The 57,671-nt window shown below is 41.8% G+C and carries 45 protein-coding genes, 1 tRNA gene and 2 pseudogenes; 29 read left to right on the top strand and 19 right to left on the bottom strand.

Annotation, left to right across the window (positions count from 1 at the left end):
• Positions 1–495 precede the first annotated feature (495 nt).
• From carB to nblB, 6 genes are all read left to right on the top strand, one after another.
• Complete coding sequence (gene carB / locus ACM0OS_RS10230; RefSeq protein WP_414543075.1) at positions 496–3,813, top strand: carbamoyl-phosphate synthase large subunit; 3,318 nt, start codon at positions 496–498, stop codon at positions 3,811–3,813.
• Between the two features lie 695 nt (positions 3,814–4,508).
• Positions 4,509–5,465 (top strand): RNA polymerase sigma factor, RpoD/SigA family, encoded by a 957-nt coding sequence (locus ACM0OS_RS10225; protein ID WP_414543074.1) that lies wholly within the window; start codon positions 4,509–4,511, stop codon positions 5,463–5,465.
• Between the two features lie 396 nt (positions 5,466–5,861).
• Positions 5,862–6,206 (top strand): DUF760 domain-containing protein, encoded by a 345-nt coding sequence (locus tag ACM0OS_RS10220; RefSeq protein ID WP_414543073.1) that lies wholly within the window; start codon positions 5,862–5,864, stop codon positions 6,204–6,206.
• 208 nt (positions 6,207–6,414) lie between these two features.
• Positions 6,415–6,828: an 8-oxo-dGTP diphosphatase MutT gene (gene mutT, locus ACM0OS_RS10215; protein ID WP_414543072.1), complete on the top strand. Its 414-nt coding sequence runs from the start codon at positions 6,415–6,417 to the stop codon at positions 6,826–6,828.
• Positions 6,829–7,020: 192 nt separating this feature from the next.
• Positions 7,021–7,485: a CBS domain-containing protein gene (locus tag ACM0OS_RS10210; RefSeq protein ID WP_414543071.1), complete on the top strand. Its 465-nt coding sequence runs from the start codon at positions 7,021–7,023 to the stop codon at positions 7,483–7,485.
• Positions 7,486–7,548: 63 nt separating this feature from the next.
• Positions 7,549–8,211, top strand: coding sequence for a phycobilisome degradation protein NblB (gene nblB / locus ACM0OS_RS10205; protein WP_414543070.1), 663 nt, complete (start codon positions 7,549–7,551; stop codon positions 8,209–8,211).
• Positions 8,212–8,535: 324 nt separating this feature from the next.
• Here nblB and ACM0OS_RS10200 read toward each other — a convergent pair whose 3' ends face one another.
• Complete coding sequence (locus tag ACM0OS_RS10200; RefSeq protein ID WP_414543069.1) at positions 8,536–8,982, bottom strand: PEP-CTERM sorting domain-containing protein; 447 nt, start codon at positions 8,980–8,982, stop codon at positions 8,536–8,538.
• A 7-nt stretch (positions 8,983–8,989) separates the two neighbouring features.
• On the opposite strand from ACM0OS_RS10200, the gene ACM0OS_RS10195 reads away from it, so the two are divergent.
• The gene (locus ACM0OS_RS10195) at positions 8,990–9,307 is read left to right on the top strand and encodes a hypothetical protein (RefSeq protein ID WP_414543068.1); all 318 of its coding nucleotides are present in this window, start codon (positions 8,990–8,992) and stop codon (positions 9,305–9,307) included.
• Between the two features lie 397 nt (positions 9,308–9,704).
• Here ACM0OS_RS10195 and ACM0OS_RS10190 read toward each other — a convergent pair whose 3' ends face one another.
• Positions 9,705–9,902: a transposase gene (locus ACM0OS_RS10190; protein WP_414543067.1), complete on the bottom strand. Its 198-nt coding sequence runs from the start codon at positions 9,900–9,902 to the stop codon at positions 9,705–9,707.
• 473 nt (positions 9,903–10,375) lie between these two features.
• Between ACM0OS_RS10190 and ACM0OS_RS10185 the strand changes: the two genes are divergently transcribed.
• A complete protein-coding gene (locus ACM0OS_RS10185; protein ID WP_414543066.1) occupies positions 10,376–12,205 on the top strand; it encodes a C2 family cysteine protease in 1,830 nt (609 codons plus the stop codon).
• A 327-nt stretch (positions 12,206–12,532) separates the two neighbouring features.
• Here ACM0OS_RS10185 and ACM0OS_RS10180 read toward each other — a convergent pair whose 3' ends face one another.
• The 5 genes and pseudogenes from ACM0OS_RS10180 to rpaB form a co-directional block, all read right to left on the bottom strand.
• Positions 12,533–13,192 carry a PEP-CTERM sorting domain-containing protein gene (locus tag ACM0OS_RS10180; RefSeq protein WP_414543065.1) on the bottom strand — a complete coding sequence of 220 codons (660 nt, stop codon included), beginning with the start codon at positions 13,190–13,192 and terminating at the stop codon, positions 12,533–12,535.
• Between the two features lie 1,829 nt (positions 13,193–15,021).
• The gene (locus ACM0OS_RS10175) at positions 15,022–15,540 is read right to left on the bottom strand and encodes a DUF456 domain-containing protein (RefSeq protein ID WP_414543064.1); all 519 of its coding nucleotides are present in this window, start codon (positions 15,538–15,540) and stop codon (positions 15,022–15,024) included.
• A gap of 52 nt (positions 15,541–15,592) precedes the next feature.
• Positions 15,593–15,811: pseudogene (locus tag ACM0OS_RS10170) on the bottom strand (Uma2 family endonuclease); the annotation flags it as partial.
• Positions 15,812–15,840: 29 nt separating this feature from the next.
• Positions 15,841–16,482 (bottom strand): cofactor assembly of complex C subunit B, encoded by a 642-nt coding sequence (locus tag ACM0OS_RS10165; protein ID WP_414543063.1) that lies wholly within the window; start codon positions 16,480–16,482, stop codon positions 15,841–15,843.
• Between the two features lie 136 nt (positions 16,483–16,618).
• Positions 16,619–17,347 (bottom strand): response regulator transcription factor RpaB, encoded by a 729-nt coding sequence (gene rpaB / locus ACM0OS_RS10160; protein ID WP_414543062.1) that lies wholly within the window; start codon positions 17,345–17,347, stop codon positions 16,619–16,621.
• A 171-nt stretch (positions 17,348–17,518) separates the two neighbouring features.
• On the opposite strand from rpaB, the gene radA reads away from it, so the two are divergent.
• The 6 genes from radA (at position 17,519) to ACM0OS_RS10130 (ending at position 22,915) form a co-directional block, all read left to right on the top strand.
• Positions 17,519–19,078 carry a DNA repair protein RadA gene (gene radA, locus ACM0OS_RS10155; RefSeq protein ID WP_414543061.1) on the top strand — a complete coding sequence of 520 codons (1,560 nt, stop codon included), beginning with the start codon at positions 17,519–17,521 and terminating at the stop codon, positions 19,076–19,078.
• Between the two features lie 74 nt (positions 19,079–19,152).
• Positions 19,153–19,863 (top strand): Uma2 family endonuclease, encoded by a 711-nt coding sequence (locus tag ACM0OS_RS10150; protein WP_414543060.1) that lies wholly within the window; start codon positions 19,153–19,155, stop codon positions 19,861–19,863.
• A 224-nt stretch (positions 19,864–20,087) separates the two neighbouring features.
• Positions 20,088–20,309: a hypothetical protein gene (locus ACM0OS_RS10145; RefSeq protein ID WP_414543059.1), complete on the top strand. Its 222-nt coding sequence runs from the start codon at positions 20,088–20,090 to the stop codon at positions 20,307–20,309.
• Positions 20,310–20,312: 3 nt separating this feature from the next.
• Entirely contained in the window at positions 20,313–20,645 is a 333-nt protein-coding gene (locus tag ACM0OS_RS10140) for a type II toxin-antitoxin system PemK/MazF family toxin (RefSeq protein ID WP_414543058.1), read from the top strand.
• Between the two features lie 75 nt (positions 20,646–20,720).
• On the top strand, positions 20,721–21,521 hold the full coding sequence (locus tag ACM0OS_RS10135) for a Uma2 family endonuclease (RefSeq protein ID WP_414543057.1): 801 nt from the start codon (positions 20,721–20,723) through the stop codon (positions 21,519–21,521).
• A 509-nt stretch (positions 21,522–22,030) separates the two neighbouring features.
• On the top strand, positions 22,031–22,915 hold the full coding sequence (locus tag ACM0OS_RS10130; RefSeq protein WP_414543056.1) for an SDH family Clp fold serine proteinase: 885 nt from the start codon (positions 22,031–22,033) through the stop codon (positions 22,913–22,915).
• A 227-nt stretch (positions 22,916–23,142) separates the two neighbouring features.
• Here the strand turns inward: ACM0OS_RS10130 and ACM0OS_RS10125 are convergent.
• A pseudogene (locus tag ACM0OS_RS10125) lies at positions 23,143–23,904 on the bottom strand (peptidoglycan-binding protein); the annotation flags it as partial.
• A 266-nt stretch (positions 23,905–24,170) separates the two neighbouring features.
• Here ACM0OS_RS10125 and ACM0OS_RS10120 point away from each other — a divergent pair.
• The 7 genes from ACM0OS_RS10120 to ACM0OS_RS10090 all read left to right on the top strand — a co-directional run bounded on the left by ACM0OS_RS10120 (position 24,171) and on the right by ACM0OS_RS10090 (position 33,075).
• Positions 24,171–25,610, top strand: a complete 1,440-nt coding sequence (locus tag ACM0OS_RS10120; protein WP_414543055.1) for a hypothetical protein — start codon at positions 24,171–24,173, stop codon at positions 25,608–25,610.
• Between the two features lie 382 nt (positions 25,611–25,992).
• Positions 25,993–26,451 carry a ribosome maturation factor RimP gene (gene rimP / locus ACM0OS_RS10115; protein ID WP_414543054.1) on the top strand — a complete coding sequence of 153 codons (459 nt, stop codon included), beginning with the start codon at positions 25,993–25,995 and terminating at the stop codon, positions 26,449–26,451.
• Between the two features lie 186 nt (positions 26,452–26,637).
• A complete protein-coding gene (nusA, locus tag ACM0OS_RS10110) occupies positions 26,638–27,924 on the top strand; it encodes a transcription termination factor NusA (RefSeq protein WP_414543053.1) in 1,287 nt (428 codons plus the stop codon).
• A 189-nt stretch (positions 27,925–28,113) separates the two neighbouring features.
• Positions 28,114–28,383 carry a YlxR family protein gene (locus ACM0OS_RS10105; RefSeq protein WP_414543052.1) on the top strand — a complete coding sequence of 90 codons (270 nt, stop codon included), beginning with the start codon at positions 28,114–28,116 and terminating at the stop codon, positions 28,381–28,383.
• Positions 28,384–28,816: 433 nt separating this feature from the next.
• Positions 28,817–31,921, top strand: coding sequence for a translation initiation factor IF-2 (gene infB, locus ACM0OS_RS10100; protein ID WP_414543051.1), 3,105 nt, complete (start codon positions 28,817–28,819; stop codon positions 31,919–31,921).
• Positions 31,922–32,131: 210 nt separating this feature from the next.
• Positions 32,132–32,767 (top strand): low-complexity tail membrane protein, encoded by a 636-nt coding sequence (locus tag ACM0OS_RS10095; RefSeq protein ID WP_414543050.1) that lies wholly within the window; start codon positions 32,132–32,134, stop codon positions 32,765–32,767.
• 110 nt (positions 32,768–32,877) lie between these two features.
• Positions 32,878–33,075, top strand: coding sequence for a hypothetical protein (locus ACM0OS_RS10090; RefSeq protein WP_414543049.1), 198 nt, complete (start codon positions 32,878–32,880; stop codon positions 33,073–33,075).
• On the opposite strand, the gene ACM0OS_RS10085 is transcribed toward ACM0OS_RS10090, so the two are convergent.
• Positions 33,072–33,605 carry an alpha/beta hydrolase gene (locus tag ACM0OS_RS10085; RefSeq protein WP_414543048.1) on the bottom strand — a complete coding sequence of 178 codons (534 nt, stop codon included), beginning with the start codon at positions 33,603–33,605 and terminating at the stop codon, positions 33,072–33,074. The two genes, ACM0OS_RS10090 and ACM0OS_RS10085, sit on opposite strands and share 4 nt — an antisense overlap.
• Positions 33,606–33,967: 362 nt before the next feature.
• Here ACM0OS_RS10085 and ACM0OS_RS10080 point away from each other — a divergent pair, with 362 nt between their 5' ends.
• Entirely contained in the window at positions 33,968–35,659 is a 1,692-nt protein-coding gene (locus tag ACM0OS_RS10080; protein WP_414543047.1) for a DUF1565 domain-containing protein, read from the top strand.
• Positions 35,660–35,970: 311 nt separating this feature from the next.
• Here the strand turns inward: ACM0OS_RS10080 and ACM0OS_RS10075 are convergent, their stop codons facing one another.
• The gene (locus tag ACM0OS_RS10075; protein ID WP_414543046.1) at positions 35,971–36,240 is read right to left on the bottom strand and encodes a DUF3493 domain-containing protein; all 270 of its coding nucleotides are present in this window, start codon (positions 36,238–36,240) and stop codon (positions 35,971–35,973) included.
• A gap of 33 nt (positions 36,241–36,273) precedes the next feature.
• On the opposite strand from ACM0OS_RS10075, the gene ACM0OS_RS10070 reads away from it, so the two are divergent.
• Positions 36,274–36,345, top strand: a tRNA-Thr gene (locus ACM0OS_RS10070).
• A 54-nt stretch (positions 36,346–36,399) separates the two neighbouring features.
• On the opposite strand, the gene ACM0OS_RS10065 is transcribed toward ACM0OS_RS10070, so the two are convergent.
• The gene (locus ACM0OS_RS10065; protein ID WP_414543045.1) at positions 36,400–37,446 is read right to left on the bottom strand and encodes a M42 family metallopeptidase; all 1,047 of its coding nucleotides are present in this window, start codon (positions 37,444–37,446) and stop codon (positions 36,400–36,402) included.
• A gap of 44 nt (positions 37,447–37,490) precedes the next feature.
• On the opposite strand from ACM0OS_RS10065, the gene ACM0OS_RS10060 reads away from it, so the two are divergent.
• Positions 37,491–38,267, top strand: a complete 777-nt coding sequence (locus ACM0OS_RS10060) for a class II aldolase/adducin family protein (protein WP_414543088.1) — start codon at positions 37,491–37,493, stop codon at positions 38,265–38,267.
• Here the strand turns inward: ACM0OS_RS10060 and ACM0OS_RS10055 are convergent.
• The 3 genes from ACM0OS_RS10055 to ACM0OS_RS10045 all read right to left on the bottom strand — a co-directional run bounded on the left by ACM0OS_RS10055 (position 38,209) and on the right by ACM0OS_RS10045 (position 42,656).
• The gene (locus ACM0OS_RS10055; RefSeq protein ID WP_414543044.1) at positions 38,209–39,297 is read right to left on the bottom strand and encodes an SGNH/GDSL hydrolase family protein; all 1,089 of its coding nucleotides are present in this window, start codon (positions 39,295–39,297) and stop codon (positions 38,209–38,211) included. The two genes, ACM0OS_RS10060 and ACM0OS_RS10055, sit on opposite strands and share 59 nt — an antisense overlap.
• A 320-nt stretch (positions 39,298–39,617) precedes the next feature.
• Positions 39,618–40,988 (bottom strand): S-layer homology domain-containing protein, encoded by a 1,371-nt coding sequence (locus ACM0OS_RS10050; protein ID WP_414543043.1) that lies wholly within the window; start codon positions 40,986–40,988, stop codon positions 39,618–39,620.
• Between the two features lie 180 nt (positions 40,989–41,168).
• Positions 41,169–42,656: a hypothetical protein gene (locus ACM0OS_RS10045; protein WP_414543042.1), complete on the bottom strand. Its 1,488-nt coding sequence runs from the start codon at positions 42,654–42,656 to the stop codon at positions 41,169–41,171.
• A 131-nt stretch (positions 42,657–42,787) separates the two neighbouring features.
• Between ACM0OS_RS10045 and ACM0OS_RS10040 the strand changes: the two genes are divergently transcribed.
• Positions 42,788–43,993, top strand: a complete 1,206-nt coding sequence (locus tag ACM0OS_RS10040; protein WP_414543041.1) for a histidine kinase — start codon at positions 42,788–42,790, stop codon at positions 43,991–43,993.
• Positions 43,994–44,103: 110 nt separating this feature from the next.
• On the opposite strand, the gene ACM0OS_RS10035 is transcribed toward ACM0OS_RS10040, so the two are convergent.
• Positions 44,104–45,126 carry a diguanylate cyclase domain-containing protein gene (locus ACM0OS_RS10035; RefSeq protein WP_414543040.1) on the bottom strand — a complete coding sequence of 341 codons (1,023 nt, stop codon included), beginning with the start codon at positions 45,124–45,126 and terminating at the stop codon, positions 44,104–44,106.
• A 128-nt stretch (positions 45,127–45,254) separates the two neighbouring features.
• Between ACM0OS_RS10035 and ACM0OS_RS10030 the strand changes: the two genes are divergently transcribed.
• Entirely contained in the window at positions 45,255–45,470 is a 216-nt protein-coding gene (locus tag ACM0OS_RS10030; RefSeq protein WP_414543039.1) for a hypothetical protein, read from the top strand.
• A 558-nt stretch (positions 45,471–46,028) separates the two neighbouring features.
• The gene (locus ACM0OS_RS10025) at positions 46,029–46,289 is read left to right on the top strand and encodes a chlororespiratory reduction protein 7 (RefSeq protein WP_414543038.1); all 261 of its coding nucleotides are present in this window, start codon (positions 46,029–46,031) and stop codon (positions 46,287–46,289) included.
• Between the two features lie 135 nt (positions 46,290–46,424).
• Here ACM0OS_RS10025 and ACM0OS_RS10020 read toward each other — a convergent pair whose 3' ends face one another.
• Positions 46,425–46,979: a DUF2854 domain-containing protein gene (locus ACM0OS_RS10020; protein ID WP_414543037.1), complete on the bottom strand. Its 555-nt coding sequence runs from the start codon at positions 46,977–46,979 to the stop codon at positions 46,425–46,427.
• Positions 46,980–47,488: 509 nt separating this feature from the next.
• Here ACM0OS_RS10020 and ACM0OS_RS10015 point away from each other — a divergent pair.
• Positions 47,489–47,671: a hypothetical protein gene (locus tag ACM0OS_RS10015; RefSeq protein WP_414543036.1), complete on the top strand. Its 183-nt coding sequence runs from the start codon at positions 47,489–47,491 to the stop codon at positions 47,669–47,671.
• Positions 47,672–47,825: 154 nt separating this feature from the next.
• Here the strand turns inward: ACM0OS_RS10015 and ACM0OS_RS10010 are convergent, their stop codons facing one another.
• From ACM0OS_RS10010 to ACM0OS_RS10000, 3 genes are all read right to left on the bottom strand, one after another.
• Positions 47,826–48,236 (bottom strand): response regulator transcription factor, encoded by a 411-nt coding sequence (locus tag ACM0OS_RS10010; protein ID WP_414543035.1) that lies wholly within the window; start codon positions 48,234–48,236, stop codon positions 47,826–47,828.
• Positions 48,237–48,393: 157 nt separating this feature from the next.
• Positions 48,394–50,625, bottom strand: coding sequence for a polyphosphate kinase 1 (gene ppk1 / locus ACM0OS_RS10005; protein WP_414543034.1), 2,232 nt, complete (start codon positions 50,623–50,625; stop codon positions 48,394–48,396).
• An 89-nt stretch (positions 50,626–50,714) separates the two neighbouring features.
• On the bottom strand, positions 50,715–55,664 hold the full coding sequence (locus tag ACM0OS_RS10000; protein ID WP_414543033.1) for a DUF4347 domain-containing protein: 4,950 nt from the start codon (positions 55,662–55,664) through the stop codon (positions 50,715–50,717).
• 767 nt (positions 55,665–56,431) lie between these two features.
• Here ACM0OS_RS10000 and ACM0OS_RS09995 point away from each other — a divergent pair.
• Entirely contained in the window at positions 56,432–56,848 is a 417-nt protein-coding gene (locus ACM0OS_RS09995) for a hypothetical protein (protein ID WP_414543032.1), read from the top strand.
• The last annotated feature ends 823 nt before the right edge of the window (positions 56,849–57,671 follow it).

Raw genomic sequence — 57,671 nt, 5'->3', positions numbered from 1 at the left:
AAGTAAACTTTTACTAAAAAAGCGTGAAAAATCTTTCACCATCGTTCAGCATAAGTGAGTTTTAATTAAAAATTATTTGCAAACAAGTTAAAGTATATTTACAAGTAATTAATTAAAATTATCTATCCTCAATTATCAAGCTAAATGAAGATTTGAGATCGCTAAGTCAGAGATTGACTACAGTAGCCTACGGTGTATGTCCCAATGAAAGGGAATAGGCAACAGGGAAGATGAGGAGAATAATCAAGCGATCGCCTACAATACTGGCCAAGCCAATGGGCTGATACACGGTAGCTGTGGCAGTTTCCCTGATACAATGGCTGGCGTACTAGGTAATTGAAGATAGTAGCCTAGACATAGGTAAGTGCTTTTGTACTCCTATCACCGTGGTCTGTACTATCCAACGACCGAAAACTTAATAATAAATAAGACGACCGAGGGGAAAGACCCTTAAAATAATCAGGATTTGTATTCTCTTACTCCAACCCAACGACTATGCCCCGCCGTCAAGACCTCCGGAAAATACTATTGTTAGGCTCTGGCCCCATTGTGATCGGACAAGCCTGTGAGTTTGACTACTCTGGTACTCAAGCCTGTAAAGCGCTGCGAGAAGAAGGCTATGAAGTCGTGTTAGTCAACTCTAACCCGGCAACAATTATGACCGATCCAGAAACTGCCGATCGCACTTATATTGAGCCGCTAACACCGGAACTGGTCGAAAAAGTCATCGCCAAAGAACGTCCTGATGCCCTGCTACCAACAATGGGAGGACAAACGGCGCTGAATCTTGCTGTAGCCCTGGCGAAAAATGGTGCTTTAGAGAAATATAACGTTGAATTAATCGGCGCTAAATTACCTGCCATTGAGAAAGCGGAAGATCGCAAATTATTTAACGAGGCCATGCAAAGGATTGGGGTGAAAATGTGTCCTAGTGGCACAGCCTCAACTTGGTCAGAAGCCAAAGCGATCGCCGAACAAATTGGGACTTATCCTTTAATTATTCGTCCTGCCTTTACAATGGGTGGCAGTGGCGGTGGTATTGCCTACAACAAAGAAGAATTTGAAGAAATGGCCCAGGTGGGTATAGATGCTAGCCCTGTTTCCCAAATTCTCATCGACCAATCTCTACTGGGTTGGAAAGAATACGAATTAGAAGTCATGCGCGATTTGGCAGATAACGTGGTGATTATCTGTTCCATCGAAAACCTTGACCCAATGGGTATCCACACTGGCGACTCAATTACCGTCGCTCCCGCCCAAACCCTGACTGATAAAGAATATCAGCGGCTACGGGACATGGCAATTAAAATTATTCGGGAAATTGGTGTAGAAACTGGCGGTTCTAATATTCAATTTGCCATTAATCCTGTGACTGGAGATGTGGTTGTCATTGAAATGAACCCCCGCGTTTCCCGGAGTTCGGCGTTAGCTTCCAAGGCTACAGGTTTCCCCATTGCCAAAATGGCGGCTAAGTTAGCTGTGGGTTACACCTTGGATGAAATTAAAAATGACATCACCAAAAAAACACCCGCATCTTTTGAACCGACAATTGACTATGTAGTTACCAAAATCCCCCGCTTCGCTTTTGAAAAGTTCCCTGGTTCAGAACCTGTGCTGACAACTCAGATGAAGTCGGTGGGTGAAGCCATGGCCATTGGCCGGACATTTAATGAATCTTTCCAAAAAGCACTGCGTTCCTTAGAAACTGGACGCGCCGGCTGGGGTTGTGATCAAACCGAAAAATTACCCAGTGGTGAACAAATTCGCGCCCAACTGCGGACACCGAACCCTGATCGCATCTTCTCGGTACGTCATGCTTTACAACTAGGAATGAGTACTGAGGAAATCTACGAACTTACAGGTATTGACCCGTGGTTCTTAGATAAAATGCAGCAACTGTTGGATGTGGAAAAATTTCTCAAGCGCACACCCTTACAACAGTTGACAAAAGCGCAATTATATGATGTAAAACGTGACGGCTTTAGCGATCGCCAAATTGCTTTTGCGACAAAAACCACCGAAGATCAAGTCCGCGCCTATCGCCAAAAATTAGGTGTCACCCCAGTTTACAAAACTGTAGATACTTGTGCAGCGGAGTTTGAAGCGTTTACGCCTTACTATTACTCTACCTACGAAGAAGAAAGCGAAGTTTTACCCACCACCAAGCCCAAGGTAATGATTTTGGGTGGTGGCCCTAACCGCATCGGCCAGGGAATTGAATTTGACTATTGTTGTTGCCACGCCGCTTATGCTTTGAAAGGTGCGGGATTTGAAACAATTATGGTCAATTCCAATCCGGAGACAGTTTCCACCGATTATGACACAAGCGATCGCCTGTATTTTGAGCCGTTGACCAAAGAAGACGTGCTGAACATTATCGAAGCCGAAAATCCGGTAGGGATCATTATTCAGTTTGGCGGTCAAACACCCCTGAAATTAGCAGTCCCGTTACAGCAGTATCTCACTGCTCTGGATGAGGAAACAACTCACCCATCATGCCCATCACCCAACCTCCCCGTGACCAAAATTTGGGGGACGTCACCCGATTCCATTGACATGGCAGAAAATCGGGAGCGGTTTGAAAAAATTCTCAATCAGTTAAATATTGCCCAACCAGCCAATGGTATTGCCCGCAGTTACGAAGATGCGCTGATTGTCGCCCAGCGTATTGGTTATCCGGTAGTTGTGCGTCCTAGTTATGTGTTAGGGGGACGAGCAATGGAAATCGTCTATTCTGATACAGAATTAGAACGTTACATGACATTTGCAGTACAGGTGGAACCAGAACATCCAATCTTGATTGATAAGTTCTTGGAAAATGCCATTGAAGTTGATGTGGATGCCATCGCCGATCATACTGGCAAAGTGGTAATGGGTGGCATCATGGAACACATTGAACAAGCGGGTATTCACTCAGGTGATTCGGCTTGTTCTTTACCAACTATTTCCTTGTCACCAGCAGTTCTCGCACAAATTCGCACTTGGACGGTGCAGCTAGCTCAGGCATTGGAAGTTGTGGGATTGATGAATATTCAGTTTGCTGTGGTGGGCGCTCAAGGTGCTGCGCCGCAAGTCTATATTTTAGAAGCCAACCCCCGCGCTTCACGCACAGTACCATTTGTGTCTAAGGCTACAGGTATACCCCTGGCGAAACTCGCATCCTTGATTATGTCGGGACAAACCTTAGCAGAGTTAGGTTTTACCGAAGAAGTGATTCCCTCACATATCTCTGTCAAAGAAGCAGTATTACCGTTTAATAAATTCCCTGGAACTGATACGATATTGGGCCCGGAAATGCGTTCCACTGGTGAAGTCATGGGGATAGATAGCGACTTTGGACGCGCCTTTGCCAAAGCAGAATTAGCTGCGGGAGAGCGTTTACCCCTCCAAGGTACTGTATTTGTCTCCATGAGCGATCGGGATAAAACTGCGGCCGTTGATGTGGTCAAGGAATTTATTGACTTAGGCTTCACCGTGATGGCTACTTCGGGTACTGGCCAAGTCCTGCAACAACAAGGCTTAAATGTTGAGTTAGTCCTAAAACTTCATGAAGGTCGTCCCCACGTCCTTGATGCCATTAAAAATCAGAAAATCCAACTCATCATCAATACACCTTCCGGTGAAGAAGCCCATACTGATGCTAGATTAATCCGGCGCACAGCCTTAGCTTACAAAATCCCCATCATCACCACTATCGCCGGCGCAAAAGCTACTGTTGCTGCCATCCGCTCACTACAAACTACTACTTTAGACGTAAAAGTTATCCAAGAGTACTGCGCCATTTATCAACTAGGCTCTCAACCCAAGAAGTAAGGTAATTGGCTCTGATAGAGCATTTAGGGGCTGTGGGGGGAAATAGAGAATAGCAAAAACTTCCCCCCCGCCTGTTTTCTGAATCTGCATTAAGCAGTATTTACAAGGAAAATTAAGCAATTATTATAGAAGGATAATTATAGATTCTATTGAGATATTTTAAGAAGTATGAGGAATTAATTTTTCTCTGGAGACAATTTTATCATTTGACTTGCCCAGTCGTCTGTAAGCATTAGCCAGCCTGAGTCTTCTAATCACAGTACCAATGGGTAAAGACATCGATAAATTCCAGTAGATACGGATAATTCATCACCCTTGTTTTTTCAACTTCTCACTTTCTCAATTGCTCATTGATGCTAAGAGTCTATTGTATAAACTAGAACAGCTAAAAAATTAGCGTTACTAGGATTTCCATTTCTTCTCATAAATGTTACAATTATTAATAATGAAAGATACAAAAAACGTTTACTTTTTACCTTTTATCTAACCTGAGATAGTTGTGAAAACAAATAAATAACTGTAACGTCTACCAGTTAAGACCTTTATTTGATTAATATAAGCAGCCGACGAAATCCATCGGGGCGTAAATTGTAAACCATCACAAGGGTTCCTAGCCTAACTAGCTAATGCCCTGTTTTCGTATCCATTAGTTAATGACCCCACCGTCAAATCCATCATTACCGAAGAGTAGCGCCATGAAGACCGCTCAGACAGCCACAGACCTCGTGCGGACTTACCTGCGTGAGATTGGCCGTGTGCCACTCTTAACCCACGAGGAAGAAATTTTCTACGGCAAACAGGTGCAACGTTCTAGTACCTTAAATGAAGTCAGGGAGTCTCTTGTTGACCGATTAGGTCGTCAACCGAGTCTAGAAGAGTGGGCGACAGCCGCAAATTTAGAAGCGGTCGAATTGAACGATGCGATCGCCGACGGTGAAATTGCTAAACGCAAAATGGTCGAAGCCAACTTGCGTCTGGTGGTATCCGTTGCCAAAAAATACATTAAACGCAATGTAGATTTACTAGACCTAATTCAAGAAGGCAGTATTGGGATGCAGCGGGGTGTGGAAAAATTTGACCCCACCAAAGGCTATAGATTCTCTACTTACGCTTATTGGTGGATACGTCAAGCCATCACCCGGGCGATCGCCGAGAAAGCTCGTACCATCCGTTTGCCAATTCATATTACTGAAAAATTAAATAAAATTAAAAAAGCACAGCGCCAGCTATCTCAACAACTAGGACGCGCCCCATCAGCTGCTGAGTTAGCTCAAGAATTAGAATTGACACCCAAGCAGGTGCGAGAATATTTAGAAAAAGCGCGTCTACCTTTATCCTTAGACTTGCGGTTGGGGGACAATTACGACACCGAACTTGGGGAAATGTTAGAAGATCCAGGAGCATCTCCCGAAGAGTTCGTCATGCAATCTTCTTTATCTTATGACTTAGAGCGTCTGATGGAAGAACTCACCCCGCAGCAAAAAGAAGTGATTACATTACGCTTCGGGTTAACTGATGGACAAGCACTCACCTTGGCCAGAATTGGCGAAATTCTCAACATTAGCCGCGAACGAGTCCGGCAAATTGAACGGGAAGCCTTAACTAAACTTCGCAAGTCAAAAGCAAGTATGAATGAATACTTGGCTAGTTAGGGACTTGTAAATTAATTTACTGCTGTTTTTCTAGTATTTCCCCAGAAAAACCTTGATTTAGAGCCTGCCTAGCAGGCTTTATTCATTTAACTTCTGATATAGTTTCTCAAAGCATTTGCATAAGGGAAGTTTGTAGTAAGGACTTTAGTCCTTTCCGTATGCTCTACATCCCATACCCACATTTCTGATAATTTTGCATTTATTCTCCCCCACTTACTGAGAGAGACGAGAAAATACGCTACTTTTGGTACGGTTACACCGACCTCCAGTAGGAGATAGGCTTGTTACATTAGTTGATATGAATAGCCAAGAGCCAGTTAAATGAAGTAAATAGCAAGTATTTACTATTAAAATTCTCAGCACTACAGCTACTAGAGATAGTACAAGAGGTAAAGCATGAATAAACCATCTAACCGAGTTTCAGAATTTTTTAATGGTGAGTCAGAAACCAGTAATTTACTGTGGCAGTACGTTAAAGCACTAAGTCCAGAAACAGTTACCCAACTATCTAAGCCTACTTCAGCCGAAGTTTTTCAGGTAATGGAGCGTAACATCATAGGATTATTAGGAAACCTACCTTCAGAACATTTCAACGTCACCGTCACCACCAGCCGGGAAAGTTTGGGTCAACTACTTGCTTCTGCAATGATGAGTGGTTATTTTCTCCGTAACGCTGAACAGAGAATGAACTTTGAAGCCACCCTGCAAGGCCATGAAATTAATGGTAGCGAAATTGACTAGCAATCGAAAATTTTGCTTAAAACTTCAAAGTTATTGGGTTTATACCTCCTCACAGTCACGGATAAACCCATAAAAAATAAATTTCATGGAGTATTTTCACAACCAACCTTCCCTTAAAATAAATTGCAAGCTCGGCAGACTAAACTAACTTTCTGCCGAGTTTTGCTATGGTTTCTTGTTTGCTAATTTTTCCCAACCGCCACAAACTATGAGTGCAACGACTTCTTCCCCACCCCACAAAATTATTGGTGTTGCCGTAATCTGGAACGAACATGAGCAAATTTTAATTGATCGCCGTCGTCCAGAAGGTGTTATGGGTGGTTTATGGGAATTTCCCGGTGGCAAAATCGAGCCTGGTGAAACCATTGAAGAGTGTATTCAACGAGAAATTCAAGAAGAACTAGCAATAGAAATTGAAGTAGGAAAACATCTAATCACCATTGACCACACCTATACCCACTTGCGCGTTACCTTGACAGTGCATCACTGTCGTCTCATTGCCGGTGTTCCTCAACCCCTAGAGTGCGAAGAGATTTGTTGGGTACACTTAGATGATTTAGAAAACTTTGCTTTCCCTCAAGCAAATAGTCAAATTATTGCAGCATTGAAGCAACAGAGATGAGGCAGGGGAGCAGGGAGCAGGGAGCAGGGGGGAAACCAAAATCTTAACTATTTTACCTATTGCCTATTCCCTAATTCCCTAATTCCCAGTCCCAAGCCCCCATACCGTAACGATGTATGAACTCAATCAGGTTGAGTCCCGCAATTTTCTACAATGGTTGCAGAGACTTAGATTGAGAATATCAGCAAGCCAATGCCTAAAACTGTTACCGACGTAATGACCCGTGACCCCATAGTTGTCCGGGTAGAAACTCCACTGAAGGAAGCTATCCAGATTCTGGCAGAAAAACGCATCAGTGGAATACCTGTTGTGGATAATGTCGGTAAGTTGGTAGGTATTATTTCTGAAACTGACTTGATGTGGCAAGAAACTGGTGTGACACCCCCGGCATACATTATGTTTCTTGATAGCGTCATCTATTTACAAAATCCTGCTACTTACGACCGTGAACTACATAAGGCCTTGGGGCAAACTGTTGGCGAAGTGATGAGTAAAAACCCTGTCACTATTTCCCCTGATAAAACCGTCAAGGAAGCCGCGCAACTGATGCACGATCGCAGTGTTCATCGTTTACCTGTAGTTGACAATAAAAGTCAAGTAATTGGTATCCTTACCCGTGGTGATATTGTACGGACAATGGCAGCTAGTGAATCTTAGAAGTTATTCCAGCGCTTTTAATTTAGCAATTTTTTAACCATTTTTGAAAATTAGGATCAATAAATGAGTATTACTCCTGCGTCTGTAAGGCAATTACTGAGTTCTGAGGATTTAGGCGATCGCTTGCGTGCAGTTAATCAAGCCCGTGAGTTGGAACCAGCAAACGCTTTTGAACTAATTCAAATTGCCATAGGCGATAGTAATTCACGGGTGCGATACTCAGCCGTAAGTCAGATGGATACTCTGGGAAACCAGGATTTACAGTTGTCGTTAGATGTATTACTTGCTTTGCTTAACGACCCCGAACCAGATGTTCAAGCAGCAGCAGCAGACTGTTTGGGTGCTTTAAAACTCCGTGATGCTTTTGAAGATTTAGAGCAGCTTTACCATAGCACCCCCGAATGGCTAGTACAATTCAGTATTATTGCCACATTAGGTGAATTAGGCGATCCACGAGCCGTTGAATTACTTAAACAAGCACTTGCTTCCGATAACGAATTAGTGCAAACAGCGGCTATTAGTTCTTTTGGTGAGTTGGGAGATATCCAAGCAGTTCCCCTGTTAGCCCCCTTTGCTAGTAATTCAGATTGGCAAATTCGCTATAGAGTCGTGCAAGCTTTAGCTCGTTTAGGTGGTACTGAAGCCAAATCTGTGCTGGAAACTCTCGTCAATGATCAAGTTGAAGCCGTAGCAAATGAAGCTAAAACATCTTTGCAATCGACTTGAAGGTTTGGAGTCAGGACTTTAGTCCTACTTTGATAGCTAAAATTCTGCCTATAAACCAATCAAATACATCGGTTGATTTATTACCGCTAAGTGCATTAAAAGTAATTAAATTTACCCCTTATTAATGCTATCAAGAGGAGAATAACAGAAACTATCCTGACGTGATTTCTTGACTTTCACAATAGTTATAGTAAACTTGTCGGGTAAATGAAAAAATCGATCTAACTGGAAAAGTTGTGCGTTCCAGTTAGACCGAAGATAGTAATCATAGCAATCGTCGTTACTTTCAGTTTCTGAAAGTAATTTTTTTATGTGAGGACAGGCTTAGGAAGGGATGGTTTTGTTGCGACGACGAGATACAGCCATACCTGCGGCGACGATACCCAAGCCTAGTAGTGTAGCTGGTTCAGGCACGGTAGTGAATAAAGCACCAGAGAAACTCAAATCCCCAATTGATTGGCCAGCAGCGAGAGCTGATGTAACTACAGTAATATCATCACCTGTAAAACCCAAACCTCTTAAAGTTTGAATCCGGTTACCAGCTATTTGGAAAGTCAAGTCTCCTGTACCTTTAGTTTGCGTTCCACCTACAACGTCTTGGAATAATCCATGAAGCTGAACGGATACATCTACGTTAGAGTTACCATCTATTTGAGTTAGATCAAAACTGGATTTACCCAAAATAAATGTGTTGATATTATCTGTTAAGGAGGAAACATCAGTACCTGGCAATATTAAACCACCAGGAGGAGGAAGGGTACCAAAATCCATAAAAGGATTGGTAGCAACCAAAGGATTGAATGAGATTATATTTCCTATAAATGCGGAGTTTAAGTTCAAGTCATTAAAACTGCCTGTTCTGGCACTAATTCCGATTGGTGCAGGATCAGGAAAAAATGTTAAAGAATTTTCTGTGAGTGTAATTGAGGTAAAAACTCCGGGAGGAAGAGAAATTCCAGGGTTAATTTCAAATGAACCCTTCAATGCCGCTTCAGCAGAACTAGCAGATGCAAAAGTTGTAGCAGCAACTACAGGTATAGCAGCTAATACTGCAACAGCACCTTTAAAAAGATTGGATTTACAAGTAATCATTTGAAACTCCTATAAACAACAAATTTTCATAACATAACTGCCACTGATTACGTGTATACGTCAAGTAACTTCACGGTTAGTCAGTTAGTTATGTATCTCTTTCTTCTAGTAGAATCACACAAGTACCTATGAATCGGCAATATGTAATAGGTGACTTTATAAACTCTTCATTCCTGATACAAGGTAGCTTTGTATATCTACCCAAAATTCGATAGTTTGGCTCATTAATATACACATCACAATAAAAATTGGTAGAAGAAAAACTTACAAGTCAGCATTACTAAATAAAAATCCGATATTTCAGTTTTTATGTGTATTTTCCAAGAATATTTTGCTAAATATTGATTAAGTTCGGATAATAAACCTCCGACTTTCTGGGAACAAGATAAGCTGAATTGAGGTTAAGCCCATTGAGGCAAAGCTGATTCTAAATAGAGTAAGAACTTATTAGCTTGATGAAAACAAGCAATTAACCTACACACAAAATTAACAGGATTGCAATGACCAGAATGCTCAATTTGAGTCATATTCTTGATCTGGTCAATAATAGTTTTAATAAGCGAGCGGTTACAAGCTAAAAGCTTATCAGTCAGGCGCATCAAAATAACTCTTCATGTTGCGTCTGGCTTTAGCAAACAACTAAACCTATTTTCCCTGCCTTAAGACAGTCGCTACGCAGATGTTAAGTTTTTTAAAAATTAGTATTAATGATAAATCGTTCACCAGAACAGAGTAAGAGCCAATATCTTTAATGATTTTCAGGGCTTCAGCTTTAGCACTTTAGGTTTTTTATCCCGAACTGATGTTATGTATTTTCTCGCAAGATAATTCTGTTTTTGTGGGTGATATTAACTAATTCAAACAGATTAATGCTGGCTGTATTGCCTATTTTCTCTGAAATTAAGTGGTTATACCTAAATTTTATATTGGGTGATTTCACCCTGGTTAATTATCAATTTTAAAGAGCAATATTAGACAAACTTCACGCCAACTTTTTGTTCTTAAACAATTTCTTTAAATTATTCATGGTGTGATGTACTCCATTTTCAAGACCATTTAACCAGGGATATTTATGCTTGATAAAGCAGGTAATACTTTAAATACTGCTAGAAATTTAACCATTACTCCTAATGTGCAGGCTTTCACAGACTGGGTAGGTTCTTCAGATATCAATGATTTCTACAGTTTTAGTTTAACCAGTCGCAGTAGCCTGAATATCGTTGTTGATGGTTTGAGCGCTAATGCAGATGTACAGATAATTAGGGATAAAAACAGCAACGGTGTAATTGATTCTGGTGAAGTGATCGCTGGTGCGTACAAGAAAGGAACTTTAAGTGAATCAATTCGCAAGACTTTAAATGCTGGAGATTACTTCATTAGAGTCTATGCAAAAGATGGTGACACTAACTACAATTTAAAAGTATTTCAAAATTTTGCTCCAAATTCACTACAGTTTAAGCTCGATAAGACGAACCTCAACGCAACAGAAACCCTGAGTCTCAACAGTGCTTGGGTATCAGACAACAATGGCACTAGTAATATTTCCAGGGTAGATTTCCGCATTAGAACACCAGATGGGGAGTTACTAAATGTGGCTAATGCAACTGCATTTACCCCCACTATGAGCAATGCCAATAAAGCGAGTTTCGACTACAGTTTGTCTCTAAAAAACTTAAACTTAGTGGCGGGCGAATATATTCTCGAAGGGAAAGCTTACGATTTTACTGGTGCTGGTAGCAATACAGTCAAGCAGAAATTTACAGTTACCAATACAGTTACAGATGCAGTTACAGATGCAGTTACACATCAAGATTGGTTCAGTAAAAATCTACTCAACCAAAACATCATTACCCTGACGCGGAAATTAGCAGCTGATGATGATTTAAGCCGTCAGGATATGTTGGATATCTTCAGACATACCCAAAAAGATTCTGTAATTGATGCTAATGAGGTAAAAGACCTCAACACTTTGGTAGGTGCAAAGACTCCTTTCAGTATGGCGGATTCTGTAAAATGGTTATCGACACAGGTTGCTAGTGGCGCGTCTGTAAATATGAGCGCTAGTAATTTTGAGTCGAATTTAGTTGGTCGCTGGTTCTTAGGCACAATGGCACCGACACCTGTTTTTAAAACCAAGAATCTCACCTACGTTGAATTAAAAGGTAATCTGTTTGGTAGTGCTAATGAAGCGCGAATTGGTGATATCGATCAAGGAAATTTAGGTAATTGCACATTTTTAGCAGCTTTGGGTGCAACCTTTGAGCGTCAGTCTGATGATTCAGGTAACACTTCTAGTGCTGTCATTAACAGCATGATTACAGATAATGGTGATAACACCTACACCATACGCTTTTACTCAAATGGTGAAGCACAATATGTGAGTGTTGATCGTCGGATTGCCACTTCTGGAGGAAAAATCTTTGGTGCTAAAGCCAATGGTAGTACAAATCCAAATAACACCAACAACGTAATGTGGGTGTCTTTAGTTGAAAAAGCTTATGCTCAATGGCAGGAATGGACATATGGCGATCGCTACTCAGGTTATAACTTAACTGGTAGTGCCGCCCATCTTTCTCGTCCTCTTGAGTTCGTTACAGGACAAAAAGCTACTAATCATAATACCAGCAGTATTAGTTTTTCAACTCTGGAAACAGCCTTAGCAAATGGTCAGGCTATGACAACCCAGAGAAACAGTAGTAGTGGTAATACCCAATTTATTGTAGCTGCCCATGCCTATTCAGTGACAAATGTCTACACCAATAATAGTGGTGAGCAAAGGGTTGTGGTTCGTAATCCCTGGGGGGTTGATGGTAGGACTAAACGTGGTGCTAACGATGGATTCATTGATTTATCCTTTAAGGAGTTCCAGCAGACTTTTACTTATGGGGTTACCATCGCTTAGAAACACTGAGTTTACAAAGAATAATATTGCCGGAGTGCTACAACTTTTTCGACTGACATACCGCCTTAGTCTGTTAATATAACAAAATGAATGCGCCCCCACGCTGATAAAAAAGCATGACTGGCGCAATTCATATTTGTTCAGTGAAACTAGCAACTTGTCGAAGAACTTCATCTGGCGGAGAGAAACCGCCTTTGAAAAAACACTACTTGCTCTAACAAGTCGTTAATCATTAATTTGAGTTGTTTAGCCGTAAATTTTACTAATCACGGCTATTTTTTTAAGTTACTCAAACAGGCTGCTAGTTTGATCAAACTTGCTATTAATTTAAGCTTGTAAGAATTTTTTACGCTTTAAACCAGTACTGATTCCTAGTGCCGCCATAGCTCCTAGTCCTAAGATGGTAGTAGGTTCGGGAACAGGTGTGACTTCACCCTCTGGCTTATCAAGGGAAATTCCATAGACACGGCTACCACCACTGGAGGAAGCATTTAAAAATAAACCTCCGGTAGCAAATTCTTCTCCGCCCGGGCCTCTGAACAAAATAGGTAATTCACCAACACCCTGATATTGAAAATTTGTACCCACAGCAGGATTGCGAAGAATACCGTTAGAAGCGGCTAGTAAATCACCTGTAATAACACCTATGGGTGTGTTGAATTCGACAAAATTTTCAACAAAAGGAATGTTATACAAGCTGCCGCCAATAGCTCCGCCAACAGGTGCGCCTAGGACAAGATTGCGTGGAGTGCTTACTGTGGAACCTATGAATACTCCAAAAGCCTCTTCTAAAGTAGCAGTACCAAATTGAATAGTGGTATCGTCTGGATCTCCTAAAAATGTAGGAACTCCACCGATGGATGCAGAACCGGCGGTCTGTGCTTGAGCAGGAGCAGTTGCCAAACCTACACCAGCGAGAACACCGAAAGCTGCAACTCCAGCAGCGACTTTGTTAGCAATTTTACTGTTTTTTGCGATGGTAATCATTGTGATTTGCAATAGAAGGGGTAAGTTTGTCAATGCGTAACTTAGACTATTCCCCTGGCTGCCTTGTTTTTATATCTCACATCTTGCACTAAGAAACATTGATGTAATTTAATCCCTCAATATTTGGCTGAAACCCTGATTTGACTGGTAAAAGCTCCTAAAACTTAGGTCGCTTTATCGAGCATCTTATTACTTTGTCTGGGTTTGTACTGAGAGGTGCAGGATCTGATATATGAATATACATCTGAAGGCTAGAACTCTAACAAAATAGTTAGTGTAGAGCTTCAAATTTACTAATTTAGACAACCAGAGAATCCGTGGTACAAATAATTCTGAACGTATGATTACTTATTCAGAAGTGTGGTGTTCACTTTTTTATCTTTTTTAAAAAAGTATTTCCACTGATACCTTATTATCATTAGGCTACATAAACCCAAAAAATGCAAGTATTCGTGAAGTACTTTGTCAAAACTTTATTGTTTGCTTTAATTTTTTTAAATAAGTAGACGCATAAAAATTTTTACCGTGATAGAGGGGGTGAGTAAATAAGGCTAAATCGTCCCAAGCCCTTGTGATTACTAGTACCTCCGCTATGTTTTACTAACCTTTCCCTGAAAGGCTTTCGCAATGACATTTGTAATTAATTATATTTATCTACTTAACGTACTGCGATCGCAAATAACTTTTCAAGCCAGTAGTACCATAGACAGATTTACCGAAAAGATTCACTACTCATAAATATCTTCACGGAACCTACCCTTGGCCTGTTGACATTTTTAGCTCAGTAATATTGAAAAAATAGATAATTACAGATAAGGACCAGAAACTAAATAATTCCCGTAGATTGGGGAGTCACAGCATTGGAGAGATGGCGCGGTGGGCGGGTTTCCTGACTTGGAGACAGTGGTGTTTGAGGTCAGGAAACCCAACATCATTGGCAGCTTTGGGTATCGCTATCGCTTCACCTAACCTACAAATTTTGGATCTTATTTAATCCCCAATCCTAAGTTGTGAATAGGATAAATAGAGACTTTATTGTAGAAAGTCTCTGCGTAAACAACCCACATAATCTAATAAATATCTCATTGTGCCAGTTTAAAAAGTGGAATATGAATTGTAGTTAATCCAGACCAATATTTTGTTTTTGTTAACAACCCACATAATCTAATAAATATCCCACTGTGCCAGTTTAAAAAGTGGAATATGAATTGTAGTTAATCCAGATTAATCGGTGGCAGCATTTTAATTTTTTTAGGACTTACGCATTGACAGGAAATACCAAATATGTGGTGTGGATTTCAGGTATTAAACCTTGATTTATCGACACTTTTTAGGCGATCGCTATTTATCAAAGGATGATTAATAAAAGCCTGAAACGACGCATTTACGTTAATGCACAAGATAATAAATTTGTACAGTGCGTAAGTCCTAGGAGAGTGGAAGCCAATAACGATATGGGAGAGAGGTAAACGTCACTCAACAAATCATTCTGTAACAAATTCTTCTGTGCGGTTATATTCAATCCATCTGTTGCTATTTTGAATATCAAAAATTGATATGTGTATAGAATGGCCCTTACCCAGCAAAACCTAGATACTGTGGGCAAAGCTCATTCTACGTATATCCTACGTATATTGCACAAATCTAATAGAAATCCTAGATTACTGAGGCGATCGCTAGCAAATCACCATTTTGCTCTGATCTATTTTGGTGCTTGAGGCGCGGAACACCTTAACCCAACCTCATTGAAGGCCCAAAGGGGAGAAGCCCAGTTGTTTCAAGAACAACCAGGCTTCTGGGGGATGGGGTAATTACAGTATACCAAATTTTTACGCGCCGTATACCTGAGGCCAAGTTGTAACTACAAAAACTACCACTGCTGCGATCGCCAAGACCCCTTGAATCAAATTTCCCACCAGTGAACCGACAATAATTCCTACTCCAGCCTTAACAGACAACCATAATTCACGTCGGTAAATAAATTCACCAATAATTGCCCCTAGTAGTGGCCCTAGTAATATTCCTAACAAGGGGCCCCCAAAAGGCAGAGTTGGTAGTAAACCAAAAAATCCTAATATCAATCCGACAATTGCACCTATTTGTCCCCACTTGCTAGCACCTGCATGTTTTGCACCTAAGTAGCTAGCTAAAAATTCAATGCCAATACTGAGGAGTAAAACTACGACTATGACAATCAGGGGTATCTGAATGGAGGCAAAGGAACCACTAATCACGCCCCAAATAATAATAGAGGTTAAAATTAAACCACTACCAGGGATACCAGGAACCACAGAACCAATGATTCCTACAACCATCACGAAAATTAGTAGCCAATAAATAAATTGCATAGTTTGTAATTTTTAGATTGGTGTTGTACTTTGTGATTCTCAAGTGTGCGATTAAGCCAAATTCCTCACAAAGCACAAGAATTAAGCCTTCAATCAGGCGGTTTGAGTTCTCATGCGGCATAAGTGGGGTGATGATTTCTACTATTTTATTGTCATAAACTAATCGCGTGTTGCGTTCATTGCCCATATCTAATAGCATGGCTTTGAATGTCTGCCAGCTAATATTTTTTAGCAAAGTTCGGGTTTCTGCCAGTGGTGCTGTTGTTACCATTCGAGGAAATAACAATTAACAATATAAAATTAAATATCTTTGAGAGTAACTGCTAATTTATCACCAATGCCTGCAATCCAATTTTCATCTTGTTTGGTGTAACTGCGGGGAGTATTAGCCCCTAAAATCAAGGCACCTTGGTTACCAATTGGTTGACAAATTACACCTTGAGTATTTTCTGGCAAATAATCAAATTCAACTCGCCCCGGATAAACATATAAAGCGACTAAATAAATCGGCTTTTGTGTTTCTAGTACTCGTTTTAATATTGGCCCTGGTACAACTTCAGATTTAGTAGCCAGAATACCGCGACGTAACAAAACTTTGCCTTGATAAACCACTACAAGCGATCGCGTGACTGTATTAGTCAATAATAAATGGGATGCCCAAGCTAATTCTGTTTTCACGGCTTGTGGTAAATCTGCTGCTAAGACAAAACCTTCTTCCCCCATTAATTCTACAGATTCAGGCGATCGCGGTTGTACTTGCTGCCAAATTAAACCCGTTAAAATCAACACTGCACTCAAAATTACGCCCAGCACATCCCCACGTGCTTGGGACTGAGTTAATTCTGGTGTCAATAAACGGTTAATCAACAAAAGTACAGCGCCTAACCCACCTACAGCCAAGGGTAGACGCCGCAAAATTCGATTAGCATCAGATTTAGTCATTAGTCATTGGTCATTCAGAAGAATTACTTTTCCTTATCTCCTTATCTCCTTATCTCCTTATCTCCTTATCTCCTTATCTCCTTATCTCCTTGTCCCCTTGTCCCCTTGTCCCCTTGTCCCCCATCTCCCCATCTCCCTACTCCTCTCCTGGTTCAATGATCCGTTGGAACAAATAACCAGTACCGCGTGCTGTCAGAATTAATTCGGGATTACTAGGATCATCTTCTAACTTGGCCCGCAAACGGGAAATATGCACGTCTACTACACGGGTATCTACATGACGTTCTGGTGTGTAACCCCATACCTCCTGCAAAATTTCGGAACGGGAAAAAGCTTCTCCTGAACGGCTGACTAGCAACTCTAGCAAGCTAAACTCCATTCCTGTCAACCGAATCCGCTCATCACCTTTGTAGACTTGCCGTTTATTGGTATCTATTTTGATGTTACCAACATGAATTACCCCAGAGCTAGGAATCCCAGAAGTCCCGGTTTTATCTACTCGGCGCAGTACTGAGCGAATGCGCGCTTCTAACTCTTTGGGGGAAAATGGTTTAACTACATAGTCATCAGCACCCAATTCTAGACCGGTGATGCGATCGGCAACGTCCCCTAAGGCTGTTAGCATAATAATGGGGACATCTGATTCTTTACGTAATTCTTGACACACACCATAGCCATCTAGCTTAGGCATCATGACATCTAAAACCACTAAGTCAGGTTCAGCTTTGCGAAACGTCTCCAAAGCTTCTTCCCCATCGCCAGCTGTCACCACATCGTAGCCAATCATGGAAAGGCGCGTTTCCAAAATCCGGCGAATGCTGGCTTCGTCGTCTACCACCAGGATTTTTTCTTTATGACTTTCCAAGTTTTTCAGCGCTCCTTAACTAAAATTTTTCATGATTAATTTTTAATACCATAATATTAAGATATCATTCCATGAATTGATTGGAAAAAAGCTCTAACTCTTACCATTCTTCGATTTTAGTTTTGAGCAAAAAATTAAGGAAAAATTAAGATTTTTTAATAACTTTTAAGAATGGCAAAGCCTAAAACCTTTTACGTTTGTAATGAGTGTGGAGCAGAATCTCCCCAGTGGTTTGGCAAGTGTCCAGCTTGCGGCACCTACAATTCCCTAGAAGAGCAGATTTCCATCCAATCATCAGTAGATATACCTTCTAGAGGCGGGATCAGTAATTGGCAAACAAATCAGCACAACGGCAAACCTCCTAGTAAACCAGCAAAAGCCCGAGCTTCGCTGACATTTGATCAAATTAGCGATCGCCAAATTGCCCGATGGGAATCAGGCTATGGTGAACTAGATCGGGTGCTTGGGGGTGGGATTGTTCCCGGTTCGATGGTTCTCATTGGTGGTGATCCCGGAATTGGTAAATCTACTTTACTGTTACAAGTATCAAACCAACTGGCGCAGAGATACCGCATTCTCTACGTAACTGGGGAAGAATCAGGACAACAGGTAAAATTGCGCGCCTCTCGCTTGGGAGTATCAAAAATCCCTGATTTGCCTAGTGATGAACCTAATGATGAAGATGATGAGCATCATGACAACGGCAAAATAGCAGTAAAAACACTGTCTTTAGAAGAAATTGAAGAAGGTAAAAATGCGGATTTATATGTATTACCGGAAACAGACCTAGAAGAGATTTTACGAGAAATAGATTCTCTCAGGCCTAATTTAGCAGTAATTGATAGTATTCAAACAGTGTTCTTTCCAGCACTGACATCTGCACCAGGTTCTGTAGCCCAAGTCAGGGAATGTACTTCTGCCTTGATGAAGGTGGCAAAGCATGAAGATATCACCATGCTAATTGTCGGACACGTCACCAAAGAAGGAGCGATCGCCGGGCCGAAAGTCTTAGAACACTTAGTAGATACAGTATTGTATTTTGAAGGCGATCGCTTCGCCTCGCATCGATTATTAAGAACAGTCAAAAACCGCTTTGGTGCAACTCACGAAATCGGCATCTTTGAAATGGTGGAACAAGGACTGCGAGAAGTTTCCAACCCTTCAGAGTTATTTTTAGGCACCCGTGATGATCCCGCACCAGGGACAGCCATTGTTGTAGCTTGCGAAGGGACTCGCCCCATCGTTGTAGAGTTGCAAGCTTTAGTTAGTCCTACCAGTTACCCTTCTCCGCGACGTGCAGGGACAGGTATAGATTACAACCGCCTAGTACAGATTCTCGCCGTATTGGAAAAACGGGTAGGCATTCCCATGTCCAAACTAGACTCTTACGTTGCATCAGCCGGAGGATTAAACGTCGAAGAACCAGCCGTAGATTTAGGAATTGCCATCGCCATCGTTGCTAGTTTCCGCGATCGCATAGTTGATCCCGGCACAGTATTAATCGGTGAAGTCGGGTTAGGCGGACAAGTGCGATCGGTATCCCAAATGGAACTGCGGTTAAAAGAAGCAGCCAAACTCGGATTTAAACGGGCGATCGTTCCCAAAGGGCAAAAATATCCTGACTATGATATCGAGATTTTACCGGTTGCCAAGGTAATAGATGCAATTATCGCCGCCATCCCCCATCAGGAACTGACAAGCGAGGACTTAGATATAGAGGACGACGAATAGAAACAGATTACGGGGGACAGTTTATAGAAGCATTCCCCCGCTCCCTACTCCCCACTCCCTACTTCCTACTAAACATGACAGCCATCATCACCCCCAACTACCAAATCACCTGGGAAAAACTTCCCGATGATTACAAGCTACCAAATGATCCAGTGGACAATATCAACCAACCAGCTTTAGCCGCAGCACTAACCGAAAGCTTACAAATAGCTAAAAAAGTCCCAGAAAATACCCTGATAACAACGAATTATGGCATTTGTGCCACCCTAAACGGCAAAATTGTCATTAAAGCCCCTGATTGGGCCTATATTCCCAGAATCAGTGTCAATAGAGAAGAAATAATTCGCAGTTATACCCCCCAACTCCAGGGTGAAATTCCCTTGCTGGTAATGGAATTTATTTCCGATCCAGACGGAACAGAGTATTCTGTCAAACCTACCTATCCCCCCGGAAAATGGTTTTTTTACGAACGAATTCTCAAAGTCCCAAACTACATAATTTTTGCACCAGATAGCGGTAAATTCGAGATGTATCGCTTAGATGAAACAGAACGGTACGTGTTGCAAGCAGCAAACGACAACCAGCTGTACTGGATAGCAGAAATCAATCTCTACTTGGGTGTATGGCAAGGAACTCGTGAAAATCGGACAGGAAAGTGGTTACGGTGGTGGGATGAACAGGGAAACCTATTGCTTTGGGGTTTCGAGTCAGCCGAACAAGAACGCCAACGCGCTGAACGACTAGCAGCACAACTACGCGCCGCAGGAATTGAGCCACAATATTAGACTTTTTGCCATTGAAGAATTTGCGATCGCTATTTTAATCCCATAAAAATCCTCAATATCTTTGATATTTCCGACTTTCAAAAAAGTTGGGGATCTGGACAACACGAGACAACCATGATGCTAGTTACTTATATTTAGGTAATAACAGTAAAATTGAGTAATAGACATAAATATTAATTTGTTAAATATTAATTTCTTACAAGTCATATATCGCCCAGAAAAAAATGAAAGCATACGAATTTCCAGCAAACATCAGTACCGAAGGCAAAATAGAATTACCAGATATAGTTCTACAACAGTTAACAAATAACCAGCAAGTAAAAGTAATTCTTCTCGTCAATGAACCCACAGAAGAAGAACGAGAAGAAACAGCTTGGTATCGTCTCACATCCGAGCAATTATTAAAAGGATACAACGAAGATGATGATATATACGATACGATTTAAGCAATGCAAAATTATCAAATTGGCTCTGTTGTCTTACTTAAATTACCTTTTTCTGATGCAGTAAACTTTAAACTGCGTCCAGCGCTATTACTTTTAAATACAGGAGATAATGATGTTGTCGTGGCAAGAATTACAAGTCAAATAAATCAAACAGCTTTTGATGTTGAAATTACTGAATGGCAGGAAGCAAGTTTAATGCGTCCTTCAATCGTAAGATTGCATAAAATTGCCACAGTTGAAAAGAATTTATTAGAACGTCAATTAGGAATTTTAAAACCAAATGATTGGCATAAAGTATGTCAGTCTATACATCAACTATGGTCTTCAATTAAATAAAAAATTTTCATTAAATTACTTCTAAATTTATTGACATACTGAGCTTTTTTTATCCATATCTAACACATATTTACTATGACTATCTTCCCTAAATATATCCCCCAATCTGATCCCCCGCTTCCACCTTGGGAAACCCTACCCACAATGTATGATTTACCCAGTGATAACCCAGAGGAACCAGGTTTGCCAGACGATTTTCATTTTTTACAACCTTTACTTTTATATTTAACTTTCCAGCCAACTAACTGGAATCCCGAATTAGTTTATAGTGCGGCCGACCTAAATCTTTACTATGACGTTCAGCATCCTTTATGGTACAAACGCCCTGATTGGTTTGGCGTTGTCGGTGTGCAAAAACTCTATAAAGGTGAAGATTTACGTTTAAGTTATGTAACTTGGCAAGAACCAGCAAATCCTTTTGTAGTGGTGGAATTATTATCACCTGGAACAGAAGATGAAGACTTAGGTAACAAACCCAGTAAAATCAATCAACCTCCGAGTAAATGGGAAGTTTATCAAAATATTCTCCGCATTCCTTACCACATCGTTTTTAGCCGCTACACCAATGAACTTCAAGCATTTCAGTTAGTCGGTGGTCATTATGAACCCATGACTTTTAGTAATGGACGTTTACCCATGCCAGAAATCAGTTTAAGTTTAGGTTTGTGGCAAGGTTCATTTAGAAGTATTGAAAAACTGTGGTTAAGGTGGTTTACCCTAGAAGGGGAAATGATTCCTGAACCTACAGAAGAAACTGCGGCAGCTAATGAACGGGCTAGAATTGCCGAACAAGAAGCCGAAAAAGCCAACAGAAAATCCGAACAACTAGCAGAACGGTTACGACAGTTGGGTGTAAATCCTGATGAACTGAGGTGAAGTACCCACAGAATCCGCTTACGCTACGTCTGGGGCTTTGCGTCTCACTCGCCGTTGCTCTGTTGGGCGTACCCATTGCTGAGTACCCGGAACCAAATCCGGTCTGAGTCTTACACAGCGTCTCTCGGTTTGCACCGTTTATCTCCTCAAAGGGAGAACCCGCGCAGCTACCCGCCTCCCGCAGGCAGTTTGATTACTGTTACGTACATCTGTGTATGGCTGATCTTTTACCGCAGAAGATAATCATGCGAACCAGTGACCGAGGTCTTTCCCCCTTTCTTACACTAGTTACCTTGGCAAGCGTACTACCGCTACTGTTGCCTGTTGTTTGCAGCCGTGTGGGTGGGTCAACAACCATAAGTATTTTCCCATATTCCAGTTGGTAATCAAAACCCGGCTTTTACTATAGGGGACTTCTGGCAAGGATTGTTAAACCTCTAGATAGACATGCGATCGCCTAAAAATTGTCACAATAATGACAACAACCGTTATTTTTACACAATTTTTATATGGGCTTTGGTATTGGTGACTTATTTTGGATTTTCCTAATCTTCACTTCCTTACAACCCCTCTGGCAAAAGCGCCAAATGGAATCTAGGCGCTTACGTACCCTGCAAGAATTTCAGCAAGAACGCAAAAGCCGGGTGATTTTGTTAATTCACCGTCAAGAGTCCATCAGTTTACTGGGAATCCCTCTCTCGCGTTATATTACTATTGAAGACTCAGAACAGATATTGCGGGCAATTCGCCTCACACCGCCCGATGTTCCCATTGATTTAATTTTACACACCCCTGGTGGTTTGGTTTTAGCCACCGAACAAATTGCTAGGGCATTAATTCGTCACCCTTCCAAAGTCACCGTGTTTGTGCCTCACTACGCCATGAGTGGCGGTACAATGCTTGCCCTGGCGTCTGATGAAATTATCATGGATGCCAACGCCGTCTTAGGGCCAGTTGATCCCCAATTAGGTAACTATCCGGCAGCTAGTATTTTAAAAGTGGTTGCAGATAAACCCATCGGTGATATTGATGACCAAACTCTAATTATGGCTGATCTTGCAGGAAAGGCTATTCAACAAGTACAGCGCTTTGTGCGGACTCTACTAAAAGACAATATACCTAAACAAAAAGTTCAACCAGAAAATATTGAACCGATTATCGAAGCTTTGACAACAGGACGTGTCACTCATGATTATCCCGTCACTGTTGAAGAAGCCACAGAAATGGGACTACCTATAACCGTAGGACTACCGCTTTCTATTTACAAACTCATGGATTTGTATCCACAACCACAAGGGGGACGACCCAGCGTTCAGTATATTCCCATGCCCTATGATGATCGGCGTCCCATTCTACCGTCGCCCAAAGGTAGACCAATGGAAGAACCCAATTAAAATTCGTAATTCGCAATAGCAGCCCAAGGCAGGCTAGGCCGGCCGTAAGGACAGCTTACCTGCTAGGGCTTGATAGGGCTTGACGCTTATGGTATTGGTGCCGGCGTTGGCGCTGGTGTTGTTTCTGGTGTTATTTCTGGCGTTGGCGTTGGTGTCGGCGTTGGTGTCGGCGTTGGCGTTGGTGTCGGCGTTGGTGTCGGCGTTGGCGTTGGTGTTGGTGTTGGCGTTGGCGTTGGTGTTGGCGTTGGTGTCGGCGTTGGTGTCGGCGTTGGCGTTGGTGTTGGCGTTGGTGTTGGTGTTGGCGTTGGTGTTGGCGTTGGTGTCGGCGTTGGTGTCGGCGTTGGTGTCGGCGTTGGCGTTGGTGTCGGCGTTGGCGTTGGCGTTGGTGTTGGTGTTGGTGTCGGTGTTGGTGTTGGCGTTGGTGTCGGTGTCGGTGTCGGTGTTGGTGTTGGCGTTGGTGTCGGTGTCGGTGTCGGTGTCGGTGTCGGTGTTGGTGTCGGCGTTGGTGTTGGCTGACTTATAATTTTCCTGGCCTCTTCATTCAGCATTTGGCGGAATGGCAAATTAGCAATGCCAGTTTCTTCCATTTCAAACTTTTTCTGAGCCTCTCGGACAGCTGCTTCTGTTTGCTTACCATAGAATTGATCACGAGGTAAGGGAGTCTCAGGTTGCAATACTACATTTAAATTTGCTTGCAAAATGCGGACGATATTAGCTGCAAAATCTTGGGTTTGTGGGCCTGCTATCCCATCCACAGATAACTTGTACCCTGTCTGAAACTCAGAGATTGCCTTTCTCGTTTCTTTGTCCGTGAGGGGCCCGTTGGTCACCTTAACGTTATAGCCCAATCCCTGTAACACAGCCCGAAATTCCTGGGGCGTATAGTTACGCTGACGAGTAGCAAAAGTTGTTTCTGCTACCACCAAACTAGCTGTTACGACGCAAGTAACAGCAATCGTCATGCTGGTTTTTCCAAAATCACACCACATATGAAAAACTCCTTTGGATTAAATCAGCAGTATTCAGAAGTATCTAGAGGTTAACAGAGAAATTTTACATTTTGTTAAATACTTTATTCTTGATTATTAATAATTTTTGATTAATGTGAGTTCTATTAGCTAAACTAAACTAAATGTATAAAATCTTTTTTTTGCCATCTTCCTATAGAAGTATTTTAAATGAGCAGTAATGATGGGCAGCATCGATCTGAAGCTAAAAAAAGCGCATTTTCCAGATGTATAATCAAGAACTAAAAATGCCTAATCGCAAGTCACCAAAACAACAAAACCTTGTCTTTGAAAGATTAATGGCAATGATTGCCACTGTAAATTTATGCTTAGTTTTGTTTGATTTGAGTTACGTGCCTTGGCGGGATTTCTATTTACGAAATTTTCCCCAAATCACCCAGATTTATGACCCTATCAAAGGTATAGAAAACCACAGAGAAACAACAAATTATTTGAATAGAGTAGATGCACTCCAAGAACAGGTAAGCCAGACTGGATTAACTTCACCAGAAGCCAAGGCTAAACTAGAGGAACTTGACCGTCTTAGCAACGAAATGGTTGACAGTAATCCATTCGCAGCCGTCAATAAAAGTGGCAATTTTGAAAAAGCCAAAAATCGAATGCGCGATCGCATCGGTATCGAATCGGCAAAACAGTCTTTTTCTACGTTTTGGAGTCCAGAGTACTTATCGCAACAAGGCTGGAACCAAGAAATTAATTTTTTTAACAGACAAATCCGCCCCTTAATAGCTACCAACTACTTTCGCCGTATAGGTGAAAATGGGGAACTTCAGGATGATTTTTGGCGCATTGATTTACCCTTTATCCTGCTTTTTGGCATCGAGTTGCTGGCACGTTCTTTCTATCTGCGTCGCCGTCATCCCAGTTTTACTTGGGTAAATGCAATTTTGTGGCGTTGGTACGATATATTTCTGCTACTACCATTTGTTCAGTGGTTACGAATCATCCCCGTAATCATTCGTCTTAACCAATCGCGGTTATTGAATCTTCAACCATTGCAGCAGCAAATAAACCAAACAATATTAGCTAATTTTGCCGAGGAGCTTACAGAAATAGTCGTTGTTAGAGTAATTAACCAGATTCAAGGTTCAGTGCGGCGTGGTGACTTAACCAGTTGGCTATCGTCAAAAGAAAATTTACGTTCCTACATAGATATTAACAATATCAATGAAGTCGAAGCGATCGCAGGTATTTTCGTGCAAACAATCGTCTATCAAGTGCTACCCAAAATTCAACCAGAAATCGTTGCCATTTTACGCCACAACATTACAGTTGGACTGAATCAAACCCCCATTTACCGTAACCTGCACCATCTTCCTGGAATGGGAGACATGCAAACCCAACTCAGCGAACAACTAGCAACTCAAATCACAAATAACCTTTATAGTGCCGTAACTGCTGCGATGGAAGATCCTCAAGGGGCGCAACTTTCTAGTCAACTAGCACAACGCTTTACCGCCGCCTTGGGAGAAGAAATGCAGCAAAAACATGTACTTGAGGAAATCCAAAGCTTACTTGCTGATTTCTTAGAAGAAGTCAAACTCAACTACGTCCAACGCCTATCCCAAGAAGATATAGACCAAATTTTAGAACAAACTAGAAAGCTAAGAACACAAGCACCCTTGGTCGATCAAGGTACTGTTCTTCCAGTGAAAAGGGAAAGTTGAGACAAATCAGGGGGATGAGGAAGCAAGGATGAAGTTTTTTCCCCATGACCGAAGAAGCAGGGGGGAAGGATTCAGGATTTTAAGAGCCAACAGGAAACAGAGCAATTAAATTTATTTATGAAAATTAGAAATAAAGATTTATTTCTATATGCGAAGCACGAGAAATAGTTTGTCCTTATTTCCAGCCCCTAACTTTATTTATGGGGTTCTCCCCTGCCCCCCGACCCCTGCCCCTTTTCCTCTTCCTTGACTATTGACTATGAAAGAAATGCGCTAAACTCGGAATAGAGATGAACTATTATTAGTTCGTCACAAGACTTCTTGGAAGATATCCCTATCGCAGGAAGTGGGTCTACGCCCACTTTTTTTATTGAAATTTCGCATGACTCATCCTTTAGTTCCACAAATTATAGATTTGGCAACACCAGTAGCGGCAGAACTGGGCTTGGAAGTCGTTGGCATAGTGTTTCATACTAACCAGCGTCCACCAGTATTGCGGGTAGATATTCGTAATCCCCAGGAAGACACTGGTCTGAGTGATTGTGAACGGATGAGTCGTGCTTTGGAAGCTTCCTTAGATGCGGCAGAGATCATTCCAGACGCTTATGTCTTGGAAGTGTCCAGTCCGGGAATTTCACGACAACTAATAACCGACAGGGAATTTATTTCCTTCAAAGGATTTCCTGTAATCATTTCCACTTCCCAACCCTACGATGGACAACAAGAGTGGATTGGTCAACTGATTCGCCGGGACGAAACAACTGTTTACTTAAATCAAAAAGGTCGCGTCATTGAAATCCCCCGCACCCTCATTACAAAGGTGCAGCTAGAGGAGCGCTGATCAACGGGAAAATAGGGGCTAGAGGCTAGGGGCCAAAGATTAGGGTATGGAGATTAGGGAATAGAGTAAAACCTTTCTCTACATCCTTAATTCTTTAATGCTTATTGATGCTGAGTTTCTACCTGCTTTATTGTTACTAGTCTCTAGTCCTTAGTCCCTAGCACTTAATTTTAAAGGAGATTGCTTATGTCAATGGTTAGTTTACCAGGATTAAAAGAATTAATTGAAAGTATCAGCCGCGAGCGCAATTTGCCTCGTCTAGCAGTGCAATCCGCTATTAGAGAAGCATTACTCAAAGGCTACGAACGTTATCGTCGCGCCCAAAATTTAGAAAGAAAACAATTTGATGAAGAATATTTTGAAAATTTTGAAGTAGAACTCGATATTGAAGGAGAAGGGTTTCGCGTTCTTTCCACTAAAAGCATCGTTGAAGCAGTTGATAACTCTGATCATCAAATATCTCTTGATGAAGTGCAACAAGTTGCTCCCGAAGCACAATTAGGCGATTCTGTTGTGTTAGATGTGACCCCAGATCAAGGGGAATTTGGGCGCATGGCCGCGATGCAAACCAAGCAAGTACTGGCGCAGAAACTACGAGATCAGCAACGCCAGATGGTGCAAGAAGAATTTCAAGACTTAGAAAGCACCGTTCTCCAAGCTAGAGTCTTGCGGTTTGAAAGACAATCAGTAATTTTGGCAGTAACCAGTAACTTTGGTCAGCCAGAAGTGGAAGCTGAATTACCAAAACGGGAACAATTGCCCAACGATAATTATCGAGCAAATGCTACGTTTAAGGTATATCTCAAAAAAGTTTCCCAAGGTCAACAACGGGGCCCTCAATTACTCGTGTCTCGGGCTGATGCTGGCTTAGTGGTTTATTTATTTGCCAACGAAGTCCCAGAAATTGAGGATGAAGTGGTGCGGATTGTAGCTGTAGCGCGAGAGGCCAATCCCCCTTCCCGTTATGTAGGCCCCCGGACTAAAATAGCAGTAGATACCCTCGACCGTGATGTAGACCCAGTGGGTGCTTGTATTGGAGCTAGGGGATCGCGCATTCAAGTAGTAGTCAACGAATTACGTGGTGAAAAAATAGATGTGATTCGCTGGTCTCCTGACCCATCTACATATATTGCTAATGCCTTAAGTCCAGCCAGGGTAGATGAAGTCCGCCTTATGGACCCAGAAACTAGACAAACTCACGTACTAGTAGCCGAAGATCAACTAAGTTTAGCAATTGGCAAAGAAGGGCAAAACGTTCGTTTGGCAGCTCGTCTCACTGGTTGGAAAATCGATATTAAAGATAAAGCTAAGTACGACTATGCAGGCGAAGATGCTAAATTTGCTGCTTCCCGATCCAGATATGAACCAGAGGAAGATGATTTGGAATTAGAAGAGCTAGAGTATGAAAATCAAGAAGAACTAGAGGAGGAAGAACTAGAAGAAGAGTCTTTTGACACAAGCGATCGCGATTAATTTCTCTAATTTCTCAGTTTCTGGGAGAGATGATACTATTAACAGCATAATTAGTCATCAATGATTACCAGGAATCAGGCAATTTATCATAAGTAAGTGAAAGATTGATCATAACAACTTTATTTTCACATCCAGATTGCTTACCTGTTGGCGTTAGCGTGTCCCCTGGGGAGAAGTCAGATAAGATTAATGAAACCGAATTATCGGCGCTGTATTAGTTGCCGCAAAGTAGGCTTGAAAGAAGACTTTTGGCGGATTGTCCGCGTCTTTCCATCTGGAAAGGTACAATTAGATCAGGGCATGGGGCGTTCTGCCTATATTTGTCCGCAAATGAGTTGCCTACAAGCAGCTCAGAAAAAAAATCGACTAGGGCGATCGCTACATGCATCAGTGCCAGAAACACTGTACCAAACATTGTGGCAACGTCTAGCCCAAAGCCATACCCCAAATCAAAACTAAGTTGAAAAACTTTGTGGTGGTCATGCCCAGAGTACTTGTGCCGAAAGCCGACTTCATCGTGCTTGAGTCACATTCTCTGCAATTGATAGGGTTAGTGGCAAAATAGTAAATGGGTGTGTAAGCCTGCGGCTCTTCCACAAAAAGAGTAGCAAAGTGATACTCCCAACAAGTTTTACTCGATTGTGTTGTGGAAGACTCAGAATCAGCAAAACAAAAAACACAAAAATGGCAACCTGGTAGCGCTCAGGCGCAGCCTGGCATCAACCATCATCCTGGGTGGAAATGCCAGAGTTAAACCAAAACATCTCTCTTTCCTGACTGGAGGCACCGGCAAAATCACCAAGGGCAACCTAAAAACAGTAATCAAAGGATGGAGATGTCGAAAACCAGGCAACCATCCGCTAAAAAACTGTAAATTAAAGGGGAAGAGTGGATGAACAACGGCAAAGTTAGAATCTACGAATTATCAAAGGAATTGAATTTGGATAACAAAGAGCTATTAGCAATTTGCGACCAGCTCAGTATCTCGGTCAAAAGTCATAGCAGCACTATTTCAGAATCAGAGGCAGAACGCATTCGAGCGGCTGCCGAAAAACTGGCGGCTACCAATGTAACTACCAAAGGTGCAACCAGTCATAAACCAAATTCACCGCACACTGGCTCTCGCAATCGACCAGCTCCACCTCACAAACAGCAAATTTTGGAAATTCGCAAACCCAAAATATTGAGAAATACTACCTCCAACGCCCCAGAGGCGTCAGTTGCTACGGATAACCAACTTGCTTCGTCTGATAGCTTGCATGGCGAAGCCACAGCTAATCCTCCTTCACCTCCACGGCCCTTCGATACACCAGTCTCAACCATGAAGCCGACGGCACCAATTCGACCAGTACCCCGGAATCAATCTGAGACCTCGCCAGAACCTGCAATTACCCAAGCAGATCAAGTTTCTAATGAAGAGGCACCGGAAACAATAGCAGAGCAAAAACCGGAAAAAACGGTTCCACACAGACCAAAACCGGAAAAACCCCAAAAACCTCAACTAGTGTCTCCACCCGCCAGACCTGCGGCGGACAGCACCCCTGCCACTGAACAGCTAAGTCCGGCAGAGAAACCCATACTCAAACGCGATCAACCCAAGCAGAAGGTTGCAAAGCCGACAGGCACGGATACCCCACAAGCTCCAGTGCAAAAACAGGTTCGTCCTGCATCATCTCCATCCAGACCGGAGCCTAGAGGCAATAGACCTCCCGGACAAGCAGCAACTGGAGATGGGCCAAGACCTAGCCGCCCAGTACGTCCATCGGAACCTGTAGCAGCAATGCCAACGGCTACTCCGCCTAGACCGATGTCAGGCGCACCCGGAAAAGCTGATCTAGGAAATGATCCGGTTGCAGCCGAACTTTTAGATTTGAAACGCCCCACACCACCGCGTCTAGCCAAAGGTGGTAAAAAGTGGCAAGAAGAAGAAATCATTGACGAAATCAAAGAAAAGAGCAAAGTAGGTGTTAAAGGCAAGCGGGTCAAACCGATCCTGGAAGATGAGTTTGAAGAAGACGATTTACTAGACGACGAAGATGCAAATTCACCAGCTATCGTCCAGGTTAGTCTTTCTATTGCCCGTCCCCCCAAACCTAAAGCTGCTCGTCCTACACAGTCGCCTGGTGCGGCAACTATTAGTGCGCCCACTACCAGAGCGAAAAGATCCTTTTCTCGCCGCGACCACAACCGTCGTCAAGAAGTCGAAACCAAGCGTGAGCGTCCCGAAAAGGTAGTGGTTACAGGCCCGTTGACAGTGCAAGAACTGGCTGATGTTTTGGCTGTTGCCGACACAGAGATTGTGAAAATCCTGTTCCTCAAAGGCATGGCGGTGAGTATCACCCAGAATTTGGATATTCCCACAATTACTTTGGTCGGTAAAGAGCTAGAAATAGAAGTCGAAACCGCCGAACCAGAAGCAGAAGCGCGCAAAGTCACAGAAATGCTGGATGTGGCGGATATGCAACTACTCCAGCGGCGTCCGCCAGTAGTGACGATCATGGGTCACGTAGACCACGGTAAGACAACCTTGCTCGACTCGATTCGCAAAACTAAAGTAGCATCTGGCGAAGCTGGTGGTATTACCCAGCACATTGGTGCATACCATGTAGATGTGCAACATGAAGGACAAACACAGCAGATTGTCTTCCTAGATACTCCTGGACACGAAGCATTTACAGCGATGCGGGCGCGGGGAGCAAGGGTTACTGACATTGCCATCTTAGTAGTGGCTGCTGATGATGGTGTTCGTCCCCAAACCGTGGAAGCCATTAGCCATGCTCAAGCTGCCGGCGTACCCATTGTTGTAGCCATCAATAAAATTGATAAAGAAGGGGCACAACCAGACCGGGTGAAACAAGAACTGACTCAGTATGGCCTCACCCCAGAAGAATGGGGCGGTGAGACGATCATGGTTCCTGTGAGTGCCATTAAGGGCGAAAACCTCGATACCCTCTTAGATATGATTCTGTTGGTATCCGAAGTCGGAGAACTTTCTGCTAACCCAGATCGCTCGGCTAAAGGAACAGTCATTGAAGCACATCTGGATAAAGCTAAAGGAGCAGTTGCTACCTTGCTAATTCAGAATGGCACCCTGCATGTAGGAGATATGCTAGTAGCCGGCTCGGCATTTGGTAAAGTCCGGGCGATGGTTGATGACAGAGGCCGAAGAGTAGAGATTGCTAGTCCTTCCTTTGCTGTCGAGGTACTGGGTTTAAGTGATGTGCCAGCAGCAGGTGATGACTTCGAGGTCTTTGCTAACGAAAAAGAAGCCAGAACACTAGCAAGCGATCGCGCAGACAAGCAACGTCAATCCCGTCTGTTACAGGGACGTGTGACTTTAACAACACTCTCAGCCCAAGCACAAGAAGGCGAGTTGAAAGAACTCAACTTAATCTTGAAGGGAGACGTACAAGGTTCTGTAGAAGCAATTGTGGGATCTCTCAGACAAATCCCCCAAAACGAAGTCCAAATTCGGATGCTATTGGCTACTGCTGGGGAAATTACGGAAACAGATATTGACCTAGCCGCAGCTAGTGGAGCTGTCATTATTGGCTTCAACACCACCTACGCCAGTGGCGCTAGACAAGCAGCCGACGAAGCTGGGGTAGATGTGCGGGAATACAATATCATCTACAAACTCTTGGAAGATATTCAAGGAGCCTTAGAAGGACTTCTGGAACCAGAGTTGGTGGAAGAACCCCTTGGTCAAACCGAAGTTCGTGCCGTATTCCCAGTTGGTCGGGGTGCAGTGGCTGGTTGCTACGTACAATCTGGCAAACTGGTTCGCAACTGCAAAGTGCGAGTACGTCGTGGCGGTAAAGTCGTCTACGAAGGTGTTCTAGACTCACTCAAACGGATGAAAGAAGATGCGCGCGAAGTTAACTCCGGTTACGAGTGCGGTATCAACATTGATAAGTTCCATGACTGGGTTGAAGGTGACCTCATTGAAGCCTATCAGATGGTCACCAAGCGTCGTACACTCACCTTAACGAAGTAGTGCTAGGTACTCAGTGCTGGGTCATGAGTAAAAGTGATGGGTTTTGGGTTGACAACTCAAAACTCAAAACTCAAAACTCAGCACGAGCTAAACCCTGTACACACAGGACTGAGAATAGCTCAAGTTTTCTAGAGATGGCTTCCTATGTCTGTAGAAAGGTGGGTTCCCCTTTAGGCAAATTTCGGTGAATCAAGCACATACACATTTGATATGGCCTCATTTCGCTCTGAACCTATATTGTGGATTCACATCGCTGGATTAGCGGCTACACCAATCTTTTTGGTAATGTGCTTATTATTTTTGTCTGTGGGTGAACCGCTTTTGCCAGTATGGTTAGAGCTGTTCCTCGTAGCCAGCATTGGTGTGATCCCACTGTTGTGGATGCAGTTACACCGCCCTTTTTATATTTTTGCTATTTTGGGTGTGGCCCTGAAGCCAGAAAATTTAACTGAGCAACAGCGGAAAATTCTCTGTTTAATTAAGACAAAGTTAAATCGCTTTTTATCCTTAGCAGCAGCAATATTATTAATTGGGGTGTTGTGGCAACTTTACCAAATGGTGCCACAGGTAGCTAATTTAGCTAAATTTTTACCCCAGTGGCGCAGCTTGGGTCTACTGCTAGCTGCTTTAGCCTTTTTTGCTAGTAACTTATTTTTACAAATTCCCGTGAGTGTGGCGCGAGTTTTAGTGACCAATGACACAGAATTTGCCGCCCTAGAACCATTATCTTTAGAAAAGATTAAGCAGGACTTCACGATTTTAGGTGTACGGGTTAACCAAATTATCCCCCAGTTGTTTTCATCTCTGAGCAGGATGAACACAGACCCCCAAAAACCCCTAAAGTAATCCTTATAGGTATTAAGCAAATTATGCACTGTCTCATGTAGGCAGGGTTGTATCTGCTGAAAATGATGACTGCCGTAACTGTTGAACTTAAAACTAAGGAATGAGAAACTATGGCTCAAATTCCATCTGCTAGCGATCGCCCATTCTCTGCTGATCCGGAAATTTGGTATAGTCTCAAATGCGCTATCGCTACTAGTTCCGGTTTTCAACGCTGGCAACTAGAACATGATGCTCAATTACAGGGACTTCGCCTAGAACAGCAGGTACAAAAATATTTACGAGAAACTTTAGAAACTTTAGCTTATTAAAATTTCAGAAAATCTTGTATACCTGTTTGCAAGCGACGAAGTTGACGGTATGCATTACCCAAGCGATCGCCGTCAATTTCTACATCTGATGTGGGATAATTTTCAATTACTTCCATCAACGTTATCTGCCCATCTTCACTAGCAGAAAGTATTAAAGCGGCGCGCAAAGCTTGTCTGTCGGCTGTCCGTGATGGTGTGTGAATCGCTTGACTCAGCTCATCGAGTATAAGATTACCAACCGGGCTATTTAATACTCTATCTAAAGTGACCACGTTGACCTGCACTGGTGTCGTTAAATATGGACGAATTGCTTGGGGATCTTGTCGAGCCAAGGCAAAATTTACTCGTAGTGAACGTGAAAGTTCCCCAGTTTTCGCAAAAGTTGATAACTCCTCTACAGAAATTGATTCACGCAGGATTCCGTACCTTAGCACTACTCGTTCCGCAGCGAAGGCGGGAGTGCTGAAAAAGAAAGTACAAGTGCTAACTATTACTAAGACTCGACGCAGTACCGGAAATTGATAACGCATTTCTCCTAATTACCATCAGGTTTGTTGTTCTGAGGATCATATCTATTGCTACCAATTAAGGACATCTGGCTTTAGGTATCTATCTTCGGAAAACCACTGCTCTCAGGCACAAATTTATACTGCTGATGTAGCTCGTCATTAGTTAATGGTGAGCAAATTTAGCTATGGCGATCGCTTGATTATTTAGGCTAAACTGGGGAGATTTTGAGATTTGCACAAAAATATTAATATGTTTTCTTACGAAACTTAGCTGATTATTTGCTAGTCATCCGGTATAGTTTGGCATGGGCTTGACAGCTAAGTAGCTGCTATATTTGACCTTGTTTAACCAACTTTAATTCAGCACACCACAGATTCTAACAATGAAATATCGGGGTTTTCACATTTCTTCTGTAAAACATATTCGTTTGATTTCTCATAATTCTCTCGGATCTCTTTTACCCTTACGAGCCGGACTAGCAGCTTTGTTAGTTGTTTCTGGAGGTTCTACATTATTAACCAGTGGGGCAAATGCTGGTGTTACCCAGCAAGAAGCTACTTCCACAACTTTAATGGCCCAAGTTCCGGCATCTGCAACAATAATTTACGTAAATCCTACAACTGGTGCAGATACGGCTGGTGTTGGTCAAACCGAAGCAACGCCCTATAGAACAATTACTTACGCTCTTAGCCAAGCTCAATCAGGTACAACTATTCAACTAGCACCAGGGACTTATAATAGCGACACCGGAGAGAAATTCCCTCTATTACTCAACCCAGGGGTATCCTTACGGGGAGACGAATCTAGTAGAGGTCAAGCAGTCTTAATTACAGGTGGTGGTTTTTACACCAGTCGTACCTTTGCCCGACAAGATATTACCATCTTGGCTAATAACAATAGTACTATTTCTGGCGTGACGGTCACGAACCAAAATCCCCGTGGTACAGGGGTTTGGGTAGAATCTAGTAATCCCACTATTACAAATAATACTTTCACCAACAGTGCTAGAGAAGGAGTTTTTGTTACGGGTACCAGTAATCCCAGAGTAGAAAATAACCTATTTGTGCAAAACCAAGGGAACGGGATTTCCATAGCGAGAACTTCTCAAGGTGAAATTCGCAATAATTTGTTTCAGGATACTGGTTTTGGTTTAGCCATCGGTGGTAGTTCTACACCTTTAGTTGAGGGTAACCAAATTATCCAAAATCAAGACGGTCTGTTTATCTCAGAATCAGCCCGGCCCATATTACGTAAGAATGTAATTCAAAATAATAAACGGGATGGTCTTGTCGCAACTGTCAATGCTCAACCAGACCTCGGTACCAATGAAAATCCTGGTGGTAACCTGATTCGCGGGAATGCTCGTCATGACGTGAACAATGCCACTAGAAGCAATACAATTCTGGCTATTGGCAACGATATTGATCAAAGTCGCATTTCTGGTCAAGTCAATTTTGTGGCTGCTGCTGTTGACCTCCCCACTGGACAAACTGCTTTTGCAGATGTGCCGGAAGGTTACTGGGCAAAAGCTTATATTGAAGCCTTAGCTGCACAAGGTATTATTGCTGGGTTTCCTGATGGCACATTCAAACCCAATGACCCTGTAACCCGCGCTCAATTCGCCACTATTGTCACCAAAGCTTTGACACCACCAGTTAAACGCGCAAATATTAATTTTAGAGACGTGGCTAGTAATTTTTGGGCTTACAATGCCATTCAATCTGCTTACCGCAGTGAGTACTTGGCTGGTTATCCTGACGGTACCTTTAAACCACAGCAGGAAATTCCCAGAGTACAGGCATTAGTTTCTTTAGCTAATGGTCTGGGTTTAACTGCTAGTAATCAGAATGCAATTTCTGTGTACACTGACGCTGCCCAAATTCCTAATTATGCGATTGGCCCTGTTGCTGCTGCAACTACACGCCAATTAGTGATTAACTATCCCACCGCTAGGCAACTCAATCCTAATCGTCCGGCGACAAGAGCCGAAATTGCTGCCTTTGTTTACCAAGCACTAGTTAATGCTGGACGCGCCCAACCAATTCCTTCACCATATTTAGTTACGGCTCAGTAAACAAACTTCTGACTTAAACATTAACAGCGCCAGACTGACAATTTGTTCATCTGGCGCTCACAAAATTTTGCTTTTTATCAACTTTGGGGTCTTTAAATATGGGTAAACCCATTTAAATGGATTTGGGTTTATATTCAGGGTCTTTATATTGACTGACCCCGTTTGAACAATTTCCAGTTTCTCAGAAATTTTTGATTTGTGAAATTTTCTAATATTTTTTTTATATGTTGGAAAAATATGAATATTATTTAAACCAAATATAGTCAAAAAACACTAATTATTAATTTTTTGTAAGTTAGTTTTTGAGACATCTACGAACGTCTTTTCCGACTTTGATCCCAGCGCCAAAGAAAGATCATCAGTGCCACAACTCCGACTTGAAGCGCTAAATTAGGCAATGCGCTATCAACATCTCGCCCAGCCAGCACTTGAAAAAAGAAGATAAATGCGCCAATCAAACCAGATGCACCAAAACCAATATAGAGAAATTGCCGCAAGCCACGATAGGGCGCTGCCATTTCCGCTTTGAGGCGAGCATATTGTTCTGGATTCAGGCGATTTTGAGGATTTGGTTTTACCATGAAGAAATTATGCTACAATTATTTGCTGTATCTGCCGATGTGGCTCAGTGGTAGAGCAGCTGATTCGTAATCAGCAGGCCACGGGTTCGAATCCCGTCATCGGCTTGGATAAAACATATGATCGCATATTAAAGAGCAAGTGTTATCTGAGTGGGTAATTTACTCTTCAAAGTGCGTTTCGCAAAAAGTCTTTAACAACGCGATGCAATTAGCGATCGCACCTAAATGAGCTATTTCATAACCATGCGTATTTTGTGTGGGAAAGGCTAAACAAGCAGCGCGACCGACATGACCAAATTTCATAGCAATGGAGGCATCGCTACCAAAGCCACTTAAAGTTGTCAGTTGTATCGGCATTTCCAGTTGCTTGGCACTATGGCGCAGTTGCCCATTTAAGGTTTCATCATATATACCATATGCATCCTGAACCAAAATCACCGGACTTTCGCCATCTTTTACAGGGTATTCGTCAGATAAAGGACAAATTTCTAAAGCGATTAAAGCATCTAACTGCTGGTTTTGGGTAAAAAATAGCGCCCCAATTGCTCCTACTTCTTCTTTGGCGGAGGCTACCAAATAAATATCGACTACTGGCTGCTTTAAAGTTTGAGCCAAAGCTAACAAAATAGCCACAGAAGCTTTGTTATCTAATGTATAACTGGCAATGTGATCTTTTAACCTGATGGGATGCTTGCGATGCTTACCAATTACCATTCTAGTTCCTGGTCGAACACCAGCTACTTCTAATTCAGCCGCCGTGAGTTTCGTTTCAATCCAAGCATTTTCCCATTTAACAGTAGTATCTTCTTGTTGCACTTTTTGAGGAGATTCGTGGGAGACATGGCGGGAACCAAAACTGAGAATACCGCTGATAGTTTCATTGTCTCCTAGTAAATCCACAACACCTTCACCGTAAATCCAGGGGTATGAACCGCCTAGTTTCCGGACTTCCACACGACCTGCACCACCGACAGTTTTGACTATCGCCCCAATTTCATCTTTATGTGCAGTGATAGCAATCGCTCTTTCTGGGTTTTTACCCGGAATTTTCGCAATAATATTATCAGCGCGATCGCACCATACTTCTACACCTATTGCGGCAAATCGCTGCATCAAAAATTGGTTAATTTCTGTTTCAACACCACTCGGAGAATGGTGCATGACTAATTCTGTAATGATTTGAAATAACTGTTGATAATCCCACATCGATATCAAGATTTTTAATGAAAAAGACAAATTCCAAAGGCAATATGCAAGTTATCTCCCAAGAAAAGCCGAAGACTCCCCAACTCCCAACTTTTGCTTGTATTGAAGAAGAACGCCTACATCGTAAACAGCGACTAGCCGCAGCATTGCGTTTATTTTCGCGGTATGGGTTTGATGAAGGTATTGCCGGTCATATTACTGCACGCGATCCAGAATACACTGAATGCTTTTGGGTTAATCCTTTGGGGATGCACTTTGGTTTAATTAAGGTTAGTGACCTAATTTTAGTTAATCAGCAAGGTGAAGTGATTGAAGGCAATTATCCAGTTAATCAAGCAGCCTTTGCTATTCATTCCCAAGTTCATGCAGCTCGTCCCGACGTAGTGGCAGCGGCTCATGCCCATTCAATATATGGTAAAAGCTGGTCTAGTCTCGGTCGTCTCCTCGATCCCCTTACCCAAGATGCCTGTGCTTTTTATCAAGACCATAGCCTGTTTAATGACTATACAGGTGTGGTATTGGAACTACAAGAAGGTAAACGTATTGCTCAGACCTTAGGTAGTAACAAAGCCATTATCTTGAAAAATCACGGTTTACTTACAGTTGGTCATTCAATTGATGAGGCTGCTTGGTGGTTTATTACAATGGAGCGCTCTTGTCAAGCACAATTATTAGCTGAGGCGGTTGGTAAACCTAGCCCAATTAAACCTGAGTATGCAAGTGTAGCGCATGCTCAGGTAGGGTCACATAATTTGGGTTGGTTTAGTTTTCAACCATTGTATGAGATGATTGTCCGACAAGAACCGGATTTGCTTGAGTAAAAGCTGATTGTTTTTGTTGGCGCTTGAGGACACCTGCTGCACCTAAAGCACCAACAGCCAACATCCCTAATACTGCTCCAGGTTCCGGCACAGATTTAGACTCAAGTGCCAATAATGCTGCATCTGCTACTAGGCTATGAGCGCGTGTTGTGGGATGTACACTGTCAAAGAACAGAAAATCATTTTGCTGTTCAATATCACACACACTATTTATGCTAATCAAGCTACCTACTACACAAGGGATAGCTACATTTGTAAAACCAAATTTTCTGGGATTATCTGCAACTTGATTAAACAACGAAAACACATCAACATCAATCACATTAATGTCAGGCTGATTACTTTTGAAAATATCTAGACTTGTTGCTAATTGCGTATTGTGTGCGACTGTTATATCGGTCAATATTGGCGCTAATCCCATAGTAGCTAAAGCCAAAGGAGTTCTACCTAAATCTGGTAAATTAAATACCATAATATTTTTAGCTCCAAATGTGGCTAACAAATTTAGTGCATTTGATAAATTTTGAACTGTGTTAATAGGATTAGGATCTGTGCCAAATACATAATCATTGCCACCGCCCCACACAGCATATAAAGCATTTGGATCAACCTGCGGATTCGTCGATAGAAATGTTTGGGTAAATAAACTTACTTGTTCTAATACTCCCGGTAACGGCACATTAGGAACAACAGCATTCCCAAAACCTGAACTAGCACCACCAACTGCGAAGTTAATACTCTGGTTGAAAATGTTGGGATTTTCGCTAAAGGGAATAGGATTTAAATTTAGTGTCTCTCCTACATAATCTACCCAAATTTTATTATTAGAAAAACGTCCATTAAAATATGGTGGACTAGGGGGTACAGATGGTAATTGATTCTCCAGATTTTGGGTGAAATTAAAAATATTTCCTGTATCAGAAAGACTATCACCAAATATATAAATATTACTAAAATTAGCAGCTAAACCTTTGACTGGAAACAGGAAAAAAAAGCCGACAAATCCGGCGGCAATAAATTGTTTTTTCATATTTATTTTGTGGTGTTTGCAGCTATGTAGTCAGCTTCAGTAATATTTATCAGAAATGATAAATGTACTGACGGTATTGATGAACTATTGCACAGCCAAGCAATTTCAATTATCTTGATTTGCGTAATTGTATTTAATATTGCTGTCAATATTGAAAGTACTATATAGGGTAGATTCACTAGGAATCCACAAGTTTACCTGAACTTCATTATGTACAGGTTTTTTTTGAAGGATTCGTAAAGTGACAATGCCAAAAATTTAGTCTAGGGTAGACAAATAGCCTACCCTCCCTGAATAGATGTGAATTAGCCGCATTAACCTCAGTTCTGCGATCGCCTGACATTCAAAACTTCAGCAGCAGATATTCCCTCACCTAAAGTGCCAAAATACCCCAAAACCGCAGCAGCTTCAGCGCGAGACACTGGTTTTTTAGGTTGGAACAAAGTTGTATAGCCAAACACTCGCCGAATATTCGATTGTTCACCATTTTGGAAATCAGCCAGCACTGCACGTAATGCCTTGGGGTCAATTTTTCCTGAATCTTGGAAACCCCAAGTTTGGTTAACTGTTTCTAAATTGGCAGTAGGTAAAGCTTGGCGCACATCTAAAGGAACTTTCCAAAGAATCAATTGCTCTCGTGTCAGTGGTGCGTCAGGACGAAATAAAACTGCGGTGGAGTCTCCAGATAAAGGGCTGGGGATTAAACCAGTTTCGGCTAAACCTTGAATGACAGAGAAATCCCCATCTGTGGAAGATACATCACTAAAAGTTGGTTGAGCGCTTGCTGATGCCGGGCGAATTTGTTTAGCTGGATTATTCGCATATATGGCATTGTTAGCAGCAACTAGCCAACGGGCATATTCACGACGAGTAATATTTTTATTGGGTTCAAATGAGTTGGTTGTGGCATCATTAGAGTTGTTCTTAACTGCCTGAGACTCTACAGACAAAACACCTAAAGCTGCTAAATCTTGGATATATTGTCGCAGTTCTTGGGGTGCTTTGTTTAAATCATTAAATTCCTGAGATTTTGGTGTAGCAGTTGTTTGGCTAGCAGATGTGTCGCTTGGCTGTGTCGCCAAGTTATCAGGTAGCACCGGGCCGAGAACATTAGAATTATCGCCTTGAGGATTTGTCTTGGGAGTTGGTTGTGCGGCTGTCGTTGTATTAGATGTGTACTCAATGAGTAATGCAGTGGCTGTTTGTGGTTGATTGGGTTGGGGATTAGTTACTGATTGTGGCTGAATAGTCACCTTTACCTGTAAATCTTGGCGACGTGCTTCAAAGCCATCTACTTCATCTGTTGGCTGTTGTAAAATTTGCCAGTCATTTTTTTGAAACTGCTCACTATAAAAACTAGTAATAAAATTACTGGGGTCAGAACTTAGCCAGCGAGTCTCCACTTTTTCTTCTGAGCCACTCGCAGATGTTACTTCTTGTAGTTGGGCATTAGGATATAAGGGAATTTCTGAGGGAAAGTCAGCCGGTAAATCAGCGGTGGCTTGATTCTCTCCTGTTTGTGGTTCATTATCCTGCACAGCGCCAAATAAACTTGGATTATTTTTAAGCAGGGGATCTGGTGCCAAAGACTGTTCCAGATTTCTGGCGGTTGGACTGTTACCACAGGCTGTTAATGCGGTCATTAAGACAGCCAAACTCATTAAGACGGCTGGACGTTTACGCAAAAGCACAGTAAATCACAAATCACATCTCAATTCCTACCCTAGCGTAGACAGTCACAACTAGGGTAAAGTCAACAAATAAAATCTTGGGTTATGGCCCGGAGACATTCAGGTGTCAGCGGCAATAAAAATTGTTGAAGAACAGCGAAACTGATTAAATTTACGATGTTTTAGAGTTTTTAATTGTTTCTATTGTTGTATTTGTGGTGTGGGTAACTGATTTAATACTCGCCAGAGTACTGTGTAGCTACCATCACTACGGCGGCGCACTGGTCGAAATGCCAGGATGATGTCACTGCTGGAGATTTGCTGTAATTGTTCTGGGGAAATTGGTTGACCATTCAACATCTTCTCCGGTATCTGAAATTGCAGCGATCGCACCACATAAGTATGATTTAATTTAGCTGGAGCATGGGCTAAAATCGTCTGCTTTTGCTGCCAGTTCTGGTCTTTGCCAGTCAAAAACCGCCTTCTGTCTAGTTGTAAAGCATCTAAGTTTTGGGGGGGTTGGTAGTTGAGCAAAAATTCTCTCATGGGTGAGTGTATGGCTTGCAGTTTGCCATCTAACTTTTCTAAAGGGACATCACCTACATCCACCATGAAACTGTAATCTACTCCTGGATGCCTTAATTGAAAGCGTTCTCCCTGCACCTGAAGTGCTAAACTAGGATTAAATCTCTTTTGAGCATCACCTAAAGAGGGGAAAGGGTAGCGTTCATTAACGCTGGGTTGCAGTCTATTCCGGAGAGTATTCAGCGGCCGTTGGTAAGCTGAATATTGTAGTACACGGAAAATACCAGTACGGGGCAACTCCAAAAACTTCGCGTAACTTTGCGATTCTTGGGGATCGAGGTCGTAGGCGAAACGATCAAGGATACTAGCATTTTCCCAAGGATCTGTAAAACGGATTTCTGGGGGAAATGAACTTTGTGTCGCCGCCAAAATTTGCTTGGCAGTAGCCAGAGTAGTCAAAGATGATTCAGGTGCAGCGATCGCAGGTTGTACAGGCGGTACATAATTAGCTATGGCGGTTTTCGCCGTCCTACCAATTACTGGTAAAGGTGCAGATGCTGCGGTCGGTGACTTTGGTTCCCAGGTAGAGAAAGGTGTGGCTAGCTTTCTCAGATGAGGATACTGCATTGGTGCAATGGAAAGCACAGGGTCTGATTGATGCTCACCAGTAACTAGGGGTAGCTGTCTGACTAAAGCTAATTCACCACGTCGAGATAATAATCGGTCTAGCACTGGGGTAAGTTTTAATAATTCCTGGCTAGAAGCATACAAAGAGCAGTAAATTTGAGCTTGGGATGCAGTCAACTGGTCAGGTAAGGAGACTAAGTTTCTCGCTAAATCTGCTTGCTTGCTACACAAAGTGTGCGAGTTTTTATGTTGACGGTGGAGAAAATTTTCCACAGTCTTGACTTGAACCGTTAATTGCCCTCCCACAGCTCGCATCCGATTAGCATCTGGGTTAATTAGTGCTTGCTCAATCCGGGCAATCAAATCTATCTGTCGCTGCACCAGTCGCCCAGCTTCAGTATAAAATTTTTCATTTGATGGCTCAAATGTAAGATGATGTTGTTGGGTAGATGAAGACTGATATTCAGCGGCCAGCACGTTTCTGGCAACAGAAACCAGCAAAAAAGGAAGCAAAAGGCTGAAAAAGATGTGTCTCATATCAAAAATGCCGATCAGATAGGAGTATGAAAAATCTAAAATAGATATTAAATTGAAGAAAAACAACGACCATCGACAATCGTCAGTCCATTCTACTTTCTGTTAAGCGAAGCGTCGCCAGGTTGTTACCAGTGCTGAAACACGATTACATGCAAGTTTCCCAGGATCAGCCTATTTATTCTGAGGCTCCACTCCAGTTGTTGCTCTTTGTCGATGGACGACCAAAGTCTCGGCAACAGGTACAGCGTATCCGTGCTTACTTAAAAGAATTGCAGGCTGAGTATAACTTTGAACTTCAAATTATCGATGTCGGGCAACAACCTTATTTGGCAGAACACTTTAAGTTGATAGCAACGCCAGCCTTAATCAAAATTCACCCAGAACCCAGACAAATTATTGCTGGGAGTAATATCATTGCCCAGTTAAAAAACTGGTGGCCTCGCTGGCAAACTGCTGTAGATGCTTACTTAAAATTGCAAGAAGACTTAGAAGACCGGATAGATGACAATAATCGGGTTTTATCCCCTAAAGCAACCATCCGTTCTGTGGCTGTCTCTGCGGAACTGATAAAACTATCAGACGAAGTTTTTCGCTTAAAACAAGAAAAAGAAAAACTTCAAGAGCAACTACAATTTAAAGACCGCGTGATAGCGATGTTAGCCCATGACCTCCGTAATCCTCTAACAGCCGCCGCGATCGCTATTGAAACTTTGCAATCTAACTACAATATAGAGACTGGTGAGTTTCAGCGACTGAAACCATCGATGGCAGCGCATTTGTTAAAACAAGCCCGTAGTCAAACTAAAACAATTGACCGCATGATCGCTGATTTGTTGCAGGTAGGGCGGGGCAATGATACAGAGTTACCAATTATACCGGAGAAAATGGTGATTGGCAACCTCTGCTTGGATGTATTGGAAGAATTGCGCGATCGCTACATTGCTAAATCCCAAAAGATTGAAACAGATATTCCCAAGGATTTACCGTGCGTATATGCAGATCCAGAGCGTGTACGTCAAGTCATAGTAAATTTACTAGATAATGCCATTAAATACACACCAGATGGCGGCACCATTAGCATTGCCGGATTGCACCGCACCACACAAAAAGTGCAATTCAGTATTGGTGATACTGGCCCTGGCATTCCTATAGAAAACCGCGATCGCATTTTTGAAAACCATTTCCGACTACAACGCGATCAAGGGAAAGATGGTTATGGAATTGGTCTTTGTTTATGCCAACGCATCATTCGAGCGCATTACGGCCAAATTTGGGTGGATTCTGCCCCCAATGGCGGTGCTTGGTTTCACTTTACTTTGCCCGTTTATCCATCTTAATGGGGAGTAGGCTTCGCCGTGAGCATCAGCCGTTAGTAGCCCGAAGGGTACGGGAATAGGGAATAGGGAGTAGGGAGTAGGGACAAGAAAGAAAATAATTCCTTCCCTCATCAATTCAGCATAATCCGGTCACGCCCCTGTTCTTTTGCTTGGTACAGCGCCTTATCCGCAGCTAAAATTAAATCGCCTGGCGAAGTTTCCCAGGTGGGAATAATAGTCGTAACTCCCATACTCAAGGTAATGTACTCACTGACAGCAGACTGATGATGAGATATTTGCAACTCTCTAACTCCAGCTTGTATTTCTTTTGCCACATGAAATGCACCAAATGCATGAGTATTAGGCATAATCACAGCAAACTCTTCACCACCATAACGGGCTACTAAATCTTGATTTCTTTGTGCCTTCTGACTTAAAACAGTACCCACTTCGCGGATACAAACATCTCCGGCTGGGTGACCATAATAATCGTTATACAATTTAAAAAAATCAATGTCACATAAAATTAAGGATAGAGGAGATTGTTTCTGTACTAAGTTAATCCACTGCGTATTTAAATAATCATCAAAGCGGCGACGATTAGCTAGTCCAGTTAATCCATCCACATTGGCGAGATGCTGCAAAGCCAGATTTGCAGCCTCTAACTGTTTGTAAACTTGTGCTTGTTGCAACAGTCGTCGTAACCGTTGGCGCAACACCGCCCAATGAATGGGTTTGGTGAGGTAATCTGTTGCTCCCGCATCAAAAGCACGGTCTACTGATTCCTCGTCATCTAAACTTGTAATCATTAATATGGGGGTGCGTTCCCATATTTTGGAAATCATCGTATTGCCTACAGCCGATTCAGTATCCAGATTGGCAAGTGCTGAAATTAAATTGTTTTTGGCAATTTGTAGCAATTGCCTACAGCACGTGAAACCATCCATCACGGGCATCATTGCATCTAGTAAAACTATATCTGGTTTGACGGTTTCATAAGCATCTAAACACTGTTTACCGTCGGTAACTTCGACCACTCGATAACCTTCTTGTTCCATAGCTTCACGCAACAATACTCGGATGGTCTTGTCATCATCAGCCACCAGAATCACCGGAGGTTGCTTAGGTAAAGAAAATGGGCTTATGCCTGACATGAATTGCGTTCCACTGAAAATGAGAGTATCGGGTAGTAGGAAATGGGAAAAAACCTGGACCTCATTGCGACATCACTTGAGAATGAGAGTTTTTGAGAATAGTGAGCATTTGATTTAAAAAGCTATTTGTGAAAAAAGCAAATAAGCATCATCTTTGTTGTCGCTACAAGAGTGGCTCGATTTCTGCCAGATTGCCAGAAAAATCAATTTTTTTTGTCATCAATCGCTTATTTTTAGCACTGATGACTGACAACTCTTTATTTCCACCTTGCGGTACTGGTGATTCTCTCCACCCACAGCTTTTGATGAAAATGGGCAACAGCAATGATTTCATCCTCGTGTGATGAGTTAAAAGTAAGTTGCTGCGGATTAAGCGAAGAAAAATTAAGATAAATAGGCTGCATAGTCAATTTATTTACAATGCACAAGTAATGGCTAAATTTTTTGGCTAAAAGTTTATGACGAATTGCTACTCTTATATTTCCCTGGTAACAAAGTCTTCTTACAACATTGTCTAAAACTTCAAATGTAAGGCTTAATTCTTGACTTCTGCTGTTACTTTAGACACCAACTGAGCAGAAACATCAAATATCCACAATAACCTAAAAGTATAGCCAATACTCAATCCTGCGGTTATCCGACTGCAATCAATGCATTTTCAAAGGAAACATCCACGAAATTGATATTTGGCATAATTACATACAAGTTATATGGTTAATATCAAGCTAGGAATAAACTTTATGATCAAGTCTATTTTTTAAACTTTAGATTAAGTAAAAATTCTGATTTCAAATAAATATTTTTGATCTGACTTACATAAAGCAGGTGACTATTTCCCAGAAAAATCAGTATACTACCTAAAGTAGTACAAAATTTTTAAATTTTATTGAGAATTTTTCTAAATGCCAGACCCACTAATGTACCAACAAGATAATTTTGTTGTGCTAGAGACTAACCAACCAGAACAATTTCTCACAGTAGAGGAATTATTCGCAAAGTTAAAGTTGGTTTTGCAAACGATGAGTAATCAGAACTTGCCTACATATTTACAAGATTTTGATTCAGTAGAAGCACAAGCCCAATATTTAATCGACACCAGTTGCGAGTTAGATGTTGGGCCTGGCAAATATTTGCAGTGGTACGCAGTCAGATTAGAAAAGTAAAAATACCACATTAGTACCAGGCGATCGCCTGAACTCTCAAACCGATTGAACCTATCTGCGGAAGCCTGCACCCCCAAGGGGCGTGATGACACGCCCACCACGCATGCCTAATCCCAGTTTCTTGTTACCTGAAACCTAATCAGCCTTTTGAGTCCCAATCAACATTAACTCAATCTGATCTTCCCCAACCTGCGTTATTTTGACATCTACTCCCGGGCCAAAATATTTAGTCATTTTTTCCTGCTTCTCTTGCCAAGTATCAATTGAGATCAGCGGGGAATCAAATTCTAAAATCAAGGCGTAAGCTCCACCAATTTCTGCTTCTCTTAAACCTGTAACTACTGGTCTTTCTTCATCACTGGGACTCAAACCCAAATAAGAGAGCGCTGCATCTAAATGAGCATCTTGACCATAGCAATATCGGGTGATATCCTTACGAATTTTATTTTGAGTGACAGTTGCTTGCTGCTCCCGCAAGCTTAATACTGATGGCGTAGTAGTTTCGCTAAAGGGTATGGGCTTAATTTCATTAGCTTTGAGTGCTAATCCTCCCAGCAATAGCGGAAACCCGTAAAAAAAACCCACAAGATTGAGTGTGGCATTATCAGCAGCATAAGCAACAAAACCAACAATGGTTAATATGCTACCGATGCTTAAACCAATCGTCCCCAAAGAAATTTTGCGTAACATGAGCCTAGGATTTTATAAATTCTTAACATTTTAGGAATATGAATTAAATAACATACAAATCTGGTTTTTGACCTTACCCCTCTTGGGACTTGCTTCAACGTTTCCCCTTTCCTGACGAAGCTACGGTGTACAGACAAGGCTGGAAAATTTTACGCCCGTTTGCTTTTAACTGGTAGGGTGCCTTGTGGACTCTAGTTCTAACGCACCAAGAATTGAGAATAGTGCGTTGCACTACGCGACAACATATCCTACAAAAAGGGTTTGGAAGAATTTTTAATCATTTGTGTGTACACAGTAGCCTTACTAAAGGGGGTTGAGGGTGAGGTTATGTATTTTATTAAATTCGCATTCCTTAGTTTTATTATCATCGTTTATTGGTAACAAATCAGAGAGTGAGGAGATGAGAGAGATCAGCCACTCGGTAATTTCTCCTGGTCCCCTCGTCCCCCATCGCCACACCATTTTGAGTTAACTTTAAATTTGAGGATATTTTAAGGCTGAAAAAAATAATGGATCTACAGACTATAAAAGAAAGAATTGCCGTAGTTGAAAGTAAGCGTCAATACCTGTTGACCCTCTTGGAACAGCCAAATTTGGGGATTTTGAGAGTTGATGTCAATCAGGCTTTGGAAGAACTAGATGATTTGATAGATGAATTTAGACGTACTCTTCCGGAGACAGACACCAATTAAAACCAACTAAACTTCGCCAAAATATACAGATGCGTCAGTACTACCGCTAAATAACGGTTATGCTGACGCGACTTATTCTATAAATATTTTCTATATCCCTGACTTGAAGTAAGCCTGAGTTAATTTCCCAGCAATTCGCAGCATAATTAATTTTCTATTTAAAATTATTTCCTGCACGTTCTCCTAACTTCCTCACCAAGGCAATAAGTTCACTGGTTGGGACATCTTTTTTGCAAAAATCGTCAAAATTAGGCATGGGCTTAGTTCCAGCACAAGTCGCATCTTCCATTGAAGAATAAGCCAGTATTTGAGTATTGGGAGATATGGCTTTGATATGACTAGAAGCACTCCAACCATCCATGATAGGCATTTGTAAATCTAAAACAATTACATCAGGATGGCAACGTTTAACCATTTCTATCGCTTCTTGACCATTAGCAGCTGAACCGACTACTTGCAGGTTTTCTTGTCCAGAAAAAGCCAATTGTAGGGTTAGACGCGTAAGTTCGTGATCATCAACCACTAAAACACGCAAGGTAGTAAACTCACAAGGAAACGTCAACATTTAACAAAATGAAAGCAAAATACAACATTCCCTACAGTGTATGGGAATAAGTACCAGCAATCACTCTATCTTATGGTTGAATAAATTGCCTTTACTCATAGCAATTCCGAAAAAAGTTGGCAAAATATTAAAGTTTTCTAAAGAAAACTCCCTTGAACTAATTATCTGTATAAAAGTAACTTTTTTTGGCATCAATCAGGTTAGCGGCTAGATGAGTTGAACGTAATGCCATATTCATCAAGGTGTGTTGTGAGTTAGTTTCTGGCGCTTCTATATCTTCGCCAGGTAAGCTATCAGATGGTCGTCTTTGTATATAACTGCCATCGGATTGTAACTCCCATGCTTGGCGATTATCTGCTAACATGATTCCCAAAATTTCTTGCAAATCTTTAGCAATATCTGGGTCTTTAATTGGGGTAATAACTTCGACGCGACGATCTAAATTGCGGCGCATCCAATCAGCGCTACCGATATATATTTCTTCTTGCCCGTTGTTGTGAAAATAATAAATACGAGAGTGTTCTAAGAAGCGTCCAATAATGCTGATGACGCGAATATTTTCACTGATTTCTGGGAGTCCTGGACGCAAACAACAAATACCTCGAATAATCAGATCAATTTGTACTCCAGCGCGGGAAGCCTCGTATAAAGTGGCAATGATTTGTGGATCGACAAGGGAGTTCATTTTAGCTACAATGCGCCCGGTCAATCCATTTTGGACATTTTCAACTTCGCGTTGAATTAATGCCAAAAAGCGATCGCGCATATTTACAGGAGCAACCAGCACTTCTCTGTAAGACTTTTGCCGAGAATAGCCTGTTAAAAAGTTAAATAAATCTGTAATATCAGCACCCAATTCTTCACGACAGCTAAATAACCCTAAATCGGTATATAGTCGTGCTGTTTTGGGATTATAATTGCCAGTGCCAATGTGTATGTAGCGGCGCATCCGGTCTTTTTCTCGCCGCACTACCATGATAGTTTTGCAATGGGTTTTCAGGCCTACTAACCCATATACTACATGTACACCGACTCTTTCTAAACTCCTAGCCCAATAAATATTATTTTCTTCATCAAATCGTGCCTTGAGTTCCACCAATACAGACACTTGCTTGCCATTTTCCGCCGCCGCAATGAGGGCTTTCACAATGGGCGAGTCCCCAGAAGTGCGGTAAAGGGTCATTTTAATAGCCAGCACATTAGGGTCATGGGCTGCATGGGTAATAAAGCGCACCACAGTTGACGAAAAAGATTGATAAGGATGGTGGACTAGTAAATCTTTTTCCCGAATTACGGCAAAAAAGTCTTGTCCTTCTTCCATTTCCAGTGCATCTGAGGTGACACTTGGTTCTCTCAACCTTTGCAGACGTGAAGGAACTACAGACTGACGTGGTGGTTCTTTGAGTTCGGGTAATGGCAAAGCCATGAAATACATTAAATCTTTTAGTCCTAAAAGACCATCGACTTCATAGACATCGCTTTCTGTTAAATCTAAATCTTGCAACAACCGAGAACGGATAGGGTCAGGGGTTTGGGATTTAATTTCTAGCCTGACTGGTGTCCCACCCATGCGCCGTTTGCGGAGTTCCTGTTCAATAGCTAACAGCAGATCATCGGCTTCATCTTCTTCTAGTGCTAAGTCGGCATCACGGGTAATGCGGAAAGGATGATATTCTTGGATATTCATCCCTGGAAATAGAAACTCCAGGTTATGAGCGATCGCCTGTTCTAAAGGTACACCAGTCCAGTGAATAGGCTTGTCAGTTTCTTGGGTACCCAACTCTGGTGGTAAAGGCAAAAATCGCGGTAGCACGCTGGGGACTTTGACCCTGGCAAAATATTCTTCTTCGGTATCTGGATTTTTGACCACCACCGCCAAATTCAGGCTGAGATTAGAAATGAAGGGAAAAGGATGGCTAGGGTCAACGGCTAGAGGAGTCAGAACCGGAAAAATTTGTTCTTCAAAGTAGTTATCTAAATAAGTCCGCTGTTTTTGATTTAAATCAATGTAATCCAAAATATGGATGCCATGCTGGACTAACAACGGTTGCAGTACTTGGTCAAACTGCTGATGCTGTTTTGTAACTAAGGGATTGAGAGTTGATCTAATATCGTCTAACTGTTGTTGCGCTGTACGCCCATCGGGACTTAACTGGGCAACTTTCGCTTCTACCTGTTGCTTTAAAGCTGCAACGCGCACCATAAAGAACTCATCTAAGTTAGCACTGAAGATTGCTAAAAACTTCAGACGTTCTAAAAGTAGTGTGCGGGAATCGCAGGCTTCATGGAGTACTCTGCTGTTAAATTCTAACCAGCTTAACTCGCGGTTAATGTAATATTGCGGATCGTTCAAATCAATGGGATTGGCGCTCTTCTTTGATTTCGGCATGACGATCTCAGGGTAGCCAGTGAGCTAACACAGCTGGGGGACATTACATATAGTAGAGGAAAGCGGCCTTGAGTGGAACTTTCTGCCAGTTAGTAAATTATGAAATTGCTAGAATTGTTCAAAGCTGATAATGAAACATTGTTTACGTAAGCCAACGGCTGACCACTGAAAGCGTCTTCAATCAAAGTACGATTAATTTGTTGAGTGAACAATAAGTTTGAGAACGTCACCCCATTAGATAAAGCGATTAAATCTTCACCAATCGTGAAATCTATGATGGTGTCTCTATCTTGATTTCTGCCAATAACAAAGATATCGTTACCTGCACCACCTGTTAGGGTATCAAAACCTAAACCGCCATAAAGTATATCACTACCTGCACCGCCAACTAGAGTGTCATTACCTTTTAAGCCGAACATCAAATCATCTGAACTAGTTCCCTGTAAGTTGTTAATACCAGATGTACCAACAATGATGTTACTTATTGTGTTGCCACTTCTGATATTAACGGCTTCAATGTCAACAGGATTGAGACTATTATATTTAGGATCGCTACTAACTGCGGGATGAGTGATAATTTCGTAAAAAATATTGTCATCTGCTATCCCATCATTCTCACCTGTAACTGTAATTGTTTGTGGTGTATTCCAGTTAGCTGATGTAAAAGTGACGTTAGACGTGGACAGAATACCTTCGTTGATATTAGAACTACTCAAATTTAAGGTAACGTCAGCAGTAGGTTGGCTAGTTAGTTGAATAGCAAAGTCAGCAGTACCACCATCTTCAGTAGTTACCAAACCTGTATTAGGAGTGATGGCAAAACCTGCTGTATCGTTATCGTTAATATTAACAGTTGCCTGAGAAGTGGTAATGGTGGCATTAGTAGGATTGCTGAAGTTGATAAAAAAAGTTTCAAGATCTTCATCAATTAGATCGTTAATAATTGGCAAAGATATAGTTTGATTCAAATCTCCAGGAGAAAAAGTTAAAGTTCCTGATACAGCCACATAATCCGCTCCGGCTATGGCGGTATTATTGCTAGTATAGTAATCAACTGTTATGACTTCACTACTACGATTAGACAAACTAACAGTAAAATTGAATACCCCAATTGCTTCATTGGTACTTCTATTTATAATGTTGATAGTAGGTTGATTATCGTCATTAAGGATGGTTACTGTCGCTGGAGTGATGGGACTTGTCTGATTGGGATGACTTAAGGTGAGAGTGATAGTTTCATCGGGTTCATAAATTGTGTCACCCAGAACATTCATCGTAATTGTCTTTATAGTTTCCCCAGCAGCAAATGTTAGATGACTAGATGTATTATTAGTTGGTAAACCTGCAACTCTTAGACTGTTATAGTCACTATTAAAAGTTGCTGTACCATCTAAAACATAAAATAATGTATTAGTAACACTAGTGTTACCGCTGCGGGTAATAGTAAATGTCAGATTTTGGCTACCACTGTTACTTTCGGTTAAAGTTGTGGCACTGGGGGAAATGACATAATTTGTATCAGCAGGAAAAGCAGAGTTAGTTGTACCAATGTGATCCAACGGTTGTCCAGTAAAGTTTTGGGGTGATGTATTACTTGGAGTACCTAACATCCAATTTGGTGCTGTACCAGTAACTGCACTAGCTACCCAATCTGAAGCTGTGGAATCGGTAGTATCGCCAGATCGCCCTACATATCCTATGGTTGCTGGTACATCAACAACTGTTGCATCAGGTTGAATTAAACCACCGCTTGTGCCTTTTCTAAACGCGATCGCTCCATAAGCTGTATCGTTAACAGATGTCCCATCTAACACAGAGACTGAATCTAAAATATTCCAATTAGAGAAAACAGCACCGTCGGGAATACCATCATTATTGGTATCAATATCATCTGCAAGTGTAGGTAGAGTAGCTGAACGAATTAAGAAGAACGTCGCCGAACCATTTTCTATTTCGGTTGGTGTCCCAACATCACCTTGATGTCCCAGAGAACTTCTTGTTCCATTACCCCATCCATTTCCAGTACCAGTATTGGTGATGACATTTGCACCGGGACTAACGGAATAGTTATTATTTTTTTGTAAGAGAACTAAAAAGCCATTACTACCAAACTGCTGACCTGATAAGTCAAAAATATTTTGAATCTCACCTGGGTTGCTACCAGTATCACCTTCAACGGCAACTAAGTAAGTTCCATTAGGTAATCTAGTGTTAGAAGTTCCACGTAGTTCAATATATTCGTTGGGAGTATCTGTACCTGGGGAATCGAAGAAAATTTCGTTGATTAATCTTAATGGCGGAGTCAGAGAAGTAGTAAGTACGACTGAAACATCATCAGATTGACTATTTGCTGTTGCTAAATCGGCTTTACCATCCCCGTTGAAATCACCTGCGGTCAGAGAAAGAGGTGCTGTCCCTACACCAAAATCAATCGGACTCTCAAAATAACCACTACCATCTCCCAGTAATATAGATGTGGTATTGGCATCAGCATTGGCTACACCAATATCCAGTTCACCATCATCGTTGAAATCAGCAACTGTAACGGAAGTAGGAGTTAACCCAGCATCAAAGTTAAGGGCTGTTTGAAAACTACCATCATTGTTACCCAATAAAACTGAGATATTATTAGAACCATTGTTGGCTGTAACTAGGTCAAGCTTGCCGTCATTGTTAAAGTCGCCAACGCTAATTGAATAAGGGTTTGTACTTAAACTGGAGTTACCGAATGAACTAAAACCGCCAGTACCATTTCCGAGTAAAATCGAGACATTGTTGGAAGTACTATTGGCAACTGCTAAATCAAGCTTGCCATCATTATTAAAGTCACCTAACGTTACAGAACGAGGATTGGCACCCACCAGGAAATTTTTAGCAGTGCCAAAGTTACCATTACCATCTCCTAAAAGAATGGAGACGTTATTAGCATTAGTATTAGTTGTTACCAGGTCAAGATTGCCATCATGATTAAAGTCACCGACAGCAACAGAAGTGGGACGGGTTCCGACTGCAAAAGTTCTAGCAGGACTAAAACCAGCTGGATCGCTTTGACGGGTGCCAAATAATACCGAAACATCATTGGAATTATAGTTAGCTGTGACTATATCGAGGTCGCCATCTTTGTCAAAATCTCCCAGTGCGATCGCATGAGGTCTAATCCCGCCACCACCAAAACCTAATACACTAAAGGTCGTAGCTGGTTTAAATGTACCGTCACCATTTCCTACTAGCACTGAAACAGTGTTAGATAAATTGTTAGCCGTGACTAAATCCAGGATACCGTTTTCGTTGACATCGCCTACTGCGATCGCATAAGGACTTATACCCACGCCATTAAGGACTTTTACAGTAATACTGGCAGTTTCCTGAGCAGTACTGAAGGCAGTTGTACCACCATTAACTGAAGCATCTACTCCCGTTGTTCCATTGGCAACATTATTAGTAGTATCCCAGGCGCGGAAGGTAATATCAGCACTACCTTTGTAGCCTGAATTGGGAACGAACCGAATGCGAGTATCATTTTGAACTACAACTTGACCAAGGTTAAAACTTGCCTGGGCAGAGGTGGTATCATCCCCCAAAAAGATAAAGTTTGCTATTCCATAAGGGTCAGGTATCCCAGGCTGATCCGGTTCCCAACTTGTATAATCTCGTAATGGCCCGGTGAGAATTTCTACATCATTAGCAAACAGTTGATATGTGTCACCCTGAACGAAAAGCCGATAGTCTGCCGATAAATTCGTATTGAATGACACATTTTCTGCTGCTAAGAACATACCATTGGTTTGTCCTCCAGGGTTAGGTGTAATGCCATCGCCTTGAGCAAAAATATTTCCTGTTGAGGAGTCTATTTGTTGGAAACCTAATTCAATTCCTCTTGTACCATCGCTACTAATGGCAATAATACTGAATCCTGCTCGATTAGGATTAGTACGTGATTCCTGTAACAGTTGCAAATCAAACGATATGCTATAACCACCTTCACGATCCAATGCTGGGAAATCGGTATTCACCATTTGACCCAACAAGTTGTAGTTACTATAACCTGCATAAATATTACTATTAGCAGTAGTGTCTAAAATCGTGCCACTAACGCTAGAATTTTGACTTGCTCCTGGAAGATTGTTATATGAAAGCCAACCTTGGCTACTAGGCGCAGTACCAAACCCAGCATTATATAGTGGGTTAGCACCTAATACAACAGCTGCACTATCTGATAGTGTACCGAAACTGATCCAAGAATCGCCGCCATCGATTGAGTATTGCCATATACCATTGGTGTTGTCAACTCCCGTGACAGCTATAGCTTTTGGATCTCCATCAACATCGGTAATCAAACCGTTGATTAAATCAGAAACCTTAGTGCCGATATTGGCAGCATCAGTAATATTTCGTTCAATAGCAGGTAAAGTGGGATTACCAGTGTTGTCTAATATAGGAGCATCATTGTTAGCCAATACACTGCTATAACCAGCCATAGTCGAGGGAAGAAATGCAACCTGGGTTGTAATTGCACCGATGGATGCTTGCAGTTGCCAATCTCCTCCTAAAGCAGCACTACCCGTGAGATTTTTAGAAGCCGCAATATTCGCCCCTGTTAAAAGATGTAATTGCTTAATAAATGCTGTCCCTTGTTGCCCAGACGCAACATTACAGCCATATAAAAGAATGTCAGCACCATCTGTTAAAGCATTTGCCCACTGCTGTAATTGCTGGGTATAACTTGCCAAATTTTCATGATTCAGTTGCGTTGAACCCAATTGCAAACGACCTTCGCCACCATGAGAAACAATGTGAATTGATTGATATTTGCCTCCTTGTAGGGCTTCAGTAATTTGGGTGATCCCATCTCGATGGGAATCAAGCACAACTACTTGACTGCATAAAGTAATTCCAGCAATCAAACTTTGGTAATCGGAAACTGCCGCATCAATAAAAACAATATCTAATGGTGTATTTTTTAGATAATTTTCAATACTTATATTTTGTAAATCTGTAGCTGAAATGGATGAATTATCAAAGATTTGATTTTGTGGCATTTTCATAAGTTTCAAGTAAATATAGTATAAGTACACAAAAATTTGAGCCAAACCGGATATCTCTTGACTCAAATAAATCAATAATTTGTACTTTTAGTTTTTTGTGTTTGTCAACCAACAAGTTTATGCTTACAGCTTCACTATAGTTAGTGTATTCATTATTTCATGAATATTCTTGAAAGATAATCGTAAATACTCCTTATCTTTAACTGACGCGGTAAGTAGGAAGGCGTAATTATTTTACAGATGTATAATTCATCAATAACGCATTAAACCCTTGACTGGTATATACTATGTTATGCTCAGTCAGCTTAATTTTAATTCAAATCACCTACTTAATTACTGTAATTTTTAGAGTAAAATATTTAAACTACTTACGTTCTATATTCAATAGAAAATAATAGCTACAGTATTTTTACTGAATATTTTTAGTTCACGGACTCACAACTATAATCTCAAATCTTTAGACTTTTTTTAATCAGTCGAACAACTGTGTTTTATTCACCTAATTAAAGATTGAGATATGTCCGGTAAATATTTGAGATAAATAGCAGTAAAACTTATTTCATTGAGTAAACTCTCTGAGTGAGATGTACTGAATACTTTACCCTGTATACGTGGAAAACATCTCGTAGAGTAGGGGGGAAACTAGTTTTTTTAGAACTGCCTTGAGAAAAATATCAAAACTAGTAATATTACTGAACTGATTGTTAAAAACTCAATTTATATTGATAACGTCAACACGAAAAATTGTGAGGAACAAACAAATGAAAATCTCTGCTGTAATCAAAGGAAGCATCTGCCTGTTAGGTTTAGTAGCTGTTGGTAACGTTTTGGCTGCTCCTGCTCAAGCAGGCCCCGCTTCTGCTCGTGGTGCTGCTACCGTAGTTAGAATGAACGGTTCTTCTATAAGCGTTAGTGGTGAATTGACTGCACCTAGTGGTATGTACTACGGTGGGGCTTTGATAGTTTCTCCTGCTGGTACTCTTCCTGGAGATAACACTGAAACTATCTTCTCATTGCTGATAGACCCAGGCGCTCCCACTGGCACAGCTACAGCTTCTGCTAACCCAGTTGTAGCAGCAGTAGCAGCCGCAATTACTAACGCTGCTGGTAATCTTTCTGATGAAGCTTCTTTAATTCGTGCAGCCGGTGGTTCTACTGGTTTTACAGCTTTAGACTAAGCTGATGTTTGTTAATTAGTAAACAATTTAGAATTCTAAGTTGAAGATAAAGAACATAGTTGTTACTATGTCTTTTTACTGAAAATAAGTCTCAGATTAGATCCCTGCTTCTTTGAAAAGTCGCAAATTTGATAAGCCTGGTTTCTCCTAGAAGCTGGGCTTTTTAATGTCAATGTATATTATGAGACGGTCTACTACTTTTCTTAACGTGAGTTCGACAGATCTAAAAAACCCCGCTTCCATTCCTCTCCCCTGCAAGGCTACTTTGTACACATGAGTCTTATCATCTGTCCCACATCGTTTTGATCCCCCTAGCCTCCCCTTCGACAAGCTCAGGGCATCGCTTGAAAAGGGGGGAAATTTTCTTAAAGTCCCCCTTTTTAAGGGGGATTTAGAGGGATCAGATCATTTGTGTGTACACGGTAGCCTGCAAGGAGGAGCCACTGCGTTGGGGAGACAGCGCCTTGGGCGGGTTTCCCGACTTGTGGCGACTGTCGTCGGCTACACCGACTTGTAGCAAGTGGCGTTAGAGGCTTTGAAATGCCTATTTTTTCTTTAAAAACGCGAAATATATCTGCCCCTCTCCGTGTCGGCTACCGTGTACATATAAGTCGTATCAAGTTGCCAAACAGCGTTTCGATCCCCCCTAACCCCCCTTGAAAAAGGGGGGAAAAGAATCACAGTCCCCCTTTGTAAGGGATGTAACTTAGACGCCGCAGTGTAAAAAATACCCAAAAACCTTGTAATTGTTGGGTTTTGCTGCGTTCAATCTAGGGTGTTGACTTTGAGAGCTTAAGGGTGGTAGCTTCTCAGGCAAGAACTA

This window comes from Nostoc sp. CCY0012, from assembly GCF_963920855.1.
In the GTDB taxonomy this organism is placed as follows: Bacteria; Cyanobacteriota; Cyanobacteriia; order Cyanobacteriales; family Nostocaceae; genus Cyanocohniella.
The sequence above is the reverse complement of the archived record's forward strand: the minus strand, read 5'-3'. Positions and strand labels throughout refer to the sequence as shown.

What these genes read in the sequence shown, in the direction of transcription:
- carB (WP_414543075.1), top strand. Translation starts at nt 496, where the DNA reads ATGCCCCGCCGTCAAGACCTCCGGAAAATACTATTGTTAGGCTCTGGC.
- ACM0OS_RS10225 (WP_414543074.1), top strand. Translation starts at nt 4,509, where the DNA reads ATGAAGACCGCTCAGACAGCCACAGACCTCGTGCGGACTTACCTGCGT.
- ACM0OS_RS10220 (WP_414543073.1), top strand. Translation starts at nt 5,862, where the DNA reads ATGAATAAACCATCTAACCGAGTTTCAGAATTTTTTAATGGTGAGTCA.
- mutT (WP_414543072.1), top strand. Translation starts at nt 6,415, where the DNA reads ATGAGTGCAACGACTTCTTCCCCACCCCACAAAATTATTGGTGTTGCC.
- ACM0OS_RS10210 (WP_414543071.1), top strand. Translation starts at nt 7,021, where the DNA reads ATGCCTAAAACTGTTACCGACGTAATGACCCGTGACCCCATAGTTGTC.
- nblB (WP_414543070.1), top strand. Translation starts at nt 7,549, where the DNA reads ATGAGTATTACTCCTGCGTCTGTAAGGCAATTACTGAGTTCTGAGGAT.
- ACM0OS_RS10200 (WP_414543069.1), bottom strand. Translation starts at nt 8,982, where the DNA reads ATGGATTTTGGTACCCTTCCTCCTCCTGGTGGTTTAATATTGCCAGGT.
- ACM0OS_RS10190 (WP_414543067.1), bottom strand. Translation starts at nt 9,902, where the DNA reads ATGCGCCTGACTGATAAGCTTTTAGCTTGTAACCGCTCGCTTATTAAA.
- ACM0OS_RS10185 (WP_414543066.1), top strand. Translation starts at nt 10,376, where the DNA reads ATGCTTGATAAAGCAGGTAATACTTTAAATACTGCTAGAAATTTAACC.
- ACM0OS_RS10180 (WP_414543065.1), bottom strand. Translation starts at nt 13,192, where the DNA reads ATGATTACCATCGCAAAAAACAGTAAAATTGCTAACAAAGTCGCTGCT.
- ACM0OS_RS10175 (WP_414543064.1), bottom strand. Translation starts at nt 15,540, where the DNA reads ATGCAATTTATTTATTGGCTACTAATTTTCGTGATGGTTGTAGGAATC.
- ACM0OS_RS10165 (WP_414543063.1), bottom strand. Translation starts at nt 16,482, where the DNA reads ATGACTAAATCTGATGCTAATCGAATTTTGCGGCGTCTACCCTTGGCT.
- radA (WP_414543061.1), top strand. Translation starts at nt 17,519, where the DNA reads ATGGCAAAGCCTAAAACCTTTTACGTTTGTAATGAGTGTGGAGCAGAA.
- ACM0OS_RS10150 (WP_414543060.1), top strand. Translation starts at nt 19,153, where the DNA reads ATGACAGCCATCATCACCCCCAACTACCAAATCACCTGGGAAAAACTT.
- ACM0OS_RS10145 (WP_414543059.1), top strand. Translation starts at nt 20,088, where the DNA reads ATGAAAGCATACGAATTTCCAGCAAACATCAGTACCGAAGGCAAAATA.
- ACM0OS_RS10140 (WP_414543058.1), top strand. Translation starts at nt 20,313, where the DNA reads ATGCAAAATTATCAAATTGGCTCTGTTGTCTTACTTAAATTACCTTTT.
- ACM0OS_RS10135 (WP_414543057.1), top strand. Translation starts at nt 20,721, where the DNA reads ATGACTATCTTCCCTAAATATATCCCCCAATCTGATCCCCCGCTTCCA.
- ACM0OS_RS10130 (WP_414543056.1), top strand. Translation starts at nt 22,031, where the DNA reads ATGGGCTTTGGTATTGGTGACTTATTTTGGATTTTCCTAATCTTCACT.
- ACM0OS_RS10120 (WP_414543055.1), top strand. Translation starts at nt 24,171, where the DNA reads ATGCCTAATCGCAAGTCACCAAAACAACAAAACCTTGTCTTTGAAAGA.
- rimP (WP_414543054.1), top strand. Translation starts at nt 25,993, where the DNA reads ATGACTCATCCTTTAGTTCCACAAATTATAGATTTGGCAACACCAGTA.
- nusA (WP_414543053.1), top strand. Translation starts at nt 26,638, where the DNA reads ATGTCAATGGTTAGTTTACCAGGATTAAAAGAATTAATTGAAAGTATC.
- ACM0OS_RS10105 (WP_414543052.1), top strand. Translation starts at nt 28,114, where the DNA reads ATGAAACCGAATTATCGGCGCTGTATTAGTTGCCGCAAAGTAGGCTTG.
- infB (WP_414543051.1), top strand. Translation starts at nt 28,817, where the DNA reads ATGAACAACGGCAAAGTTAGAATCTACGAATTATCAAAGGAATTGAAT.
- ACM0OS_RS10095 (WP_414543050.1), top strand. Translation starts at nt 32,132, where the DNA reads ATGGCCTCATTTCGCTCTGAACCTATATTGTGGATTCACATCGCTGGA.
- ACM0OS_RS10090 (WP_414543049.1), top strand. Translation starts at nt 32,878, where the DNA reads ATGGCTCAAATTCCATCTGCTAGCGATCGCCCATTCTCTGCTGATCCG.
- ACM0OS_RS10085 (WP_414543048.1), bottom strand. Translation starts at nt 33,605, where the DNA reads ATGCGTTATCAATTTCCGGTACTGCGTCGAGTCTTAGTAATAGTTAGC.
- ACM0OS_RS10080 (WP_414543047.1), top strand. Translation starts at nt 33,968, where the DNA reads ATGAAATATCGGGGTTTTCACATTTCTTCTGTAAAACATATTCGTTTG.
- ACM0OS_RS10075 (WP_414543046.1), bottom strand. Translation starts at nt 36,240, where the DNA reads ATGGTAAAACCAAATCCTCAAAATCGCCTGAATCCAGAACAATATGCT.
- ACM0OS_RS10065 (WP_414543045.1), bottom strand. Translation starts at nt 37,446, where the DNA reads ATGTGGGATTATCAACAGTTATTTCAAATCATTACAGAATTAGTCATG.
- ACM0OS_RS10060 (WP_414543088.1), top strand. Translation starts at nt 37,491, where the DNA reads ATGCAAGTTATCTCCCAAGAAAAGCCGAAGACTCCCCAACTCCCAACT.
- ACM0OS_RS10055 (WP_414543044.1), bottom strand. Translation starts at nt 39,297, where the DNA reads ATGAAAAAACAATTTATTGCCGCCGGATTTGTCGGCTTTTTTTTCCTG.
- ACM0OS_RS10045 (WP_414543042.1), bottom strand. Translation starts at nt 42,656, where the DNA reads ATGAGACACATCTTTTTCAGCCTTTTGCTTCCTTTTTTGCTGGTTTCT.
- ACM0OS_RS10035 (WP_414543040.1), bottom strand. Translation starts at nt 45,126, where the DNA reads ATGTCAGGCATAAGCCCATTTTCTTTACCTAAGCAACCTCCGGTGATT.
- ACM0OS_RS10025 (WP_414543038.1), top strand. Translation starts at nt 46,029, where the DNA reads ATGCCAGACCCACTAATGTACCAACAAGATAATTTTGTTGTGCTAGAG.
- ACM0OS_RS10020 (WP_414543037.1), bottom strand. Translation starts at nt 46,979, where the DNA reads ATGTTACGCAAAATTTCTTTGGGGACGATTGGTTTAAGCATCGGTAGC.
- ACM0OS_RS10015 (WP_414543036.1), top strand. Translation starts at nt 47,489, where the DNA reads ATGGATCTACAGACTATAAAAGAAAGAATTGCCGTAGTTGAAAGTAAG.
- ACM0OS_RS10010 (WP_414543035.1), bottom strand. Translation starts at nt 48,236, where the DNA reads ATGTTGACGTTTCCTTGTGAGTTTACTACCTTGCGTGTTTTAGTGGTT.
- ppk1 (WP_414543034.1), bottom strand. Translation starts at nt 50,625, where the DNA reads ATGCCGAAATCAAAGAAGAGCGCCAATCCCATTGATTTGAACGATCCG.
- ACM0OS_RS10000 (WP_414543033.1), bottom strand. Translation starts at nt 55,664, where the DNA reads ATGCCACAAAATCAAATCTTTGATAATTCATCCATTTCAGCTACAGAT.
- ACM0OS_RS09995 (WP_414543032.1), top strand. Translation starts at nt 56,432, where the DNA reads ATGAAAATCTCTGCTGTAATCAAAGGAAGCATCTGCCTGTTAGGTTTA.